Below are 56,876 nucleotides of genomic sequence, written 5' to 3'. Positions count from 1 at the left end.
AAGCAGGGCGCGGGCCTGGCTGAGGCCTTGCCGCATGAGGAGGTGTGGTCGACCGCGAAATACATGGGCCATATCCCCAAGCTCTTCGCGCGGCTGCGGGACGTCTATGGCGACGACCTGCACCTGCTGCACGACACGCATCATCGCCTGACGCCGATCGAGGCGGCGCGGCTGGGCAAGGATCTGGAGCCGTTCCGGCTGTTCTGGCTGGAAGACCCGGTGCCGGCCGAACTGCAGGAGGGCTATCGCCTGATCCGCCAGCACACGACGACGCCGATCGCGCTGGGCGAGGTATTCAACACGATCTGGGACGCGCGGCTGCTGATGGAGGAGCAGCTGATCGACTACATCCGCGCGACCTCGGTCCATGCCGGCGGCGTGACCGGGCTCCGGCGCATCTTCGATTTCGCCTCGGTCTATCACATCCGCACCGCCTGCCACGGGCCGATGGATGTCTCGCCGGTGGCGATGGGCACCAATGCCCATATCGATCTCTGGGTGCCGAATTTCGGCATCCAGGAATTCTCCGGCTACACCCCGCTGATGCACGAGGTCTTCCCGCATTCCTGGCGGCAGGAGGGCGGCTATCTCCACCCGGGCGAGGCGCCGGGCCACGGCGTCGACATCGACGAGGCACTCGCGGCGAAGCATCCCTATCAGCGCTCCTACCTGCCGGTGAACCGGCTGGAGGACGGCACCCTCTGGCATTGGTGACCGACATGAAGATCTCAGCCATCCGTGCCTACCCGGTCTGGGTCGGCACGCGCAACCAGCTCATCGTCAAGGTCGAGACCGATGAAGGCCTGTTCGGATGGGGCGAAAGCGGCCTCTCCGGCCGCGAGAAGGCGGTGGTCGGCGCCATCGAGCATTACCGCGAATTCCTGATCGGCCGCGATCCGTTCCGGATCGGCGCGCTGTGGCAGGAGATGTATCGCAGCCAGTATTTCGAGGGCGGCCGCGTGCTGCAGGCGGCGATCTCGGCGATCGACATCGCGCTCTACGACATCCTCGGCAAGGCGCTCGGCGTGCCGGTCTACCAGCTGCTCGGCGGCAAGCAGCGCGACCGGATCCCGACCTTCGCCACCACCTCCGCCCCGCCGGGCGAGGAGATGATCGAGCAGGCGAAGGAGCTGATCGCGGCCGGCTGGACCGCGATGCGCCTGTCGCCCTCCGGTCACCGGGGCGGCGAGATCTATGAACCGCGCGAGCATATCGCGACGACGGCCAGATGGTGCGTCCGGGCCCGCGAGGCGCTCGGCGACGACGTCGTGCTCGGCATCGACTTGCATCACCGCCTGTCGGTGGCGGAGGCGGCGAGCTTCTGCCAGAAGATGCCCTCCGGCACGCTCGACTTCCTCGAGGAGCCGATCCGCGACGAGACGCCGGAGGCCTATGAGGCGCTGCGGCGGATGGTCGCCGTGCCCTTCGCGATCGGCGAGGAATTCGCCTCGAAATGGCAGTTCCTGCCCTACATCGAGCGCAACATCCACCAGTTCAACCGGCTCGATGTCTGCAATGTCGGCGGGCTGACCGAGGCGATGAAGGTCGCCGGCTGGAGCGAGGCGCACTATGTCGACATGATGCCGCACAATCCGCTCGGGCCGATCTGCACGGCGGCGACGGTGCATTTCGCTGCCGCGGTGCCGAACTTCTCCTGGCTGGAAACCCGGACCTCGGCGGCCGAGCAGCTCGGCTTCGACAATGCCGAGCTGTTCCCGGTCCAGCCGCGGATCGAGAACGCCCATTATCCGGTGACGGACGCGCCCGGCCTCGGCGTCGAGGTGAATGAGGAGCTGGTCAAGCAGCAGAGCTTCAAGTTCTGGGAGGCGCCGCATCTGAAGCGCAACGACGGATCGGTGACGAATTGGTAGACCTCGGCCCGCTCGACGAGCCCGCCTTCGACATCGTCGATCCGCGCTTCGCCGCCTGCACCGTGCCGGACGCCCGGGTCGAACGGATCTGGACCGGCAGCCGCTGGACCGAAGGGCCGGCCTGGCTCGCCGCGCGCGGCCTGCTGGTCTGGTCGGACATCCCGGGCGACCGGATGCTGGCCTGGGAGCAGGCGACGGGAAGGGTCTCCATCTTCCGCCAGCCGGCGAACAGCCCGAACGGCAACACGGTCGACCGCGAGGGGCGGTTGGTCACCTGCGAGCAGACGCCGCACCGGATCGCGCGGATGGAGCCGGACGGCACGGTCACGCCGCTGGTCGACCGGATCGACGGCCGCCGCTTCAACTCTCCGAACGACGTCGTGGTGGCGTCGGACGGTACGATCTGGTTCACCGACCCCAGCTACGGCCGGGCGAAGGACCGCGGCGAGGGGCCGGACGTCGAAGGCTGCCATGTCTACCGGTTCGATCCGGCAACCGGCGCGGTCCGGCAGATGACAGATGATTTCGTGATGCCGAACGGCCTCGCCTTCTCGCCGGACGAAAGCCTGCTCTACCTCGTCGACACCGGCAGCACCGAACGGCCGGATGGTCCCAACCATCTGCGCCGCTTCCGCGTTGGGTCCGGCGGGACGCTGTCGGGCGGCGAGGTTCTGGCCGAGGCCCATGGCCATTTCGACGGCCTGCGCGTCGACACCGAAGGCCGGCTGTGGATGGCGGCCGATGAGGGCGTCCGATGCTACCTTCCCGACGGCACGCTGATCGGCCGGGTGAACCTGCCGGAGCGTGCCGCCAACCTGACCTTCGGTGGCGCCGGCCGCGACCTCCTGATGATCACGGCGACCAGCTCGGTCTATCTCTGCCCGGTGAACGCCGTCGGCGCCGTGCCCTGAGCCGTACGGGGCATCAATGTGTGCGGGTCAGCAGCAGCCGCTTGGTGCGATCGTCGTTCAGCATGATGCCGTCGGGAACGCGGCGGACCGTGAACAGCCAGCCGCCGGCCTCGATCGCTGGGGGCGGAGCGTCGGCGAGGACCCGCCGCGGCAGCGCCAGATGCAGGTCCGGGGCGCGGGCCTCCAGCGCCGTCTCCCACGTGCCGTAGGGCGTGCGCAGGCGTAGCACCGTCTCGCCGCTGTCCTCGCCGATCTCCGCCGTGAAGCCGGTGGCGGCGTCGGCATAGCGCCCGGCCAGGCCTGGCGCGGTCGGCAGGGCGGTGTCGGACAGACGGTGGAAGCGCTGCGCCCGACCGAACCAGCGCGTGTCGATGCTGCCGTCGCCGCGCGGCGTGAACTCCAGCGCCACGATGCCCCGCTCGGGCATGAAGCTGTCGTCGCCGACTTGCCCGATCGGCAGGCCGCCGCCCATGTTGCTGACGAAGATCGGTTCGCCGTCCTTCACGGCGATGCCGAACACGTCGTCGCCGTCTTCGGCCCGGTACAGCCCGGCGGCGCGGGCCAGCCGCTCGGTCGCGCCGGCCGAGCGCGACGGGCCGGGTTCATGGCCCAGCACCAGGTCGAGGATCCGCCGGGCCAGGGAGAACGGGCCCATGTCGTCGGTGTTGCCGAGGATGACGATGCCGATCCCGGCCTCCGGGAAGCGCACCGATTCCGAGCGGCCGCCGGCGACGCCGCCGCCATGGCCGATGCTGGCCAGGCCGCGGTAGCGGCAGGTGACGAGGCCCAGGCCGTAGGGTGAGGGGATGCCGTCGATCACCGCGCCGGGCGTCGACATCCGGGCGATCATCTCCGGCGTGCCGACCTTCGGCGCGTCGAGATTGGCCAGCCACAGCGTCATGTCCTCGAGCGTCGAGACCATGCCGCCTTCGCCGCCCAGCACCACGCCCCATTGCGCCTTGTGCCAGCCGCCGTCCGACCCGCGGGTGTGATGGTCCGCCAGCCGCGGCAGGATCTCAGAATCCCGGGGCATCAGCCGGGTGTCGCGCATGCCCAGCGGCCCGGTGATGCGCTCCTCCAGCAGCTGGTTGAAGCTCTGTCCCGAGACCTGCTCGACGATCTCCGACAGCAGGAAGAAGCCGGTGTTGCAGTAGATCAGGTCGGTGCCGGGCCGGAAGTTCACGCCGCCATGCCGGCCGATGATCCGGCGCGCCCCGGCGCGGGTGGACGGTGCCGAGACCGGCAACCCGCCCAGGATCATGATCTCCAGGAAATCCCGCAAGCCTCCGACATTGGCGGCTAGGTGGTGCAGCGTCACCGTCTGCGGATACTCCGGCAGCCAGGGCAGGTGGCGGCGGACATCGTCCTCCATCGACAGCCTGCCCTCGGCCTCCAGCATCAGCGCCAGCAGCACGGTGAACTGCTTGGTCTGCGACCCGATGCGGATCACCGTGCGCTCGTCGATCGGCACGGCATGGGCCAGGTCGGCCATGCCGTAGCAGCCTCGATGGATCTCGCGCCCGTGCCGGGTGACGCGGACCGCGGCGCCGGGCGAATCCGGCCGGGCCCAGCGCGCGAACAGCGCGTCGATCCGGGCGCTGAGGTCCGGGGGCAGGGGGCTGTCGTGGCTCATGGCGTCCTCCCGGGAGGCGGTATCAGGCGAAGGGGTTCTCCATGCGCGGCCAGAACGGCAGGCGGCGCTTGGTGTAGGGGATGTCGCCGAAGCTGGGCGGGATCGCGCCCGGCGTGGTGACGTAGCGGATCTCGGCCGCGATCGGGGCGAAGCCGGCATGGAAATGCTGGGTCGACTTCACCACGATGATCGCCTTGCGGGAAGGGTCGATGCCGAAGGCAGTGTAGGCGTCGGGCGCGAAGGTCTGGCTGCGCAGCGTCACCAGCACCAGGTCGACCTCGTTGGCCGCCTGCACCCAGACGCCGCGGCCCAGCGGCGACCGGTCTTCGCTCAACCCGGTCTGGACCAGCACCGGCAGCACGCGCTTGACCGTGACCCGCAGATCGACCGGGTCGCCCGAGGCCGGGCCGCATTTGCCGCCGATGCGCAGGTCGAAGACGGCGCCCTCGCCGGCCTCCTCGCACAGCGCCACCGCCTGCGGGTCCCAATAGCAGCCGCTGAGCACGTTGCCGATGCCGCGGTCGATGATCCGGCTCAGGATGAAGGTGCTGTCGCCGGGCGCGCCGCCGCCGGCATTGTCGGCCACGTCGGCCAGCACCACCGGGCCGCGCGGCGCCGCCAGGGCGTGGTCCAGCGCCTTGTCCACGGTGTCGTGCGGGGTCGCTGTGGCATGGCGCAGGTCCCAGATCTCCCGGCCCAGATCCTCGGCCACGCGGCGGGCCCTGTCGCGGTCGCCGTCGGCCACCACCAGCATCCGGGCGCCGACATCCTCGACATCGCCCCAGGGAAAGCCGTGGCCGAAGGTGACCGACAGGATGCCGTCGCGGCCCTCCAGCGCCTGCATGCGGTCGACGAAGCCGCGCATCGGCTCGGCCGGGGTGCGCCACATGCCGATCATGCGGCAGTCATGCAGCGCCATCACCGGCCGGATCTCGCCGCGGCGGGCGCGCAGGCACAGCTCGTACAGCTCGACCGCCCGCGGCTCCATGTCGGTGTGCGGGTATTCCTTGAACCCGATGATCGCGGTGCAGGCCTCGATCATCCGGTCGGTCAGGTGGCAGTGCAGGTCCAGCTCCATGCCGACCGGCACGTCGGGGCCGACGATGGCGCGCACCCGCTCGGCCGTGTCGCCCTCGCAGTCGTCATAGCCGTCGGCCACCATGGCGCCATGCATCAGCAGCAGCACGACATCGACCGGCCCGGCCCGACGCAGGTCGTCCAGGATGTCGTCGCGCAGGCTCTCGTAGAGCGTCCGGATGGTGCGCCCGGCCGGCTGGGCGATGGCGGTGACGCTCTCGACCAGCTCGTGCCCGTCGCGTTCGGCCAGCCTGCGCCAGGTCTTCTGGCAGATCGTCTCGGCCACGGTGTCGTCCAGGCTGGCGTCGCGCCGCCGGTAGGTCTCCGGTGCGTAGAAGCTGGCGGCGCCGGTCGGCAGCGGCGAGTAGGTGTTGGTCTCGGTGACCAGGGCGGCGATGAAGATCTTCACGGATGCGCCTCCGTTGCGATGGGGCCGACGACACCGGCCCGGAAACGGCCGGGGGACAGGGCGGCGGCGGTGACGCCCAGCCGGGCGAGATCCTCGGGCACCGCGTCGCCGCGCAGCAGCGCCGCCCCCAGCCGGGCCATCGCCGGCGCGGTCTGGAAACCATAGCCTCCCTGGCCGGCGCACCAGAAGAGGCCCGGCGCCTCGGGGTCGACGCCCAGTACCGGCGTCTTGTCGGCGACGAAGCTGCGCAGCCCGGCCCAGCGATGGGTCAGGCGCCGGATCGTCAGCGTGGTCGCGCTCTCGATCCGGTCGACCGCGACGGCGACGTCGATCTCCTCCGGCTGCGCGTCGCAGGGCGGGCTCGGCGTCTCGTCGGCGGGGGAGCCCAGCAGCCTGCCGGCATCCGGCTTGATGTAGAAGGTCTCGTCCAGGTCGACCACCATCGGCCAGCCGTCGACCGCATGGCCCGGCGCGTCGAACAGGAAGGCGGTGCGCCGCTTCGGCACTAGCCCGACCGGGGCGACCCCGGCCAGCGCCGCGATCGAATCGGCCCAGGCCCCGGCGGCGTTGACCACGATGCCGGCCTCGACCGCGCCGGCCGTCGTCTCGATCCGCCAGCCGCCGCCGGGCAGCGGCGCCAGGGCCGTGACCTCGGCCCCGGTGCGCACCTCGCCGCCGCGCCGGCGCAGGCCGCGCAGCGACCCCTGCAGCATCCCATTGGTGTCGAGGTCCAGCGCCTCCGGCTCGAACACCGCGCCGCCGACGCGGTGCAGCACCGGGAACCGGGCCACGGCATCGTCGGCGCCGATCTCGCGCACGCTCGGGACCAGGGCCGCCAGAGCCTCCGCCCGGCTGCGGATCGCCGCCTCCTGGCCCGGCCGGCCGACATGCATGGCGCCGCGCGGTCGGGTCAGGACGAAGCCTGCGAAATCCTCGGGCGGGGCCTGCAGGAAGTCGCGGCTGGCGGTCGACAGGGCGCGCACCACGGCGTTGCCGTAGGTCTCGGAGAACAGGGCGGCGGACCGGCCGCTGGAATGATACCCGGCCTGGCTCTCGCGCTCGAGCAGCAGCACCCGGCGGCCGTCCGCAACAGCGCGGGCCAGCGACGCGCCGGCGATGCCTCCCCCGATCACGGCGACGTCGACAACATCCATCCGGCAGCCTCCCTTTGGTCAAGATTGCGGGATGATAGTGTTTGTGTCAAATAATTTATCGTATAGGAAAATTCATGGTTCTTGCGATAAGACCCGAACTCGACATAGGGTGATCGACCAACCATCGTCCGGGTCCGCGCATGTCCAATCAGCCCAAGCTCGGGGAATGCCTGAAGGCGCTGCGGCGCCGGCACGGCTGGACGCTGCAGGACGTCAACCGGCGGACCGGGGTCGCGGTCTCGACCCTGTCGAAGGTCGAGAACGACCAGATGTCGCTGACCTACGACAAGCTGCTGCAGATCAGCGAGGGGCTGGGCATCAACCTGGCCGAGCTGCTGGCGCCGCCGGCGGGATCGGGGGCGGCCCTGGCCCGGCGGTCGATCAGCCAGCCCGGGGAGGGGCTGCTGCAGGTCACCCAGAACTACGACTACCTGTATCTCTGCACCGAGCTGCAGCGGAAGCGGATGGTGCCGGAGATCGGCCGGGTGAAGACCCGCACCATCGAGGAGTTCGGCCCGCTGGTGCGTCATTCGGGGGAGGAGTTCATCTACGTCGTCGAAGGGGCGATTGAGGTGCACACGGACCACTACGCGCCGGTGCGGCTGGAGAAGGGCGGCAGCATCTATATCGACAGCACCATGGGCCATGCCTACATCTCGGTGGGCGAGGGCGACGCCACGGTGCTGGCCGTCTGCTCCAGCCCCGATCCCGACCTGGAGGGAACGCTGCGCTCGCTGTTCACGATCTGACCGGGCCGCGCCCGGCCGCGGGGCCGGGCACGGTCAGCCGGGGCTACATCGTCGCGGTGACGCTGTAGCCGAACAGGAACATCAGGAACTTCGACATGTCGACTGCATCCTCCGCCTCGTAGCGGATGGTGTAGGTGTCGACCTGGGTGACGAAGCGCAGATAGGCCAGGTGCTCGACCGGCAGGCGGTGGCGGAACCGCACCTCCAGGGCGAAGGGCGGCTTCAGCCGGAACGGCTTGGCCTCGCCGATCCGGGCAATGGCGCGCTTTACGCCGGCGCGCACCGCCTTATGGGCCGCCGCCGGCGTCAGGGTGCGGGCGGAGCGCGTGCTGTGCGCCCATTTCACCGTCGTCGTCTCGATGTCGCCGAGGATGTCGCGGATCTCGGCGGTCGCCACATCGTCGCCCGAGGCGTAGATCACCGGCACGCCGTAATGGCCGGCGATGGCGGCGTTCAGCCCGGCCTCGTTCAACACCTGGCCGTTGACGCGCACCTCCTGGAAGGCGCTGCCGCTCAGCGTGTGCGCCAGCACGCCGGCCGGGTTGCTGGCGCCGGAGTGGTAGCCGATCAGCAGGGCGCCGGCGAACTCGCCGACCTCGATGCCCTGCATCATGCACAGCGGCCGCGGCCAGCTGCGCACCAGCTGCACGCTCTCCGGCAGCTTCTCGATCTTGATGCTCTCGCCGTTGCCGTGCGAATCGCTGACCACGATCCCGGTCGCCCCGGCCTCCTGCGCCGCCTCGCAGGCGGCGACCACCGTGTCAGTCATCCAGTCGCGTGCCCGCTCGTATTCGAAGCCCTCGGGACTCGTGTGGTCGCGGCTGACCACCCCGACGATGCCCTCGATGTCGGCGGAGATGTAGAGACGCATTCCGTCCTCCCGGCTTGTCATTGGTGCTTGTGGCAGGGACCACTGTTGCATACGGTATTTTTTAGCGTATAGGAAATTTCTTCTTGCCCCAGCGTCGGAGCCGCCATGCAGGACGATCGCGTGCTCGAGGTCGAGAATCTCCAGGTGTCGTTCTCGCTGGGCGGGGGCGAGACCCTGTGCGCGGTGAAGGGCGTCTCGTTCCATATCGGCCGAGGTGAGACGCTGGCGCTGGTCGGGGAATCGGGCAGCGGCAAGTCGGTCACCGCGATGACCATCATGCGCCTGGCCGAGTATGACGGCGCCCGGCTGGTCGGCGGGTCGGTCCGCATGCGCCTCCGCGGGGGAGAGGTGGCCGATCTGGTCCGGCTGCCGCAGAAGCGGATGAGGGATGTGCGGGGATCCGACATCTCGATGGTGTTCCAGGACCCGATGGCCAGCCTGAACCCGGTCTTCAGCATCGGTTTCCAGATCGCCGAGGCGATCATGCGGCATCAGAAGAAGAGCGCGGCGGAGGCGCGCGCGATCGCGCTCAACGCCCTGAAGCTGGTGCGGGTGCCGGAGGCGGAGAAGCGGCTGGACCAGTATCCGCACCAGCTGTCCGGCGGCATGCGCCAGCGGGTGATGATCGCCATGGCGCTGTGCTGCCGCCCGTCGCTGATGATCCTGGACGAGCCGACTACGGCGCTGGACGTCACCATCCAGGCCCAGATCCTGGACCTGGTGCGGGCGCTGCAGGGCGAGATCGGCATGTCGGTGCTGTTCATCACCCATGACATGGGCGTGGTGGCCGAGATGGCGGACCGCATCTGCGTCATGCTGAAGGGAGAGATCGTGGAGACCGGGACGGTCTACGAGGTGTTCGAGTCGCCGCTGCACGCCTATACCCGCGCGCTGCTGGCCGCGGTGCCGCGCCTGGGCAGCATGGCCGACAAGGACGAGCCCGAGCGGTTCCCGCTGGTCGAGACGGGCGACGCCCTGGCCGAAGCGCGTGACGCCGTGAGCGTCGAGGCGGTGCCGGCATGACCCCGCTGCTGGCGGTCGAGAAGCTGACCACCCGCTTCGACCTGCGCTCCGGCGTCTTCGGCAAGGTCACCGGCCGGGTCCATGCGGTCGAGAACGTGTCGTTCGAGATCTTTCCGGGCGAGACGCTGGCCCTCGTCGGCGAAAGCGGCTGCGGCAAATCCACCATCGGCCGCAGCATCCTGCAGCTGGACCGGCCGGTCTCCGGCTCGATCCGGTTCGAGGGCCGCGAGACGCTGGGCCAGCCGGCGCGCGAGATCCAGGCCCTGCGCCGCCGGGTGCAGATGGTGTTCCAGGACCCGTTCAGCTCGCTGAACCCGCGCATGACCGTAGGGCAGGCGATCGCCGACCCGATGCTGGTCCATGGCGGCCTGTCGCGGGCCGAGGTCGGGGCGCGCGTCGCCGAGCTGCTGCAGCGGGTAGGGCTGACGCCCGAGCATGCGCGGCGCCATCCGCACGCCTTCTCCGGCGGCCAGCGCCAGCGCATCTGCATCGCCCGGGCGCTGAGCACCCGGCCGAAGCTGGTGATCGCCGACGAGGCGGTGGCGTCGCTGGACGTCACCATCCAGGCCCAGGTCATCAACCTGCTGATGGACCTGCAGGCGGAGACCGGGATCTCCGTCCTGTTCATCTCGCACGACATGGCGGTGGTGGAGCGGATGGCCCATCGCGTGGCGGTGATGTATCTCGGCCAGATCGTCGAGATCGGCAGCCGGCGCGAGGTCTTCGGCAACCCGCGGCACAGCTACACCCGCAAGCTGCTGTCCTCCGTCCCCGTCGCCAATCCGCGGGAGCGGCCGGAGAACCGCCTGCTGCTGGCGGACGAGATCCCGAGCGCGGTGCGGCCGCCCGATTTCGAGCCGGTGTTCCTGCCGATGCAGCGGGTGTCCGACCGGCATTTCGTGCGCGCGGAGGCCTGAGCGGGTCATGACCTGGGGTTGTATTCCGATACGCTAAAGGTTTTCCGGATCGGGGAAAATTGGGCGTATTCGGTATGGCCTTATCGTCGGACCTAGGACACACTGCCGGCAGATCGCCGTTCCAGGCGACCCATAAGGGCGAAGCGCCCGTCAACAGGAGGCTTCTCGATGAAGAGTTGGATCGGCCCCAGCCTTGGCATCGCCTTGCTGGCCCTGTCCGGCGCGGCGCAGGCCGAGCTGAAGAACCCCGGCACCCTGGTCTATCTCTGGACCAGCGACATCCGCACGCTGGACCCGGCCTATATGGCCGACACCCCCAACACCTACGTCTCGATCAACACCCATATGCGGCTCTTGAACTACAAGGGCAGCGAGATCTCGGAGTTCGTGCCGGCCCTGTCGACCGAGGTGCCGTCACTGGAGAACGGGCTGATCAAGCCGGGCGAGAACGGGTCGATCAGCTACACCTTCCCGATCCGCAAGGGGGTCTATACCCACAAGGTCGGGGTCAAGGGCGCGGATGGCGCCATCGCCTGGAAGCTGTATGACGAGCTGACCGACCAGGAGAAGGCGGCGATCATCCCCGGTTACGGCGAGCTGACGGCCCAGGATGTCAAGTATTCGCTGATGCGCGCCATCCTGCAGGGCGACAGCTGGATGGCCAATGCGGTGACCGAGATGATCACCGCCGGCAAGTACCCGAACATCGAGGCCTGGGCCATGGACCTGGCCGGGGTGAAGACCTTCGCCGAGGTCGATGCCGCCGGCCTCGCCAAGGTGCATGACGCGCTGTCCGACAAGATCAAGGTCGACGGCGACCGGGTAACGATCGTGCTGGACGCGCCGTTCCCGGCCACGCTGGGCATCATGGCGCTGCCCTTCGCCACCTCGATCCTCGATCAGGAATGGACTCGCGACCAGGGTGACTGGGACGGCACCGCCGGCACCTGGAAGGCGTTCCACAAGCCCGAGCTGGGCGAGGACAAGCTGTTCGAGGTCGAGAACGGCAGCGGCCCCTTCATGGTCGAGGACTGGGATCGGTCGCAGAAGAAGATCACCATGAAGCGGTTCAACGGCTACTGGCAGGGCCCGGCCCAGTTGGAGCGCGTCGTGCTGCGGTCGGTGCCCGAATGGACCACCCGCCTGCTGCAGCTCGAGGCCGGCGACGCCGACGTGGTGACGACGCCTGTGGAGTTCCTCGATGAGGTGGGAGAGAAGCCCGGCATCAAGGTCACCCAGGGCCTGCCCCAGGTGTTCGGCCGCTCGATCTTCTACATCTGGCCGGTCACCGCGGTGGACAACCCGGCGATCGGCAGCGGCAAGCTGGACGGCAAGGGCATCCCGCCCGACTTCTTCAGCGACATCGACGTGCGCAAGGGCTTCAATTACGCCCAGGACTACCAGCTGCTGCTCGACGACGTGCTGCTGGGCAAGACCGTCCAGCTGCGCGGGCCTACCGTGCGCGGCATCATGGGCTACCGGCCGGACAGCCCGGTCTATTCCTTCGACCCCGAGAAGGCGGCGGAGCACTTCAAGAAGGCCTGGGGCGGCCAGGTCTGGGAGAACGGCTTCGAGTTGACAGCCTATATGAGCGAAGGCAACACCGCGTATCATTCGGCGCTGTCGGTCCTGCAGCAGAACCTGGCCCGGATCAATCCGAAGTTCAGGCTGAAGATCCAGCAGCTGCAGGCCGCCACCTTCGCCGACAAGGTCTATGGCGGCGCCGAGCCCAGCGCATCGATGGCGATCATGGGCTGGGGGCCCGACTACTCCGATCCGGGCGGGCCGCTGGGGGCCGCGACCTACTACCTGTCCAGCACCGGTCTGGTCGGGGGCATGGTCGGCGAGGGCTATCGCCAGTTGATGCGTGACAAGTTCGATCCCCTCCTGAAACAGGCCTGGACCACGGTCGACCCGGCGGAGCGGGAGAAGATCTACGCCAAGCTGCAGGACATGAGCCACGAATACGCCACCACCCAGTTCCTGTGGGAGGAATACGGCTCCATCGTCACGCGCGACTGGGTCGACGGCTATGTCCACAACATGATCGAATACGGCGCCTGGGACTTCTATCCCATCTCGAAGAAGGAGAAATAGGCCCGGCCACCGGGGCAGGGGCGCCGGCAAGGCCGGCCGCGCCCCTGCTGTCCCGTATCGGCTTGAAACCCCATCGATTTGCCACTGCCCGGGACTGCCCATGCTGGCCTATGCGATCCGACGCATGTCCTTCGTTCCCGTCGTCTTCTTCGCGCTGACGCTGATGATCTTCGCGATGCAGATGATGCTGACGCCAACCCAGCGCGTGATCACCTATGTCGGAAGCCCGGACGCGCTGAAGGGCGGCGCCGCCCAGGTCGCGGCGCTGATCGAGAAATATGGGCTGAACGACCCGTTCTACCTGCAGTACGGCCGTTGGATCGGCAACATCCTGCAGGGCAATCTCGGCTGGTCGGAGACGGCGCGGATGCCGGTGGCCGAGGCTCTGGTCTCGCTGTTCCCGGCGACGCTGGAGCTGGTGGTCTTCGCCTTCGTGCCCGGCATCCTGGGCGCGATCTGGCTGGGCAGCCGGGCCGGCGTGCATCTGAACCGGCCGGTCGACCACGGCATCCGCCTGTTCACCGTGCTCGGCTGGTCGTTTCCGACCTTCGTCTTCGGCCTGCTGGTGCTGATGGTGTTCTACGGCTCGTTCGGCTGGTTCCCGCCGGGGCGGCTGAGCCAATGGGCGCTGGTCGAGATCGGAGGCGACGGCTTCCGGCGCTGGACCGGGCTGAACACGGTCGACGCGCTGCTGAACGGCAATCTCGCGATCTTCCTGGATTCCCTGCGCCACCTGGTGCTGCCGGTGGTGACGCTGACCTATGTCAACCTGGCGTCGATGACCCGGATCATGCGCACCTCGATGCTGGAGGCGCTGCGCCAGGACTATGTCCGCACCGCCCGGGCCAAGGGCATGAGCGAGCGGGTGGTGCAGAACCGGCATGCCCGGCGCAACGCCCTGCTGCCGGTGGTGACGCTGGCGGGGATGGAGGTGGCGGCGATGCTGGGCGGCGTCGTCATCACCGAGACCATCTTCGACTATCACGGCATCGGCCAGTTCGCGGCGAATGCGGCCTCGAACCTGGATTTCCCGGCCGTGCTGGGCTTCGCCCTCTATTTCTCGCTGGTGCTGGTGGTCCTCAACCTGGTGGTGGACCTGCTGTACCCCCTGTTCGACCCGCGGGTGAGGCTGGCATGAGGATCGTCGGGTATCTGCTGCGCAACCCGCTGTCGCTGCTGGGCATCCTGGTCCTGGCGGGCTTCGTCGCAGTCGCCGCGCTGGCCCCGGTAATCGCGCCGCCGGAGCCGTACCAGACCTCGCCCTACGAGATCCCGCGCAGCGGCTTCCGCGCCACGCCGCAGCCGCCCTCGGCCCGGGCCCTGCTGGGTACCACCGAGGGTCAGTTCGACATCTATTACGGCCTGGTCTGGGGCACCCGCACCGCCTTCAAGATCGGCCTCGGCGTGGTCCTGATCTCGACCCTGATCGGCGTCGTGGTGGGGGCGGTGTCGGCCTTCTACGGCGGCATGGTGGACGAGGTGCTGATGCGCATCGTCGACGTCTTCCTGGCCGTGCCGTTCCTGATCGCGGCGATGGTGCTGACCACGCTCCTGGGCAAGGGCATCGGGCCGATGACGATCGCGCTGACCGCCTTTGGCTGGATGAACTATGCCCGCGTCATCCGCAGCGAGATCCTGCGGGTGAAGGAGCTGGACTACGTCAAGGCCGCGCGGTCCTACGGCACGCGCGACGCCCGGCTGCTGCTGCGGCACATCCTGCCGAACGCCTTCTTCCCGGTGCTGGTGCTGGCCACGATGATGACGGGGTCGATGGTGCTGACCGCCTCCGCCCTCAGCTTCCTCGGCGTCGGGGGCGAGCCGGGCTACGCCGATTGGGGCCAGCTGATCAGCTATTCCCGCAACTGGATCGTCGGCCGCGGCGACAGCCCGTTCCGCTACTGGTACACGCTGGCCTTCCCCGGCGCCGCGATCTTCCTGTTCGTGCTGTCCTGGAGCCTGCTGGGCGACGCGCTGCGCGACATCCTCGACCCCCGCCTCCGGACCTGAGAGGAGACACCCGAATGGACGCCCGTGCCCTGGCCGCCGGCCTGGAGGAATTCATCGCGCATGAGGTCGGGGACAAGGCGATCCCGTCGATCTCCTACGCCGTGGTCGACCGCGACGGCCTGCTGGCCACCGGCCATGTGGTGCGGCCGGATCTCAGCCACCGGCTGGACGGGCATTCGCCGTTCCGCATCGGCTCCCTGACCAAGATGTTCACCGCGATCGGCATCATGCAGCTGGCCGAGAAGGGGCTCGTGGACATCGACGCCGACGTGTCCGCCTATATCCCGGACTTCCGCCCGGTGAACCCGTTCGCCGGGCGCGAGAGCGGCCCGTATGGCGCCCAGGTGTCGCTGCGCAAGCTGATGAGCCACACCTCCGGCCTGGTGCGCGAGCCGAAGGACGGCCACTACCTGGACGACCGGCGGCCGGGGCTGGCGATGACGGTCGAGGGGCTGAAGACCTCGGTGCTGAAGGAGGATCCCAGCGCCGGGATCGTGCACTACTCCAACGCCGCCATCGCCGTGGTGGGCGCGGTGCTGGAGCGGGTCAGCGGCATGGGGTATGCCGAGTATGTCGACCGCCACATCTTCCAGCCGCTGGGCATGGCCGAGAGCAGCGCGGTGCTGACGCCCGAGGTGCGGGACCGGCTGGCCCCGGCCTGGATGTGGGATGTCGACCGCGACTTCCCGGCGCCGGTCTTCGACCTCGGCGGGTCGCCGGCCGGCGCCATCGCCTCGACCGCGCCGGACATGGCGAAGTTCGCTTGCTGCATGCTGCGCGGCGGCTTCGCCCCGGACGGGCAGTCCATCCTGTCGCCCGCCAGCCTGAAGCAGATGTGGACGGTGGTGGGCCGGGCGGCGGCCGGCCACAGCAGCAGCAAGGGCTACGGCCTGGGCTTCGGCGTCGGCGATATCGACGGCTGGACCTGGGTCGGCCATGGCGGCGCGGTCTATGGCTATGCCACCCAGTTTGTGGCGTTGCCCCAGGCGGGTCTGGCGGTGCTGATCTTCAGCACCCTGGACTTCACCAACCAGATCGGCACCCGGCTGTCGCGGCGGGCGCTGCGGCTGGCCCTGGCGTCGCGCAAGATGGGTCGGTCCCCGGCCCCGCCGGCGAAGCATCCGCCGCTGACCGCGGCCCATCTGACGGCGATGCCAGGCCTCTACCAGGCCGCGGACGGCAGCGAGAGCGTTGAGATGCGGGAGAAGGACGGCCGGCTGTACCTGATGGGCGAGGGCGTGCCGCTGGAGCTGAAATGGCGCGGCGGCGACGCCTTCACCATCGATGGCCGGATCTATGGGGAAGAGGCGGATTATCCGCATCTCGACCTGACCTTCAGCGCCGAAGGCGTGCTGGGCTGGAAGGGCAAGCACTGGGCCCGGCGCGACACCGTGCATTCCGATGCGCCGGCCGAGCTGGTGCCGCATCTCGGTGTCTACGGCCCGGACTTCAACCCGACGCATCTGTTCTACGCCGACGGCCGCCTGAAATGCCTGATCGAGTATTTCTGCACCCATGACTGCGAGCAGCTGCCGGACGGCAGCTGGCGCATGCACGGGATCCTGTACGAGGGCGAGGCGCTGGAGCTGGCGGCCCGGGACGATGAGGGCCGCACCGGCATCCGCGTCGGGCCGATGTTCCTGGCGCGGCACGCAGACCGAACGGCCAGATGACTGCCGCTGCGCTATAATGCCCGGCAAAAGCAAGGCAACAGCGCGGGGAGGACATCATGAGGCTGATCGAGGTCGGGCCCTTGACCGGGGTCGTGCAGCGGATCTTCGCCGCCGGCGGCTGCGGGGCGGAGGAGGCGGGGCGGATCGCCCGCCACCTCGTCGACAGCAACCTGTGCGGCCATGACTCGCACGGCGTGGTGCGCACCAAACGCTACATCGACTTCCTCCGCGCCGGCACGGTCTTCCCCGGCCGCAGCGCCGACCTGGTCTTCGACGGCGGCAGCCTGGTGGTGGTCGACGGGCAGTTCGGCTTCGGCCAGACCATCGGCGAGCAGGCCACCGATCTGCTGGCCGAACGCGCCAAGGCGCATGGCATCGCGCTGGTCACCATCCGCCGGTCCGGCCATCTCGGCCGGCTGGGCGATTGGGCCGAACGGCTGGCCGGGCACGGCCTGGTCTCGCTGCATTTCCTGAACACCACCGGCCTCGGGCTGATGGTGACGCCGTTCGGCGGCAGCGACCGGCGGCTGTCGCCGAGCCCGATGGCGATCTGCGTGCCTGTCGAGGGGCGCGATCCGATCCTGCTCGACATCACCACCGCCATGACCGCCGAGGGCAAGTTGCTGGTGGCGAAGAACAAGGGCGAGACGGTCGGGCCCGGCATCATCGTCGACAAGGCCGGGCAGCCGACTACCGACCCGGCCGATTTCTACGCCGGCGGCGCGATCCTGCCCTTCGGCGGCCACCGCGGCGCCGGCCTCAACATCCTGACCGACATCCTGTCCGGCGCGCTGTCGGGCGGCGGCTGCACCGCCCCGGGCGTCACGGTGCTGGAGAACACCATGACCAGCATCGCCATCGACGTCGGCCGGCTGCCCGACCGCGCCGCTTACACGGCGGAGATCCTGCGCTTCTGCGATTGGGTGAAGGGATCGCCGCCGGCCGATCCGGCGGCACCGGTGCTGCTGCCGGGCGAGGTCGAGGCCGCGACCCGCCGGCGCCGCGCCGCCGAAGGCATCCCGATCGACGACGCGACCTGGGGCGACACCCGCGCCGCTGCAGCCTCCGTCGGCCTTCCGGAGGCCGAAATCGAGGCGATCGTGTCGGCCTAGCCCCAGGAGGGCTTCACGGCCCGATCTCCGTGGCGATCGCCGCCAGATAGCGTTCCGCCGGGGCTTGCCAGTCCGGTCCGGCGACCAGCCCGACATAGCCGTCGGGGCGGATCAGCCACAGCCCGTCCTCCGACGGCGCCGGCCGCGCCCGCGTGTCGACGAGGTCGGGGAAGATCGCCGCGAGACGCGCGGCGGCATCATCTGCTCCTGCCACGGCGAAGCGCGGTGCCGCGCCGGACCCGATCGGATCGCCCGCCACCGGCAGCCAGCGCTCGCCGGCCGCCGGTAACGTACCGCCGCGCGGCGCATGGGCCGCCGCGACCGACAGGGGGCTGTCGGGATAGGCGATCTCGAGCTCGGTCAGCGTGTCCGACATCCGGCGCTGCACCTGCGACAGGCCGAGCACGATCCGGGCCGCGGCATTGCGCACCGCCTGGGCCACCGGGTTGCGCAGGATCGCGACATCGGTCATCCGCCCGGCGGTGCGCAGCACGCGGTCGCCGACGGCGCTGCGCTCGACCGAATAGCTGTCGAGCAGCGACGCGCGGGCCGTGCCCTTCGCCACCAGGGCCAGCTTCCAGGCCAGGTTGAACGCGTCCTGCATGCCGGTGTTCATGCCCTGGCCGCCCGCCGGGCTGTGGATGTGCGCGGCGTCGCCGGCGAGGAAGACGCGGCCGGCGGAGTAGTCCCTGACCTTGCGCTCGTTGATCCGGAACGAGGACAGCCAGATCGGATCGCGCAGCCGTACGCCGCCGGGGCCGCGCTGGTCGACCAGCGCCTGTACCTCCGCCAGAGTCGGGCCGGGACGCTGTTCCTTGCCGTCCGCGGGGCCGAGATCGGCGACCACGCGATACCGGTCCCCGACGATCGGGAAGAACGCCAGGATGCCGTCCCGGTGCCAGAAGATGTCGAGCCGGTCCGGCACGCCGAGGCCGTCGAGCCGCATATCGGCCAGCACCCAGTCGCTCGGCTGGGTCGAGCCGGCGAAGTCGAAGCCCAGCCCATGGCGAACGGCCGAATGCGCGCCGTCGCAGCCGACCAGCCAGTCGGCCTCTACGATCTCCTCACGGCCGGCGGCGTCGCGCAGGGTCGCCGTGATGCCGCCGGCCGTGAGGACATTGAAGCGCAGCAGCTCGACCTGACGCTCGACCCGGCATCCCAACTCCTCCAGCCGGGTTTCCAGCAGCCGCTCGGTCTCGTTCTGGGGGATCATCAGCGCGAAGGGGTAGGGGCTTTCGATCTGGTCGAAGCCGACCTCGCCGATGAGCTGACGCCCGTTCGAGATCCGGACGCCATGCGCCTTGATGCCGGCTGCGAGGAAGCGCTCGACGCCGCCGGCGCGCTCGAGCAGCTCCAGCGAGCGGCTCCACAGCACCAGCGCCTTCGACTTGTCGGTCCGCGCGGCCGCCTTGTCGACGATGCGCACGGGCACGCCGTAGCGGGTCAGCTCGGCGGCCAGCGTCAGCCCGACCGGCCCGGCGCCGACGATCAGCACCCTGACAGGATTCGCCATGCTCCCCTCCCGCTCGGCCAATCGGCGCGGCGCCGGCCGCCGCGACGATGGCGGGAGGATTCCACAGGGTCGCGACCGGGCAGGCAAGCCCCGTTCTCGCCGGCGTCTCAGCCGATCCGCATCGACAGCTCGACATCCTCGCCGAACGGCGTCGACAGGTAGCCGCCGGCGGGCGAGCGCACCCGGGCCAGGTAGTCGGGGCTGTAATCGGCGTTGTCGGCGACGATGAAGGCGCCCGGCCGCAGGCGGCCCTCCACCAGGCTCAGGATCTCGGGATAGAGCGCCTTGGCGCCGTCGAGCAGCAGCAGGTCGATCGTGTCGGGGAGGTCGACGCTCAGCGTCTGCAGGGCGTCGCCCACCCGGATCTCGACCAGATCGATGACGCCGCCGGCCGTCAGGTGCTCTCGCGCCCGCGCCACCTTGGACGGCTCGAACTCGCTGGTGATCAAGCGGCCGCCGCCATTGTCGCGCAGGGCCGCGGCGAGATGCAGGGTCGAGATGCCGAAGGAGGTCCCGAACTCGACGATCGTCCGCGCGCCGCAGCCGCGCGCCAGCATGTAGAGCAGGGCACCGGCCTCGCGCGACACGGCGAGCGGGAAATCCTTCAGGCGGCCGTAGAAGTCGAGATACTCGGTCTTGCTCCGCATCAGCCGCGCATGCTCCTCGGCGGAGAGGTCGGCCAAATCGGGGCTCGCCGCCGGCGAGGTTTCCTCCGCCGCCGCGAACAGGCGGTCCAGCAAGGGGGCGAGCGGGGTGGTGGTCAAGGTGGTCATGCAGGGCTCCGGTCGAAAGAGGGGCGCGTTCTTGCGCCGGGGCCAAAATACGACTAGTTCGTCAGGTTCCTGAGTCGCATTGCCCCCGCATAGCCGTGTCCGATCGCCAAATACCGCAGATTTCCTCGCGAAAGCAGCCGCAGCAGGCGCGCTCGACAGGGCTCGTCGACGCGATCCTGGAGGCCGCTGTTCAGGTTTTGGCGAAGGAGGGTGCCCAGCGCTTCACCACGGCGCGGGTGGCCGAGAAGGCGGGGGTCAGCGTCGGGTCGATCTACCAGTACTTCCCGAACAAGGCGGCGATCCTGTTCCGGCTGCAGAGCGACGAATGGCGGCAGACCAGCGATCTGCTGCGCACCATCCTCGAGGATCGCCGATCACCGCCGCAGGAGCGGCTGCGCACCCTTGTCCATACCTTCCTCCGCTCGGAATGCGAGGAGGCCGCGATGCGCATGGCGCTCGCCGATGCGGCTCCGCTCTACCGCGATGCGCCCGAGGCGCGGGAGGTGAAGGAGTCGGGCCGCCGCTCCGTCGAGGTCTTCATGCGGGAGGCGCTGCCCGAGGCCTCGGACGCAACGCGCGCCCTGGCCGGCGACCTGATCACGGCGACGCTCAGCGCGGTGGGCAAGCAGTTTTCGGAAACGCCCCGGACTGCGGCGGAGATCACAGCCTATGCCGACGCCATGGCCGACATGGTCTGCGCCTATCTCAAAGGCCTCGGGACTGACTGAGGCGGCCGATGCACCGCCCTGCTCAGTGCAGAGGCGATGCATCGGCCGCTGCCGCGGCTTCAGAAGTCGAACTTGTCGATGTTCGCCTTGGTGAAGACGAAGGGCGCCCCGAGCAGGATCTCGCTGCCGTTGACGACCTGCAGGTCGCCGAGCTTGCCGGCCTTCACCGAGGTCGCGCCCGGCTTGAGCGTGCCGTCGGCCACGGCTCGCAGCACATACATGGCGGCATAGCCGAGGTCGACCGGGTTCCACAGCACCACCGACTTGACGCAGTCCTTCGCCACATACGGCTTCATGGCGTTGGGCGTGGCCAGGCCGACCACGGCGATCGAACCGCATTTGCCGGCCTGGGTGACCGCCTCGGCGGAGGCCGGCGTCGCCACGCTGGTCATGCCGACGATGCCCTTGAGCTCGTCGCCATGCTTGTTGATCAGCGTCGTCGCCTGGTTGAAGGACAGGATGTTGTCCTCCTGCGCCTCGACCGTCTCCAGCCATTTCAGCTTCGGGTGGCACTTCTCGGCATAGGCCGCCATCTCGGCGATCCAGCGCGCCTGGTTCGGCGTGGTGAAGGTCGAGGTGACGATGGCGAAGGAGCCGTCCTCGCCGATCTCCTTCGCCAGGTTGTCGATCAGCGACTTGGCGATGCCGTTGAACTCCGCCTGGTTGACGAACCACTGGCGGGCGTCCGGCGTCGAATTGGCGTCGTAGCCGACGACGTTGATGCCCTTCGACAGGGCCTTCTTCAGCACCGGCGCGATGGCCACGGGGTCGTTGGCGGCGAACAGGATGCCGTCGACGCCGCTGGTGATGGTGTTGTCGATGAAGGTGATCTGCTCGTCGATATTGGCCTTGGTCGGCCCGTCCGTCTTGGCGCTGACGTTGCCGAGCTCCTTGGCCGCGTCGGCGATGCCCTTCGAGGTCGCGTTGAAATAGCCGATGCCGATCAGCTTCGGAATGTCGACCACGGTAAGGGGCTTGCCCGCGCGGTCCGGCGCGCCGGTCGGGGTGCCGCCGTCATAGGGCTTCGCCGCCACCGCCGCGGCCGTCCCGTCGCAGGCCAGCGGGCTGGTCGGCAGGTCGTCGCCGCCCGTCCAGGCCGAATCCGCCCGCGCCGCACCGGCGGCCAGCAGCACGCCGAGCGCCAGGGCCCATGTCGTCCGCCTCATGTCCATCTCCTCCACTGTTTGCGGGCCGGAATCCGGCGAGGCCCGCGCTTCTTGGTCAGCCGTCGCCGTCGCGGCGGAACAGGTTGCCGATGAGAATGGCGAGGATCAACACCACGCCGATGACGACGATGGTGCCGTCGCCCTTCACCCCGGCCAGGGACAGGCCGTTCTTGATGGCCTGCATCAGGATGAGGCCGAGCACCGTGCCGATGATCGTGCCACGGCCGCCGAAGATGCTGGTGCCGCCGAGGACGACCGCGGTGATGACGTCGAGCTCCAGCCCCGTGCCCATGTCCGAGCGCGTGGTCGACACGCGCGACACGAAGACCACGGCGGCGAGCCCCGCCATTAGCCCCGAGCCGGTGTAGATCAAGAGCTTGGTGCGGTCGACGCCGATGCCCGAGAAGCGGGCGGCCGTCTCGTTGGCGCCGACCGAATAGGTCGAGCGGCCGAAGGTGGTGAGGCCGAGCACCACGGCGGCGGCCACCGTGACGATCAGCAGGATCCAGAGCTGCGAGGGCACGCCCAGCGCCTCGCCCTGGCCGAGGCCGAAGAACCACTCCGGATAGCCGCGCACCGAGCGTGCCTGGCTGATGCCCTCGGCCAGGCCGCGATAGAGGGCGAGGGTGGCCAGGGTGGCGATCAGCGGCGGCACCCGGAAGCGGGTGATGATCAGGCCGTTGACCAGCCCCGCCACCGCGCCGACCACGAGCGCCAGGGTCATCGCGGCGGGCAGCGGTAGGCCGAGAGTCTTCCAGAACACGCCGAGCAGGATGGCGCAGAGCCCGAGGATCGATCCGACCGATAGGTCGATGCCGCCGGTGACGATGACGAAGGTCATGGCCAGCGCCACGAGACCGACCTCGGCCATCAGCCGGCCCTGGTTCAGCAGGTTGTCGATGGTGAAGAAGCGGTCCGACTGGGTAGCCAGCAGGGCCAGCGCCAGCGCGACCAGGATGGCGAGGATCGTCTCGTGCCGTAGAAGGAAGCGCAGCGACACCGGCGCCTCCTCAGAGTGCGACGCGCCGGCGCCGCACCATGTCGGCGAGCACCGTGACGAGGATGAGGAGGCCGAGCACGGCGCGCAGCCAGTAGGCCGACACGTTGAGGAAGATCAGCGCCGAGCCGATGGTGGCGAACAGGAGGGCGGCGAGGGTCGAGCCGATCACCGTGCCCATGCCGCCCAGGATCGACACCCCGCCAATGACCGATGCCGTGATGACCGTGAGCTCGAGATTGGGCGGCACGGTCGACTGGATGACCTGCAGCTGGGTCGCGAACAGCACGGCGGTGATGCCGGCGAAGACGCCGTGGATGGCGAAGACGGCGACGGTCGTGGGCTCGATCCGGATGCCGGTGGCCCGCGCCGCCTCGGCATTGCCGCCGACGGCATAGATCGACCGGCCGAAGGCCGAATAGCGCATCCAGAAGGCGGTGAGGAGCGTCAGCACGACCATGAAGTAGATCGGCAGCGGCAGGCCGAAGAGGCGCTTCTGGGCGATCAGGTAGTCGGCCGGCAGGTTGGTGATCCAGGCGCCGTCGGTGACGCTGATCAGGCCGCCCTTGAGGATCGACAGCATGCCCAGCGTCACCACGATCGACGGGATGCGGGCATAGGCGACGAGGCCGCCGACGAAGGCGTTGACCACCACGCCGGCGAGGATCGGCGCCGTCCAGGCGACCCAGACCGGATAGCCGCCGACCGCGAGCGTGCCGGACAGCGTGGCCAGCACGCCGATCAGCGAGCCGATCGACACGTCGATATGGCCCGAGATGATGACCAGGGACATGCCGAGCGCGGCCACCGCTATATAGGCGTTGCTCGAAAAGATGCTCGTCAGGTTGGTGTCGCTCAGGAAGCGCGGGTTGACGGCGCCGACCACGACGAAGAGCGCGACGAGGGCGCCGAGGATGACCAGTTCCTGGCCGTAGGCTCCGAGGAAGCGGCCGAACCGTCCGCTCCGGGCCGAGGAGCGGGCCGCGGCCGTGATCGTGGTCATCAGGCCGCCTCCGCCGCGTCGCCGGACCGCGTCATCGCCGCGCCGACCGCGTCGGGCGTCGCCTCCGCCCGGTCGAAGGCGGCGGCGATGCGCCCGCCGCTCATGACCAGGATTCGGTCGCTCATGCCCAGCACCTCGGGAAGCTCGCTCGAGATCAGCAGGATGGCGAGGCCCTGGGCGGCGAGCCGGCTGATCAGGGCATGCACCTCGGCCTTGGCGCCGACATCGATGCCGCGCGTCGGCTCGTCGAGGATCAGGATGCGCGGCTCGGTGGCGAGCCATTTCGCCAGCACCACCTTCTGCTGGTTGCCGCCGGACAGCTGGCGCACCGCCTGCTCGGGGCCGCGGGTGCGGATGCCGAAGCGCTTGATGGCGTCGCGGGCGAGGGCGCCTTCGCGCCGCAGGTCGACGATGGAGGCCTTGGCGATCCGGCCGAGGACGGCGAGCGACACATTCTCGCGCACCGTCTGCGGCCGGATCAGGCCCTGCATGCCCCGGTCCTCCGGCACATAGGCGATGCCCAGGTCCCGGGCCTGGCCCGGCCCGCCGATCGCGACCGGCTTGCCGTCCAGCAGGATCTCCCCCGCCGTGGCCGGGGTGATGCCGAAGATCGTGAGCGCCAGCTCGGTGCGGCCGGAGCCGACCAGCCCGGCGATGCCCAGGATCTCGCCGGCATGCAGCGACAGGGAGATGTCCTGCACCGTCGTGTTGTAGGAGACGTTGCGCAGCTCGAGCATGGTCCGCCCGATCGCGGCCTCGCCCTTGGGGAACAGCTGTTCGATCGAGCGGCCGACCATCATCGACACCAGCGTCTTCTCGTCGACCTCGCCGATCGGCCTTGTGCCGATCAGGGCGCCGTCCCGCAGCACGGTGACGCGGTCGGCCAGGGCGAAGATCTCCGCCATGCGGTGGCTGACATAGACGATGCCCACGCCCTGGCCGCGCAGCCGGCGCACCACATCCATCAGCCGCTTGACGTCGGCGTCGGCCAGCGCCGCCGTCGGCTCGTCCATGATGACCAGACGGGCGTTCCAGGACAGGGCCTTGGCGATCTCGACCCGCTGGCGGTTGGCGACCGAAAGGCTGCCCACCCGGAGGTCGACGTCGAGGTCGTGGCTGTCGAGCGAGTCGAGCAGCTCGCGCGCCCTGATCCGCATCGCCTCCCAGTCGAGCCCGCCCCAGGACCGGCGCGGCGCATGGCCGAGGAAGATGTTCTCGGCGACCGTGAGCTCGGGAAACAGCAGCAGCTCCTGATAGACTGTGGCGATGCCGGCCTGCTGCGCCTCGCGCGGCGAGGAGAAGCTCGCCGGCCTGCCGTCGACGCGCAGCTCCCCGGCATCGGCGCGATGGACGCCGGCGAGGATCTTGATCAGCGTCGACTTGCCGGCGCCGTTCTCGCCAAGCAGGGCATGCACCTCGCCGGGATGCACATCGAAGCTGATGTCCTTCAGCACCGTCAGCCCGGCGAAGGATTTGGACACACCGGCAAGCTCGACGACTGCGGTCATGCCGGCGTCAGCGACGGTCAAGGCCAGCCCCGCATCCGAGCGGTCGACGCCGGGCGCAGCCGGGAGAGTCCTGCTCCGCCGATGCGTTCTTTCCCCTGAACCCCATGGGTGGCTTCCATCCCTGTCGATCCGGTTCCGAAGACCGTCATTGGAGATCGAGGCGCGGGGCGCTTCGTCCCTGATCCAATCATCAGACCATAAAGAGGTTTTACTGTCACCTCCTCCAAGGGGATCCGGCCCGCCCTGCTGGGGCATCCTGCGATTGCCGGAGAAACGGTGCGGGGGCTATTGCACAATGACAATTGAAAGTACAATCTTCGGCCGCCATGACGAGAGGGGCCGATGCCGCCATCGCCGCTGACGCCGCAGATCGCCGCGCGCATCATCGACTACGCCCGCGACCAGCCGCTGCGGGCGAACGATCATCTGCCGGCGCAGAAGCTGGCCGATCTGTTCCGCGTGTCGCGGTCCCCGGTCAATGACGCGCTGAAGCTGCTCGAGGCCCGGGGCGTCGTCCGGCGCGAGGCCAACCGGGGCTTCTTCCTGGCGCAGGATCCCGCGGCCCTCGCAATCGACATCGCGGCCGATGCCAGCCCGGAGGCGGGCGAGGAGGCCTATTTCCAGCTCGCCGAAGACCGGCTGTCCGGCCGGCTGCCGGACCGGGTCAGCGAGAATGAGATCATGCGGCGCTACGGCCTGTCGCGCAGCGAGGCGATCCGGATCCTGACGCGGATGGCGCGGGAAGGATGGGTCGAGCGCCTGCCCGGCAAGGGCTGGGGCTTCCTGCCGGTGCTGACCTCCAGCGAGGCCTACCGGATGGCCTACCAGTTCCGCATCGCGATCGAGCCCGCCGCCATCCTGCAGCCGGGCTACACGGTCGACGAGGAGGCGTTCCGCCGGGCGCGGGCGCAGCAGCAGGCCCTGCTGGACGGCGACTACCGCACTCTGTCGCGCACCAAGCTGTTCGAGATCAACTCGCATTTCCACGAGATGATCGTCGCCGGCTCGGGCAACCTCTACTTCATCGAATCGATCAAGCGGGTGAACGCCAGCCGCCGGCTGGCGGAGTACCGCAAGACGGTCGACCGCAGCCGCCTGGTCGGCCAGTCCCTGGAGCATCTGCGCATCCTCGAGCTGCTCGAGGCCGGCGACGTCGCCAAGGCGGCCGAGTTCATCCGCTTCCACCTCGAATATGCCCTCAAGCTGAAGGCCGACGGCACCCTGGGCTAGCCGCACCGCGCCGCGAGAGCCATGCCGCTTTGGCACGTGCAAAATCGAATTGACTTACGTTGCTATATTATGCAACTCATCAATCGTGGTTGGGCGCTCGCATCCGTGGCGCGGCCGCTTCCATTCATCCGTGGCGCGGCCGCTTCCATAGCAGCGATGCCGACCGAGCCGCAGCCCGCGGCCGGCCGGAGCTTATCGAAGCGGGGCAGGGGCGGTTCCGCGGCATCCGCCAGCCGCTGCGCTGGGACGCGGCGGGTATCGGCATGTTCGGCAATCCGGGGCCGCGCGGCCTGGCGCTGGACCCGGACTTCTGCCAGGGCTTCGCCGCGCTGGCGCCGCTGGGCCTCAGCTTCGACGGCTGGCTGTTCCATCCCCAGCTGGACGAGCTGGTCATGACCGGCAACCTGCTGCACCACGAGTACCAGCCGGACTCGCTGCGCGTGATCGCCCGCGGCGTTTGGCGCGACGAAAGGCGGCTGGAGATGACCTGGCGCTTCGTCGAGACCGCGTTCTGTGACACCGTGACCCTGACCTTCGGCGACGGCGACGTCCGGCTGGACCGCCGGGTCAACACCAATGCCGGGCCGCTGGAGCGGCCGACGCTGCTGGGGCGGGCGGCGTGAGAGCGGAGCGACGAGCTTGAGCGACGTGAAGACCATCCTTGCCTTCGGCGACAGCCTGACCTGGGGCGCCGATCCCGTGAGCGGCGGCCGCCACCGCTTCGAGGACCGCTGGCCCAGCGTGCTCGAGGCCGGGCTGGACGGATCGGCCCGGGTGATCGCCGAGGGCCTCGGCGGGCGCACCACCATGTTCGACGATCACGGCGCGGCGGCCGACCGCAACGGCGCGAGCATCCTGCCGACGCTGCTGGGCAGCCACTATCCCCTCGACCTCGTGATCATCCTGCTCGGCACCAACGACCTGAAGCCGCATGTCTGCGGCACCGCCCTCGGCGCGGGTTCCGGGATCGAGCGGCTGGCCGAGATCGCCAGGACCTATCCCTATGGCCGGGGCGCCGCCACCCCGCAGGTGCTGATCGTCTCCCCGCCGCTGTTCGGCGAGACCGTGGGCGGCGACTGGCAGCCGGCCGGCGGCCGCAGCATCGCCGAATCGCAGAGGCTGGCGCCGCGCTATCGGGATGCCGCGGAATACTGCGGCTGCGCCTTCTTCGATGCGGCGGCCGTGGCGGTGGCGTCTCCGGTCGACGGCGTGCATCTCGACGCCGCGAACACCCGGGCGATCGGCCAGGCGCTGGTGCCGGTGGTCCGGCAGCTGCTGAGGCTGGGCTGACGACAGCACCGAGGCCCGGTCGACCTATGCCGCGGTATGGGCCAACCTCGCCCTCGGGCGGATCGCTCCGGGCCGCACCCGCAGGATAGGCTTGTCCGTCAGGCTCACGCACGAGGTGGGCGCCGGTCGACCGGCGCGGGCATCCCGCTCCCCCGTCGCCGGCCGGAACAGGACATGCGATGGATCAGATGTCCGCCTCGGCGCTGCTGGCGTCTCCACTCGCGCATCTCGATCTGGTCGGGCTCGCCGGGATCCTCGTCTGGCACCTGATCCCGCGGCAGCGATCGGCCACCCGGCTCGTGGTGCAGATCGGGTTCTTCGCGGTGATGACGGCGATCCTCCTGCGCAGCAACGTGTCCCCCTTCATCCTCGATGGCCACCGGACCGCGGAGGACAGTGGCCTGATCGTCGTCTCCGCCCGGCTGCTCTGGTGGGTGCATCTGGCCTGGGCGCTCATCGGCTTCGTCCGCATCTACCTCGTCCTCGAGCGACTCCCACGCGAGGCGCGGCTGCTGCAGGATCTGGTGGTCGGCACCGTCTATCTCGGCGTGGCCCTGTCGATCCTGGCCTTCGTCTTCGGCATTCCGATCGGCACCCTGGTCGCTACCTCGGGCGTCATCGCCATCATCCTGGGCCTCGCCCTGCAGAACACGCTGGGCGACGTCTTCTCGGGCATCGCCATGACGCTGGGCCGGCCCTTCGCGATCGGCGACTGGATCGTGCTCAGCGACGGAACGGAGGGCCGCGTGGTCGAGAGCACCTGGCGCTCGACCCATCTCCTGACCGGCTCGAACAACATCGTCGTGCTGCCTAACAGCTTCCTGGCCGGGCTCGGCCTGACCAATGTCAGCCGCCCCGACGAGACGCATTCGGTGTCGCTCATCATGCGCGTCGCCCCGACGCGGATGCCGGCGATCATCGCGGATGTCATGCAATCGGCCCTTCTCAGCTCGGAATCCACCCTGAAGGAGCCGCCGCCGACCGTTGCATTGCGGGGGCTGGACGCGACGGCGCTGGAGATCGAGCTGAACTTCCGGGTGGCCAGCCCGGCGCAGCGGACAAAGGCCAAGAACGAGGTCCTCGACCTCGTCTACCGCCATTGCAAGGCGGCCGGGCTGCTGCTGGCGCTGCCGGCGAACGCCGTGATTGCCCCCCAGGATCTGCCGACGGAGGAGACGGCGCGTCCGCCGCAGGTCTCGCCGGCGGAGCTGATCGAGGCGATGCCGATCTTCGCCGCGCTGACGCAGGAGGAAAAGCGGGCGCTCGCCGACACGGCCGCCACGCGGGGGTATCGCAAGGGCGACGTGATCGTCCGTGAGGGAGACGCGTTGTCGTCACTGATGATCGTCCGCGCCGGCGTCGTTCTGATGCGCCGCGGTGGCAGCGAGGTCGGCCGGCTCGCCCCCGGCGACTTCTTCGGCGAGACCGGGCTGCTGGCCGGCATGGGGGAGGCCTGCACGCTGGAGGCCCTCACCCGCGTGACCGTCTACGAGATCGACCAGGCCGCCTTCGGGCCGCTGATCGAGAACCGGCCGGCCCTGGCCGAGGATCTCGCCCACCGCCTGTCCGCGCGTGTCGAGAAAGCCCAGGCGCATGCCGGCGAGGGGCTGGCGCATGGCCGCGGCCATCATTTCTTCCTGGGGGCCATCCAGACCGTCTTCCGTAAGAGAGCAGCCAGCTGACGCAACCCATGCCGAGGTCCAGGGTCAGCTAGCCATCGGTGTGCGGAACCAGACATCCGCCCAGTGGCGGCCGGATCCCCGGCTGCCGGAGATTGCGTTGCGGCCGTCGCTGCGGCCGCGACGGCAAATCCGAGGATGATCAGATGCAGAAGCTGAGGGACAAGGTCGCGCTGGTGACCGGCGGCAACAGCGGAATCGGCCTGGCCGCCGCCAAGGCCTTCGCGGCCGAGGGCGCACAGGTCGTGATCACCGGCCGCCGCCGGTCCGTGGTCGACCAGGCGGTGCAGGAGATCGGGTTCGGCGCGCTCGGGATCGACGGCGATGTCGCCGATCCGGCACACCATGGTCGTGTCGCCGAGGAGGTGGTGCGGCGCTTCGGCCATCTCGACATCTACATGGCCAATGCCGGGGTCAACCAGATCACCCATTCGGCCGATGTATCCGAGGCCGAATACGACATGCAGTTCGGCATCAACGCCCGGGGCGTGTTCTTCGGCGTGCAGAAAATGGCCCCGATCCTGCGCGACGGCGGGGCGATCATCCTGGTCGGCTCGCTCGCCAGCGAGAAGGTGCTCGATGGCCATGCGGTCTATGCCGGCTCCAAGGCGGCGATCGGCGCCTTCGCCCGGAGCTGGGCTATCGAGCTAAAGGATCGCGGCATCCGGGTCAACGTGCTGAGCCCGGGCCCGGTCGACACGGCGATCCTCGACAAGCTGGGCGTCCCGCCTGAGAAGCGCGACTCCTTCACCGCGGCGATGGCCGCGGGGATCGCGCTGGGCCGGCTGGGCGGGCCGGACGAGCTGGCGCGGGCGGCGCTGTTCCTCGCCTCCGATGCCAGCAGCTTCGTCACCGGCATCAACCTGCGGGTCGATGGCGGCATGGCGCTGCTCTGAGCTGGCGGGATCGGCCGCGGCAGGCGGCCGATCCCTAAACTAGGATAGAATCTATCTGTGTTTGCCGTTGCGGCTCGTTACTCGGACTGTTAGAGTCCGAGTTATGGCCCATGTGACTGTCAGCGTCGAATACGGCATGCATTGCCTCCTGTGGCTCATCGACAAGGGTGAGACCCCGCTGAGCTGCCGCGACCTCGCCGACCTCCAGGGGCTGTCGCCGAGCTTCCTCGCCAAGATCTTCGCCAAGCTGGAGAAGGCCGGGATTGTCCAGGCGACGGAGGGCGTGCGCGGCGGCTACGTGCTCGCCAAACAGCCGGAGGACATCAGCGTCCTCGCGATCGTGGACGCGATCGAGGGCCGCAAGCCGCTGTTCGATTGCCAGGAGATCCGCGGCCGCTGTGCCGTGTTCGGGGACAGCCCGCCCGGCTGGGCGCTGGCCGGCACCTGCTCGATCCACGCCGTGATGCTGCGGGCGGAGAGGGCGATGCGGGAGTCGCTGGCCGCGCAGTCCCTGGCCGATATTGCGACGGTCGTCTACCGCAAGGCGCCGCCCGAATTCTCGAACGAGCTGCAGGAGTGGATCGACCGCCGGGTCAACGGCCGCGGCCGCAGATCCGGCGTTGCCTCAACCGCCTGATAGAACCGGATTCGCCCCATGAACACGGTCGCTGCAACGGAGCGCCCCCTGGTGCTGATCGTCGATGACGACGAGGCCGTCCGCTCCGCGCTCCAGGAGCTGATGTTCTCGGTGGGGCTCGATGCCGCCGGCTTCGCCTCGGCGCGCGAGCTGCTGGACACGAAGCTGCCGGACCGCTCCGGATGCATGGTGCTCGACGTGCGCCTGCCCGGGACCAGCGGCCTCGATCTGCAGCAGCAGCTCGCATCGAACGGCAAGACCAAGCCGATCGTGTTCCTGACCGGCCATGGCGACATTCCGATGACGGTCCAGGCGATGAAGGCCGGCGCCATCGATTTCCTGACCAAGCCGGTCCGCGACCAGACCCTGCTGGACGCCGTCTCGGCCGGCATCGAGCGCGATGTCGCGCAGCGGGCCAAGGCCCGGATCGCCCGGCAGCACGTCGACGACCACAAGAGCTTGACCCGGCGCGAGCGTCAGGTGCTGCGCGCCGTGGCGCTGGGGCGGTTCAACAAGCAGATCGCCTACGACCTCGGCATCAGCGAGGTCACGGTCAAGCTGCACCGCAGCAACGTGATGCGGAAGATGCACGCGACGTCGGTCGGCGAGCTGATCCGGGCGTGGGAGGCCCTTCCCGCCGACCTTCGTGACGAGGCGCCGACCTAGACCACGGGGATAGTTATAAACCGGCTGCGGATGGCGTGACATGGCCGTCAAGCCGCGTCGATGAAGGCCGATCGTTTGTCCAAAGTGCCCGTTATCGCGATCGTTGATGATGACGAAGCCATGCGCGACGCGCTGTGCGAGCTCGTTCAGGTGATGGGCTTCTCGACCGAGGCCTTTGATGGCGCGGCGGCCTTCCTCGCGGACCTCGCGCCCGGGCGGTTCGATTGCCTCATCACCGACGTCCGGATGCCGGGGATGGACGGGATCGATCTGCAGCGCCGGCTGCGGGCGCTCGGCTCGACCATGCCCGTGGTCATGATCACCTCCGCCCCCGATCCGGCGGGGCGGGCGCGGGCGCTGGAAGGCGGCGCCTGCGCCTATCTGGCCAAGCCGGTGGACGACTGCGCACTGCTCGGTCACCTGAGGTCGGCCCTCGGCCACGACGAGGGGCCCGGCGAAGACTCACCCGGAGGCTGACATGTCCGAGACGCTTCCTGCGGCCGGCGACCCTGACTCCAGAATCGTCCTGGAGATCGATGCGCTGTATCGCGGGTCGCCCCATTGGGAGCTCGACACGGCGGACGCCCGGACGTTCATCGGCGCCGGCCCGTCGGGCGGCGATCTGCGCCAGGCGAACTGGGCGGCAGAGGTGCTGGGGCGCTCGCGTGTCGTTGACGTCAACGACCGGGCCGCGCACCTGGTGGGGACTCTCGAGGGCCGCGAGGAGATGATCGGCCGGCCCGTCGCGGATTTCTGGCCGCCGGACAGCCAGGACGACCTTGCCGAACTGATCGCCGAGGTTGTGGCCGACCGGTCCCCTGATGCGACGCGGAGCCGCGATATCACCTCGCTGCTGCTGCAGGCCCCCGTACTGACGGTGTGGCGCTCGCAGGAGGCCGGCGCCGACACGGTGTTCGTTGCGGTGAAGGGCGCGATGAACGATCGTCGGTCCTACTGGTCGCTGCGGGCGAGCGAGGAACGCTACCGCAAGCTCATCCACCACATGCCCAATCCCCTTCTCCGGGTCGATGCGAGGGTGATGGGCCGGGTGTTCGCGCGGCTGAAGGCGGAGGGCGTCGTCGACATCGAGTCATACCTCGATGCCCATCCGGAGCTGATCGCCTTCGCGGAGCGGAGCGTGCGGATCACGGAGGTCAACCCGGCCGCGGCGCTGCTGTTCGGCGCGAGGAGCCCGGCGGATCTCATCGGCTCGGTGGAATGCCTGTTCAAGGCATCCCCGGAGACGGCCCGGCGAGTCACGATCGCGCATTTCGACGGTCGCCGAAGCCATGACGAGGTGATGAAGCTGCGCACGCTCGACGGCCGGCTGCGCGACGTGCGGATCGCGGTGACCTTTCCGACGCCGCCGGAGCAGCTGGATGTGACGGTCATCGGCCTGGACGACCTCACCGACCGGCTGCGCACCGAGGCGCAGCTGCGCCAGCTCCAGGCCGATTTCACGCGCGCCGCCCGCATCTCGACCCTCGGCGAGCTCGCCACCTCGATCGCGCATGAGGTGAACCAGCCGCTCGCCGCCATCTTCACCAATGCGGAGACAAGCCTGCGCTGGCTGTCGCGCGATGAGCCGAATCTGGCAAAGGTGGTTCAGCTGACGACCCGGATCGTGGACAGCGCCCGCCACGCCAACGAGATCGTCCACCGCATCCGGGCGATGACGGCGAAGCATGCGCCGGAATGCCTGCCCCTGGACCTGAACGAGGTGGTCGACGAGGCGCTGCTGTTCCTGCGTCATGACATCGAGTCCCGGTCGATCCGATTGTCGACGAAGCTCGGGCTCGGCCTGCCCCGCGTGATCGGCGACCGGGTCCAGCTGCAGCAGGTGATCGTCAACCTGCTGGTCAACAGCGTCCAGGCGATCAGCCAGGCCGGCACCAGGGATGGCCGCGTCGAGCTGAGCACCGGGCTCGGCTCCGGCGGCGAGGTCGTCTTCGTGATCCGGGACAACGGCCCCGGCATCCCGGAAGACGACCTCGACCGCATCTTCGAGGGCTTCTTCACCACCAAGGACGAGGGCATGGGGCTCGGCCTCGCCATCTGCCAGTCGATCATGACGGCGCATGGCGGCGGCATCGCCGCCTCGAACCGCCCCGAGGGCGGCGCGTGCTTCCGGCTGTGGCTTCCGGCCGAGCCCGACCCGGCCTGACCTCTCCCAAAGGACAGGATATCCCATCCTTCGGTGTGCCGGACTACCGGCCGGCACAATGGAGGAGGGGGCCTGAGATCTACGATCCTTCCTGTCGTTTCCAGGCGCCGGCCGTGACGCAGAGACGGCGCCCGGTGCCCCGTTCGCGAGAGGTGAACCATGAAGATCGTCGTCATAGGCGGGACCGGCCTGATCGGTTCGAAGGTTGTCGCCAGGCTGGCCCAGAAGGGCCACCAGGCCCTCGCCGCCGCGCCGAACACGGGCGTCGACACCATCACCGGCAAGGGGCTGGACGAGGCGCTGACGGGCGCCGAAATCGTCGTCGACCTCGCCAACTCGCCGTCCTTCGAGGACGGGCCGGCCATGGAGTTCTTCCAGACCGCCGGCCGGAACATCACCGCAGCGGAGGTGAAGGCCGGCGTCCGGCATCACGTCGCGCTGTCGGTCGTCGGGACCGAACGGCTGCTGGACAGCGGCTATTTCCGCGCCAAGCTGGCGCAAGAAAGCCTGATCAAGGCGTCGCCGATCCCCTACACCCTGGTCCGCGCCTGCCAGTTCTTCGAGTTCATCCGCGGCATCGCGGACCTCTCGATGGTGGACGGTGCCGTGCGTCTGCCGCACACGCTGTTCCAGCCGATGGCGGCGCAGGACGTCGCGGCCGCGGTCGCCGAGGCGGCGCTGGCCGCGCCGACGAACCGGATGCAGGAGGTGGCCGGCCCCGCCCCGTTCCACCTCGACGATCTGGTCGCCAGGGTCCTCGCCTACGACAAGGATCCGCGCCGGGTCATCACGGATCCGGAGGCGTCGTATTCCGGCGTCAGGGTGGACGACCGGTCGCTGATGCCCGGCCCGGATGCCCGTCTCGGCACCACCAGCATCGATTGGTGGCTCGCCAACGTCCCGCCGCCGCCGAAGAAGAAATAGCCGGCGCCGCCGCGGCCCGCGGCATTCGAGAGGATCCATCCATGCTGAAGAATCTCTGCATCGGCGTCGCCGTGTTGATGGGGTTCCTGGCCGAGGCGAACGGCGTCTTCATGCTGGTGTCGCCCGAAGCCTGGTACTTCGCGGTGCCCGGCGTGACCACGACCGGCCCGTTCAACCAGCACTTCATCCGCGATATCGGCCTGATCTTCCTGTTCGTCGGCACCGCCTACCTGTTCGGTGCTGCGGAGCCGCGATACCGCATCATCTCATGGGCGGCCCCCACCCTATGGCTGAGCGGACACGCCCTGTTCCACTACTGGGAGGTCGCCGTCGGCATCTGCGGGCCGTCGGTGCTGATCCGCGACTTTCCGGCCGTTACGCTCCCGGCAGCGCTTGGCGTGCTCCTGACCCTCTGGGCAATCGCAGACGCCCGCTCGACCAGCCTTGTCCTGAAGGAGACCTACCGATGACCCTGCGCCTGAACATCTTCCAGGTCGGCCTTCGCTCCGTCCACAAGGTCGAGACGCCGGCCAAGGACACTGCCTGACCGGCTTCGGGGACTGCGCTGCCACCCATGGCGGCGCAGTCCTGATCACCGGGCGGTTGCCGTGTCCGCTGCCGGAATCGCCGCGACGGGCCGATCGCCTTCGAACAGCGGCCGCGACTTGCCGATCTCGCCCGCCAGATGGTCGAGGAACACCCGCACCCGGGCCGACTGGCGCAGGTCGGGATGGGTCAGCAGCCAGAGATCCGCGGCGAAATCGGGGTCGGGCGGCGCGAGCCGGACCAGCGTCGGACGGACGTCGCCGATGAAGCAGGGCAGGTGGCCGATGCCGATCCCGCTTTCGACCGCCTCCGCCAGGCCGAGGACGGTGTTGATCCTGTACACGATCCGCTCCGGGGCGACGTGCTGCCGGACGAAGCGCACCGCCTTGAGCGCCGCCAGATTGTCGCCGAGCGACACCCAGGACCGGTCGGCCAGCTCGCGCAGGGCAGGGCGCTCGGGCCGGGGGAAATCGGCTGCCCGGCCGTACAGCGCCCAGGCGATCCGGGCGACCCGCCGGCCCACCAGCGTCTCGGGCGGGCTGTCCGTGGCCCGGATCGCGACGTCGGCGTCGCGCTTGGACAGGTTCAGGGGCTCGTTGCTCAGCACGACGTCCAGCCGCATATCGGGGCATTCGCGCTGGAACCGCGCGAAGAGCGGGGTCAGCACATGGATCAGCAGGGAATCATTGGTGGTGACGCGCAGCTCGCCGGCCGGCGAGATCGTCCGGCCGGCGACCTTGCGGGTGAAGCCGGTGATGTCGCCGTCGAGGCGGGTCGCCAGCTCCACCATCTCCTCGCCGACCGGGGTCAGGACATAGCCGGAGCGATGCCGCTCGAACAGCGTCGCGCCGAGGGCCTGCTCGACCTGCCCAAGGCGGCGGAACACTGTGGAGTGGTTGAGGCCGAGCTGGGCGGCGGCACCGGGCAGGCCCCGGCCGTCGGCAATCGCCTTGATCAGGCGGAAATCATCCCAGGAGATGTCGCCGAAGGGCTCGCTCATATCCTCGATCCTGGCAAGCTGGTTCCTTTCCGTGGCGCAAGGTATATTGCCAAAATGCAGAGGCATCTTTGCGCAGATGCAAGCGTTTGACCATCGGCCCGGGACGCGATCGGTATTATCTGAAGGGCCACGGGCGGGCCAATGGGCTCGCGATCTGGAGGCACATCATGCGCAGCAGCGGCATTCATCACGTCACGGCGATCGCCGGGCCCGCCCAGCGGAACCTCGACTTCTACACGCGGGTGCTCGGGCTCCGGCTGGTGAAGAAGACGGTCAATTTCGACGATCCCGGCACCTATCACTTCTACTATGGCGACGAGGCCGGCCAGCCCGGCAGCATCCTGACCTTCTTCCCCTGGGCCCATGTCGCGCCGGGGCGCCTCGGCAGCGGCGAGACGCAGGAGACGGTGTTCCGCGTGCCGGAGGGGGCGATCGGCTACTGGGTGCAGCGCTTCGTCGAGACGGGCGTGCCGCACCAGGCCGTGGAGCAGCGTTTCGGCGAGACCGTGCTGGCCTTCAAGGACCCGGACGGCATGCGCCTGGCCCTCGTCGCGGTACCCGGAATCGGCGACGAGCCCGGCTGGGCCGGCGGCGACGTTCCCGCGGAGCATGCGATCCGCGGCTTCCACAGCGTCAGCCTGCTGCTCGAGGACACGGCCGCGACCGGCGCGGTCCTCGACGACGTGCTCGGCTTCACCGAGATCGGGCGGGAAGGGGCCGTGGTCCGCTACCGGGCGGGCGACACCGCGATCGGCGGCATCGTCGATCTGCAGGCGGCCGGCGGGGCCCTGCCCAGCCGGCCCGGCGCCGGCTCGGTGCACCACATCGCCTTCCGCGCCGCAGATGACGCGGCCCAGGCCGAGATGGTGAAGCGGCTGGCCGAGAACCACCGGCTGCTCACCACCGAGCAGAAGGACCGCGCCTATTTCCGCTCGGTCTATTTCCGGGAGCCGGGGCATGTCCTGTTCGAGATCGCGACCGACATCCCGGGCTTCGCGGTCGACGAGCCGGCGGCCACGCTCGGCCAGGCGTTGAAGCTGCCGCGCTTCCTGGAGCCGCATCGCGCCGAGATCGAGCGGGTCCTGCCGGACGTCGCCTGACCTCCACCATCTTTTGCCGGACGCCCACCGCGGCGTCCGGACCCTGTCTACGCCAGAGATCGGAGCTTGCGCGATGACCCAAGCCTTCATCCATCGGTTCGAGCCCGGCGCGGAGCCGGGTGCGCCGCCGCTGCTGCTGCTGCACGGCACCGGCGGCGACGAGGCCGACCTGCTGCCGCTGGGGCGTGCCGTCGCCCCGGGCTCGGCGCTGCTGTCGCCCCGCGGCAAGGTGCTGGAAGGCGGGATGCCGCGCTTCTTCCGCCGGCTGCGGGAGGGCGTGTTCGACGAGGAGGATGTCCGGGCCCGGGCGCATGAGCTCGCGGATTTCGTCGCCGAGGCCCGTGCGGCCTATGGCCTGCCGGCCCCGGTGGCGCTCGGCTTCTCCAACGGGGCGAACATCGCCGCCGCCGTGCTGCAGCTGCGGCCGGAGGCGCTGGCCGGGGCCATCCTGTTGCGGGCGATGGTGCCGCTTGGCGATCCTCCGCCCGTGGAACTGCGGGGCAAGCCGGTGCTGCTGCTGTCGGGCCAGCTGGACCCGATCGTGCCGGCCGACAATGCGGCGCGCCTTGCCGGGCTGCTCAGGGATAGTGGCGCCGCTGTCCGGCATCGGGTTCTGCCGTCGGGCCACGGCCTGTCGCAGGCCGATGTCGCGACCGCCAGCGCGTGGCTGCGGGAGCTTGCGACCGCCCCGGCCCATCAGCTCGGCTGAGAGCCGCCAGCCGATATCAGCGGGCTTCGACGGGCCGGGAGGCCGCCATCGCGATGCAGCCAGGTCCATAGAAGGGCCTCGCCGTCGCGATCGCGGTCGATTCCGCCCCGATGGCGGCCGGACGGGTGAGAAGATGGACGGGGGTTTCGTCGCCCGTCCCATCCGCGGCGTCGGAGGCGATCGAGACGCCCAGCACCGTGACCAGGGACAGGATGGCAAAGCCGCAGATGGTCGCAGTGACCCCCGTTGCCCTCGCGGGCGTCGGATGGTGGGTGCCGGTTCCTTGTGCGTGCCGCATGATGTGCCTCCGCTCCAGTTCCCCTAGAGGCTAAGGCCGAAGCCGCGTGCCGCCCTATTGCCCATTGGCGTCTGCGTTGCTGGGCATTGGTTGGGGTGACCTATACCTTGGTGTGGGACGAGCGGCCGCTGCCCGGGATGAAAGGCGGCGCGACGATGTCGAGACGCGTCGTCAGGCCCAGCCGGCCTCCGCCGTCATCGCCACCGGCCCGTTCTCCCGGGCGGTCCACAGCGTCAGCCCGTCGCCGGTCTCCTCCGCATGCAGGATGACGGGGTCGTCGTCGAACAGCGGCGACAGGCTGCGGAAGTCGAACCGCGCCGGCGGCGCGCCGCGGATCTCCGCCGCGAAATGCAGCAGCAGCGTCGCCTGCAGCGGCCCATGGACCACGAGCCCGGGATAACCCTCGACCTCGGTGACATAGCGGCGGTCGTAATGGATGCGGTGGCCGTTGAAGGTCAACGCGGAGTAACGGAACAGCAGGGGCGGGGATGCGTCGACCCGGCGCCGGTGCCGGCCACGCTCGGCCGGCGCGGGCACGGTCTTCGTCGCGCCGCCGTCGAGGCCGCGATAGACGAGGTCCTGCCGTTCCTGCAGCAAAGACAGGCCGGCCACCTCGATGCTGTGATCGACGGTGACGAAGCACAGCAGCCCGCTGCGGCCTTCCTTGGCCACGACGTTGCCGATGCGGGAGACGCGTCGGACGCTGTCCCCGACCCGCAGGTCGCCGTGGAAGGTCACGCTGCCGCCGGCCCACATCCGGCGCGGCAGCGGCACCGGCGGCAGGAAGCCGCCGCGCTGCGGGTGGCCGTCCGGGCCGAGCGACGCCGTCGGCGAGGCCGGCTGCGCGAGGCAGAAATGGAGCAGGCGAGGCGCGACCTCCCCGACCTGCGGCGGACCACCGGGAAGATCCAGCGTCGCCTTGAACTTGCGGACGAGATCGGCGGTGACGATGTCCTCCGCCACCTCCTCGCGGCCGATCCAGGAGCGCAGGTGATCGATGTCGAGGGTGGTCATGCGCTCGGCTCCTTCTTTCCATCTCCAACCATCAGAACAACCTCGGCAGGCCGAGCACATGCTCGGCGACATAGCTCAGGATCAGGTTGGTCGAGATCGGCGCCACAGCCCCTCGGACTTCGTCTTCACCTGGTCCAGCCGGCCCGGGTCAGGGCGTCGACGAAGGCCTCGGGATAGCCCCGCGCCTGGTCGACCTTGCAGTGGTACTCTGGCGGGAACTCCGCGCAGAGCGCCCGCACGGCGTCACGGATGTCCTGATGGTCGCCGATGGTCGTGTGCATTCCTGGTCCCTCGGCCTGAAAGGTCTCGTGGCGCGCATCCTGCTGGCAAGAGCCAACAGCGCCTCACAGCAGCTAACGGGCGAATGTCCGGCCGCTGCCCACATGCCGTGTCAGCCAATCGTCGTCCCATCCATGAAAGGAGATCGTCGATGCGCATGGCAACCACCGGTGAAACGATCGACCACGGCCGTCGCCGCTTCCTGGGCACGGTCGCGATGGGCATCGCCGCGGCGGGCGGTGCCGGCCTGCTGCCGGCCCGTCCGGCCGCTGCGGCCAACGGCGACGCCATCCGCCCGTTCCGCGTCGACATCCCCGAGGCCGACCTTGCCGAGCTGCGCCGGCGGATCGCCGCGACGCGCTGGCCCGACCAGGAAACGGACCCGTCGCAGGGCATCCCGCTGGCCAAGCTCCGGCCACTGGTCGAGCATTGGGGCACCGGCTACGACTGGCGGCGGGCGGAGGCGACGCTGAACGCCCTGCCGCAGTTCATCACCACGATCGACGGCCTCGACATCCACTTCATCCATGTCCGCTCGAAGCATCCCGGCGCCCTGCCGGTGATCATCACCCATGGCTGGCCGGGATCGGTGTTCGAGCAGCTCAGGATCGTCGGCCCGCTGACCGACCCGACCGCCCATGGCGGGACGGCCGAGGACGCCTTCGACGTGGTGATCCCGTCGATGCCGGGCTACGGCTTCTCCGGCCGGCCGGCGGACACCGGCTGGGGACCCGACCGCATCGCCCGGACCTGGGCGGTGCTGATGCAGCGCCTCGGCTACACCCGCTACGTCGCCCAGGGCGGCGACTGGGGCTCGCCGGTTTCCAGCGCCATGGCGCGGCTGGCGCCGGCGGGGCTGCTGGGCATCCACATCAACCTGCCGGCGACGGTGCCGCCGGAGATCCTCAAGGTGCTGGCCGATGGCGGTCCCGCGCCCGACGGCCTCTCCGACCAGGAGCGCGCGGCGTTCGACGCGCTCAGCACCGCCGCGAAGAGGGGCAACCGGTCCTATGCCACGATCATGGGCACCCGGCCGCAGACCATCGGCTACGGCCTGGCGGATTCCCCGGCCGGCCTGGCGGCGTTCCTGCTCGGCCATCCGGGCTTCTCGTCCTGGACCTGGGACGGCCGCGATCCCGAGAAGTCGCCGGACGAGGTGCTGGACGACATCACCCTGTACTGGCTGACCAACACCGCGACCTCGGCGGCGCGGCTGTACTGGGAGGTCGGCGGCCGCAGCGTCGTGTCCGCCGCCGCGGAGAAGACCAGCGAGATCGCGCTGCCGGTGGCGATCACCGTGTTCCCGGGGGAGACCTACCTGGCCCCGGAGAGCTGGGCCCGCCGCGCCTACCCCAACCTGGCGTATTTCCACGAGGTCGACAAAGGCGGACACTTCGCCGCCTGGGAGCAGCCGGAGCTGTTCTCCGCCGAGGTCAGGGCCGCGTTCCGGCCGTTGCGCCGGCTGCCCTGACGCGCGCCGCCCTCTCGACCCGCCAATCCTAGGAGTTCGACATGAGCAGCACCCAGAGCGAAACCGCAACCCCGGCCACACGGCCGGTCGACTTCAAGCTCGAGATCGCCGTCATCCCGGTGTCCGACGTCGATCGCGCCAAGCGTTTCTATAGCGGCCTGGGCTGGAGGCTCGACGCCGATTTCGCCCGTGACGACGGCTTCCGCGTCCTCCAGTTCACGCCGCCGGGCTCGCCGGCCTCGGTGATCTTCGGCAGGGGCGTCACCTCGGCCGCGCCCGGCTCCGCCCAGGGCCTCTACCTCGTCGTCTCCGACATCGAGGCGGCGCGCGCCGACCTGGTGGCCCGCGGCGTCGAGGTCGAGGTGTTCCACGACGCCGGCGGCGTGTTCCACCAAGCCGGCCGGACCGGCCGCCTCAGCGGCCCGGACCCGGAGCGGCGCAGCTACAGCTCCTTCGCCGCGTTCAGCGATCCGGACGGCAATGGCTGGCTGCTGCAGGAGGTCACCGCGCGGCTGCCCGGGCGCGTCGAGGGAGACACGACCTTCGGCTCGTCCCGCGATCTCGCGGCCACGCTGCGGCGCGCGGCGGCCGCGCATGGCGAGCACGAGAAGCGGAACGGCGGGCAGCACGATGCCAACTGGCCGGACTGGTACGCCGAATACATCGTCCGCGAGCAGGCCGGCCAGGAACTGCCCCTGTAGGCGGGGCAGTCGCCGGACGGAAAGGTTCAGAAGCTGACGCGCAGTCCTCCGGTGGCGGCCTGGCTGCGATAGCCGTCGGCGAAGCTGCCGTCGTAGCGCAGGAACAGGTTCACCGCCTGCGCCGCGAGGGTGACGCCGACGCCGATCCTGGCCTGGTCGCGCGGGGCGCGGGCGCCGTCCACGGTGAATTCCGCGTCCGAGCCCTCGAACCGCCCATCGAAGGACCGGTCCGTGTCGCCGACGTCATGGCTCCACGCCGCCCGCAGCGACAGGCCGAGCGGGGCGCCCAGCCCGAGATCGAAGCGGTGGGCCAGCTCCGCGCCCAGCATGCCCTGGGCCGAAGTGACGGTCCGGCCGCCGATCTCGAGATTGACGGCGCCGGCCCCGCTCTCCGTGATCTCGTCCTGCCCGACCACGATGGTCTGGAACGCGGCGAAGGGCGTGAGGTCGGTGCTGTCGCCCAGTGCGAGGCGATAGCCCGTCTCGATGCCGGACAGGAACAGGTTCGAATCCGTGTCGGCGGCGGCGAAGCGGTCGATACCGGGGAAGGAGATCGCCCGGCTCACCGTGCCCCAGCCATGGGCGTAGCCCAGCGCGCCGTCGACATACCAGGCGGCGGGCGAATAGCTGGCGTAGAGGCCGAGGGAGAGGGTGGTGAGGTCGCCGTCGCCCGACAGCTTCCGGGTGTCGAAGCTGCTGGACGACAGGGCCAGCGCGCCGCCAACGGCGAGGGCGTCGTCCAGGCGATGGTCGAAGCCGATGGCGACGCCGAGGATGTCGAAATCGAGATCATGCGTGTCGTCGTCGCCCGACAGCCGGCCGAAGCTGCCCAGCCCGGCGATCCAGGCGCCCGTCGTGCCGGGCTCGCCCGGCCCCGCGGCGGCGAACCCGCCGGCCGTCGAGCCGCCGCCGGTCCGGGACTGGCGCATCTGCTGCTGCAGCACATTCAGGAAGGTCTGGGCGCCGGCGATCTCGACCGAGGGCAGGTCCGCATAGATCTCGCCGCTCAGCTGCTGCAGCGCCGACCGCAGCGGGTCGTCGTCGCCGTAGTTCAGCAGATCGAGGCTGTTGTAGACATGGTCCATGTCGCCGAACAGCTGCGGCGGCGTGGCGTGGTCCAACGCCTCGGCGATCGCGCCGGCATTGCCGCCGCCGGCCCGTGGCGCATAGGCCAGGGCCTTGTCCCCGATCAGCTGCCGGTTGGTGTAGGCGTCGGACGGCAGGAATTGCGGGTTGGCGCAGTTCGGATCGTCGGTGCGCCCGATCAGCAGGCTTTGCGCCGTGCCGCCGCTGCCCCAGGGGCCGCCGACCGGGATCGACGGGGGATTGGCCGGGAAATTGCCCAGGATCGGCGCGCCGTTTCCGGTCAGGATGCAGGTTCCCGCCGGCACGCGGACGATGGTCAGCGAATCCGGCAGGTAGGGCAGGGCGAGCCGGTCCTTGATCTCCGCGGCCGTCATCCCGCGCACCGTGTCGGAGCCGGCGATGAAGCCGCCGACCGGCCGGGTGGTGCCTTCGGTGTAGACGCGGACATACTGTGTCTCGGCCGTGGTCCGCACCACCGCCGCCGGGGCCGAGTTCACGAAGGATTCGGTCGGCGCGGTGCTGAAGATATAGGCATTGGCGTCGGCCCCGGTCCTGACCGAGGGGACCGAGGACCCGTCCCGGCGGTAGACCAGGCCGGACACCACGTCGCCTGGGGGGAGCGGCAGCGTCTGCGCCAGCGCCGAGGCCGCGCACCCGATCGCCAGCATGCCCGAAAGAACCGCGACCGCGCGCCATCCGGCACGCCGTTTCCCTGCACCGTCCTGCATTCTCCTGGCCTCCTGTCTCTTGCTGGGTCCGTTGCCCCGATCCCCGACCGGATGCTCAGGCCGGGCGCTGACCGCGCCGCATCGCCGAAAACCGTTGGGTCTGGCCGATGAAGCCGCCCGAGGCGGTGCGCCGACCGTCCCTGCCATCGGATCGCTATGGGATGTCGAGCCAAACAGGTGATGAGAAATACTCTGATAATCGATTCGTCTCAGAGATATATCGGAGGAATTGGCGTCTGTCGAAGTTCTATTGGGTGGAATACAATAAAGCAGTTGTTTTTAATTTGTCTGAAAATGCCGATTTCAGCTTTGGGTGATGATCAGGCGCGGTCGGCCCGGCCGGCCAGATCCGCGGCCTGTGCCTTGACGCCATGCTCCAGCGCCGACGATGCGGGCGGATCCCTTCAGGCGATGCGCCTCGGCCGCGACATCGGCCGTCCGGCCGTCGGCGATGGCGGACAGGATCGCCGCGGCCGATGCCCTGGCCGCGGCGACGAAATCCGCCAGCATCGTGGCGATGGTCCGGGTGTCGTCGCCGAACAGGCCGACCAGGGCCTTCGGGTCGACGACGGCTGCCGTCTCCGCCGGAGCAGGGGTCTCGGATCCGGCCGCCGGCATCCAGCGCTGCAGCACCTCCTGCAGCCGGGCCAGCTGCACCGGCTTGCCGACATAGTCGTCCACCCCCTCGGCCCGCAGCGCGTCGGCGAAGCCGCTGTTCTCCTCGAACCATCTGGTGCAGCGACGCGTCCGGCTCGATCTCGGTGACCTCGCGGATGCCGTGGTAGCGCTCCGCCCGCCCACGATAGCCGGCGGTGCCGTGGACGAAGACGATCACGCGATGGCCGCACCGGGAGGGCTTCGGCGAGCCGACCTGTGCCAAGGGACAGGGTGTCCCATCCTTCGGTGTGCCGGACTAGCGGCCGGCACAATGGTGGAGGCCCCCCGAGATCCACCATCCTTCCTCTCGTTTCCAGGCGCTGGCCGCGACATGAGGGACGACATCCCTCGGCCGAGACGGCGCCTGGTGCCTCGATCGCGAGAGATGAACCCGCCGCGGCCGACCAGATCATCGGCACCAGCGTGTCGGTCGACGGCGGCTGGATGGCACTTAGGCAGGAGGTCGTCATGGCACAGCTCACCAAGACAAAGATGCTCGGCCTGCTGCTGTGCCTTGGCGCCGTGGTGGTCGTGACCGCGGGATGGGCCTGGGCTCGTTCGATCGGCGAGACGTCGACCGACAACGCCTATATCCGCGGGGACGTCACCTCGCTCGCCCCGAAGGTCGCGGGCTACGTCACGGCGGTCGACGTCGAGGACAACCAGGCCGTCCGGACGGGTGACGTCCTGTTCCGGATCGACGATCGGGACTACCGCGCGCGGCTGGCGCAGGCCGTGGCCAATGTCGCGGCCGCCCAGGCCCGCCTCGCCAATGTCGATGCGGAGACCCAGCATCAGCAGGCCGTCATCCGGCAGGCTGAAGCGCAAGGCCGCTCGGCCATGGCCGAGCTGAACCGCGCGACGAGGGAGGCCAACCGCCGCCGCGAACTGATCCGTGGCAGCGCCGTGAGCCAGGCCCAGGTCGATGAAAGTGACGCGGCGAAATCGAAGGCCGAGGCGGACGTGTCCGCTGCGTCGGCAACCGTGGACGCTCAGCAGCAGCAGATCGCCGTCCTTGCCACCCAGCGCGACGCTGCCGTTGCCGCCGTGGCCCAGGCGCAAGCCGCGCGCGATCTCGCCCAGATCGATCTCAACCATACCGTGGTCCGTGCGCCGGTCGACGGCGTCATCGGCAACCGCCAAGTCCGCGTCGGCCGGCTCGTCGCGCCGGGCTCAGCCTTGCTCGATATCGTGCCGGTCGACGACGTCTGGGTCGTCGCCAATTTCAAGGAAACCCAGCTCGAGCATATCCGGCCCGGTCAGCCCGTCCGCATCACCATCGACGGCTACCCGGACGAGGCGCTCGAAGGCGTGGTCGACAGCTTTGCGCCCGGCAGCGGGTCCGCCTTCAGCCTGCTCCCAACCGACAATGCGACCGGGAACTTCGTCCGCGTCGTCCAGCGCGTTCCGGTGAAGATCCGGTTCGCCGGCAATCCCTTGCCCGGCCGCCTCGTGCCCGGCCTGTCCGCGCGCGTCGAGGTCGATCTTGGACGCGGCCCGTGACCACGGCCGTCGCCACCACGCGGACCCGCGACAGATCTGCGGCAGGAGCCCTTCTTGTCGTGGGCATCGTGCTGGCCATGCTGACGGAGGCGATCGCCAGCACCGTCCTGTCGCTCGGGCGCGGTGACATCATCGGCGACACCTATGCAACGCCGGATGAGTTCGCCTGGCTGGACGTCGGATACACCGCCTTCAAGCTGATCGGGTTCATGGCCGCCTCCGCGCTGCTGAGCCGTGTCAATCCGCGCAGCCTGATCATCGGCGCGATCCTGGTCATGGGCACGGCATGCGGCATTGCCGCGATCACGGCTCGGCTAGACTTGCTGGTCGCGCTCCGAATCATCCAGGGCTTCTCCGGCGGCACTTTGCTCGTCGGGGGCCAGGCCATCATCTTCCTCGCCTATCCGCGATCCCACCAGCCGATCCTGCAGGCCCTGTTCGCGATAGGGGCCGTCGTCGCTGCCGCAACGATCGCCCCGGCCCTGCAAGGCTGGCTGCTCGACAGCCAGTCCTGGACCTGGATCTTCTTCAGCGTGGGCCCGGTGGCCCTGGCGGCTGCCGGGCTCCTGCTGATCGGGGACGGCCCATGGCCCGCCAGGACTCCGCACCGTCGGTTCGATTGGATCGGGTTCTCGCTGATCTCCGTCACGCTGTTCTGCTTCACCTACGTCCTCAGCCAGGGCAGCCGATGGGACTGGTTCGAGGAGCCCCGCATCCTGTGGCTGACGGTGATCGGTACAGCCGGCCTGCTGACATTTCTCGGCCAGCAGGTGCTGGCCGGAGGCCAGGGCCTGCTCGACTTCACCTTGTTCAGATCGGACGATTTTGCCTTCGCCTTCATCGTCAGCTTCGTCGCCGGTGCCGCCTTGTTCGGCAGCGCGTACCTGATTCCCTCCTTCGCCGTCTCGGTCCTCGCGTTCAGGCCGACCGACGCCGGCCTGCTGCTGCTGCCGAGCGGCGCGTTGTTCATCGGCTCGCTCCTGGTCGCCGCCTTCCTGATGCAGGCCCGGCACCTTCCTCCGGTCGCCACTGTGCCCTTCGGCATCCTGATGATCATGGTGGCGATGTGGATGCTGTCCGGCTCGACCAGCGAAAGCGGCGCGGACGACATGATGGCCGCCATCCTGTTGCGCGGCCTCGGCCTCGGCTTCCTGTTCCTGTCGATCACCTTGATCGCCTTCGGCCAGCTGGACAGCGGGCACCTCGTCTCCGGCATCGGCCTCTTCAATGCGGGCCGCCAACTCGGGGGCCTCATCGGAGTCGCCGGGCTCCAGACGCTGATCGACCACAACGTCGTGTCCAATGCCGCGGTCCTGGGCGCCAACATCACAGCCGGAATCCCCGCCGTCGGCGAAAGGCTGACGACGACGACCGCCATGCTCGCGGCGAGAGGGATGGACGCCGCGGCTGCCGGCCGGGCTGCCACGGCCCTGCTGGGCAGGGTCGTCACAGGCCAGTCCACCGTGATCGCCTTCGACACGGCGTTCAATGCCGTCGCCCTGCTGTTCGTGTTCGCCGCGCCCGTGCTGGTCGCCATCAAGATCGGACTCCACAAATACGCGGCCAAGCACGCTGCGCGGTCACCCGAGGCCGAGGGGCTGACGTGAGCGCCGAGGATCATCCTGTCGTCGAGGCGCCGCTGCGCGCCGGCGATCAGCCCCTCCGGCGCGGTCCGGCCGGCGGGCAGGGGCCCGAGGACCGCCGTTCGACGATCTTCGAGGCGATCTGGATGCGCTGCGGCGGCTCATAGGGCGGCCGTCCCTGCTTGATCCGTTCGATCAGCAGGCGGAAGGCGGCCGCACCCATCTCGGCGCCATGGACCCGGACGGTGGTCAGCTGCGGCGAGATCTGCGTCGCCGCCACGAAGTCGCCGAAGCCGATCACCGAGACATCCTCGGGGATGCGGTAGCCGAGCCTCAGCAGCTCCGACACCACCGTCACCGCCAGCCCGTCATGCGGGCAGAAGAAGGCGGTGGGGTGGACGCCCTCGGCCTGCAGCGCGCGCAGCGCGTCGGCGAAGCCGGTGTTCTCCTCGAACCACATCTGGTGCAGCGACGCGCCCGGCTCGACCTCGGTGACCTCGCGGATGCCGTGATAGCGCTCGATCCGCCCGCGATAGGCGGTGGCGCCGTAGACGAACGCGATCACGCGATGGCCGAGCTGCAGCAGGTACTGCCCGACCGCCTGGCCGGCCTCGTGGTCGGTGCCCGTCACCTGGTCGACCGGCTCGAGCGGGGAGATCCAGCCCATGCGCACGACCGGGATACGCATGGCCTCGACCAGCTCGATGGTCTGCCGGTCATGCGGCCCGATCAGCAGCAGCCCGGCGCTCAGCTTCGCGATCGAGGCGACATGGTCGGGGGAGTGGGTCCATTGCAGCCGCAGGGGATAGCCCAGCCGGTGCGCCTCCCGCTGCACGCCGTTCTGGACCATCATCCGCAGCTCGCTGTTGACCAGGTCCATGTCGTAGCAGACCACGCCGATGTCGCGCGGGCCGGCCTGGGCGCCGGAATAGCCGAGCGCCGCGGCGGCCTCCTCGACCCTGAGGCGCGTGGCCTCGCTGACGCCGTCCTTGCCCGAGAGCGAGCGCGACACGGCGAATTTCGACACGCCGACGCGGTCGGCGATCTGCTGCAGCGTCACCCGGCCGCCTCGTCGCTCAGCACCCATCGCCATCCGTCATCCGACAAAGATCGAACATAACGCTTTACCTAACAAATCCATACTGCAACGCTGCTGTTAGCCAAAGCAAGAGCTAATGCGTTAGCCTCACTGGCTGGGAGGAAACCATGAGGGAAGAGCTGAAGGCGGCGCTGAGCCGTCGTGCCTTTCTCGCGGCCGGCTCCGCCGCGATCGCCATCCCGGTGCTGCCGGTCCGCGCCTTCGCCGGGGATGCCAAGGAAGCCGCCGTGCTGCAGGCGCTGGTCGACAAGGGCGACCTGCCGCCGCTGAAGGACCGGCTGCCGGAGAACCCGCTGGTGGTCACGCCGGTCGACCGCGTCGGCACCCATGGCGGCGACTGGTCCCATGCGCTGGTCGGCGGCGGGTCGCTGTCGATGCTGGTCCGCTACCAGGGCTATGAGCCGCTGCTGCGCTACACGCCGGACTGGTCGGGGGTGACGCTGAACGTCGCCGAGGATTTCCAGGCCAGCCCGGATGCCAGGGAGTTCACGGTCCGGCTGCGCAAGGGGATGAAATGGTCGGACGGCCACCCCTTCACCACCGAGGACATCCGCTTCTGGTACGAGGACATCCTGCTGAACAAGGAGGTCGCCTTCATCGGCCAGGACCACTGGAAGTCCGGCGGCAAGCCGGCCCGGCTGGAGGTGGTGGACGCGCAGACCTTCAAGGTGATCTTCGACCGGCCGAGCGGCCTGTTCCCACTGCAGATCGCCTGGGCCAATTCCGACCAGACCTGCAAGGCGCCGAAGCACTACCTGCAGCAGTTCCACCTCAAGCACAACCCGCAGGCCAATGAGCTGGCGAAGTCCCGCGGCTTCGAGAGCTGGATCCCGCTGTTCCAGTTCGAGGCCGGCTTCGCCAGCGACAACGACTATTTCCAGAACTCGAAGCGCCCGACCCTCACGGCCTGGAAGCTGACGGTCGCGCCGGGGGAAAGCACCGAGCGGGCAATCGCCGAGCGCAACCCGTATTACTGGAAGGTCGACACCGCCGGGCAGCAGCTGCCCTATTTCGACCGCATCGTCTACCAGATGGTGGCCGACCCGCAGGTCCTGCTGCTGAAGGTGCTGCAGGGCGAGATCGACATGATGGACCAGTACATCGCCACGCCGGCCAACAAGGCGGTGCTGTTCGACGGCCGGGAGAAGGGCGGCTACGGCTTCTACACGCTGACCTCGACCGAGGCCAACGAGATGGTCTTCATGCTCAACCTCAACCATCCGGACGAGGTCAAGCGCGCCCTGTTCCAGAACAAGGATTTCCGGGCGGCGCTGTCGATGGCGCTGGACCGGCAGGCACTGATCGACACCGTCTTCATCGGCCAGGGCGCGCCGGCCCAGCCCTCGATCGAGAAGGGCGACCCGCTCTATGTCGAGCGGCTGGCGACGCAGTACACGGCCTATGATCCGGACGGCGCCAATGCGGCGCTGGACAAGATCCTCCCCGACAAGGACGGCGACGGCTATCGCCTCGACAGCCAGGGCCGGCGGGTGTCGATCATCTTCGAGATCGACCAGTCGCGGACCACCTTCCTCGACATCTTCCAGCTTGCCATCCCGATGTTCCAGGCGGTCGGCATCGACGTGCAGATGAAGCCGATGGACCGGTCGCTGTGGGAGACGCGGGTGCGGCAGGGGCGGGAATTCGACGGCACCGCCCACAAATTCGGCGGCAATTCCGGCATCCCGGCGATGCTCGACCCCCGCTACTTCCTGCCCTACACGACCGAATCCTTCTACGCCAAGGGCTGGCAGCTCTGGTACCGCGACCGCACCAACCCGGACGCGATCGAGCCGCCGGAGGTCACCAAGAAGCAGTTCGAGCTCTACGACCAGCTCAAGGCCACGGCCGACCCCGCCAAGCAGAACGAGCTGATGCGGCAGGTGCTCGAGCTCTGCGCCGACGCCTTCTACACCTTCGGCGTGACCCTGCCGGCCGACGGCTACGGCGTCGTCCGCAACGCCATGGTGAACGTCACGAAGACCATGCCGAACTCCTTCGGCTGGCCGACGCCCGGCCCGACCCGGCCGGAGCAGTACTTCAAGGCCTGATCCCGACTCCCGCCCTGCCACGACCGAGCCGATGGACACGATGCCCGACACCTCGCAGCCGACCGCGCTCCGCACGCCCGACTGGTACCGGACCGCCACCCGCTGGACCCAGCTGACCCTGGCCGAGGACGACCCGGTCCGGTTCGACCCGGAGGTCTGGATCGACCTGTTCCGCCGCACCCTGTCGAACGCCACCTGCCTCTCGGCCGGCGGCTACATCGCCTATTACCCGAGCCAGGTGCCGCTGCACTATGTCAGCCGCTTCATCGGCGAGACCGATCCGTTCGGCACGCTGGTCGCCGGCGCCCGGTCGCTCGGCATGCATGTCATGGCCCGGGTCGACCCGCATGCCATCCACCAGGACGCGGCCGACGCCCATCCGGAATGGATCGCGGTCGACAAGGAGGGCCGCCCGCGGCGGCACTGGGCCTATCCCGATGTCTGGGTGACCTGCGCCTATGGCGACTACAACAGCAGGTTCATGCCCCAGGTGGTCGAGGAGATCACCCGCAACTACGACATCGACGCGATCTTCGCCAATCGCTGGCAGGGCCACGGCGTCTGTTACTGCGACAGCTGCCGCACCCGGTTCAAGGCGGACTCGGGCCACGACCTGCCGCTGCAGCCGGACGCCAACGACCCGGTCTGGCAGGCCTGGGCGGCCTGGCGCCGCAAGGTGCTGACCGCCGTGGTGGCGCAGTGGGACGACGCGGTGAAGGCGATCCGGCCGCATGCCAGCTTCATCCCGAACATGAGCGGCTCCTCGCTGATGGAGTTCGACCTGTCGGTGATCCAGAAGCACTGCCCGTTCCTGGTGGTCGACCATCAGGGCCGGCGCGGGGTCGAGGTCGGCTGGTCGGCCGGGCGCAACGGCAAGCGCATCCGCGCCACCTTCCCGGACCGCCCGGTGCAGATGATCACCTCGATCGGGCCGGAGGAGGAGTATCGCTGGAAGGACGCCGTGACCTCGGGCGAGGAGATCGTGCTGTGGATCAATGACGGCGCCGCGCACGGCATCCATCCCTGGTTCACCAAGTTCAACGGCGTCGTCTCCGACATCCGCTGGGTCGAGCCGGTGGCGGATGCCTTCGCGGTCCATGCCGCGCTGGAGCCGGTGCTGGCGCCGATGCGGCCGGCGGCGGAGATCGCGGTGATCGACCCGTCGACCACGCTGCGGCACTGGGCGCCGGAGAAGCGCCACGAGGCCGAGCGCCACGACCTCGGCTTCTACCACGCGCTGGTCGAGGCCCGGCTGCCCTTCGAGCTGCTGTCCGACCAGGTGATGACGGCCGAGGCGCTCGACCGGTTCAAGCTGCTGGTCCTCGCCAACGTCTCCTGCCTGTCCGACGCGCAATGCGAGGCGATCCGCGCCTATGTCGGGCGCGGCGGCAGCATCGTCGCCGCCTATGAGACCTCGCTGCGGACTGAGACCGGCGCGATGCGGCCGGAGTTCGGCCTGGCCGACGTGCTGGGCGTGACGCTGCAATCCGGCCCGCGCGGCATCGTCAAGAACGGCTATGTCGCCCTCAACGGCCGGCACCCGGTCAATGCCGGCTATGACGGCGCCGCGCGCATCATCGGCGGCACAAGGCTGATCCATGTCGCACCGGCTGACGGTGCCGAACAGCCCTTCCTCTACGTCCCGGACTTCCCGGACCTGCCGATGGAGGAGGTCTATCCCCGCGAGGCGCCGCAGGGCGCCGCCGTGGTGGCGCGCGAGACCGGGTCGGGCGGCCGGTCGGTCTACATCCCCTGGAACATCGGCGAGATCTTCTGGGAGGTGCTGGCACCCGACCATTCCCGGCTGATCGGCAACGCTGTGCGCTGGGCCCTGGGCGCGGCGCCGCAGGTCACCATCGACGGCCCCGGCGTGGTCGATCTCGCCCTGCGCGAGGACGCCTCCGGCCTGGCGCTGACCATCGTCAACCTGACCAACCCGATGATGCTGAAGGGGCCGGTGCGCGAGGTGCTGCCGCTGGGCCCGCAGCGCGTCTCGATCGCCATGCCGCCGGGCCGGTCGGTGGCCAGGGCGGCGCTGCTGGTCGCCGGACGTCAGGTGCCGGCGACGCCGCAGGACGGCCGGGTCGTGATCGAGGTGCCGTCGATCGACCGGCTGGAGGTCGTCCATGTGACGTGGAGATGACCTCGTAGATTGGGTTCGCGACCGCGAACCCAGCAGCGTGACGCCGGAGTCCTGTTGGGTTCGCCCATCGGCGAACCCAACCTACGCCTCAAGGAAGGCGCCGACGGAGGAGACGGATGCTCGGCTACATCCTCAAGCGCATACTCGCCATGGTGCCGACGCTGTTCGGCATGTCGCTGATCTCGTTCCTGATCATCCAGCTGCCGCCGGGCGACTACCTGACCTCGCTCCTGTCCTCCTGGTCCGACAACGGCCAGCCGATCGACCCGGCGCAGATCGAGCGGCTGCGGGCGCAATACGGCTTCGACCAGCCCTTCTACGTCCAGTACTGGAAATGGATGTCCGGCATCCTGTTCCGCGGCGATTTCGGCTATTCCTTCGACTGGAACCAGCCGGTCGCCGGGCTGATCTGGGACCGCATGGGGTCGACCCTGGCGATCTCGGTGCTGAGCCTGGTCTTCGTCTGGGCGGTGTCGCTGCCGATCGGGATCTATTCCGCGGTCCGCCGGCATTCGGTGGGCGACCACGTCTTCACCTTCCTCGGCTTCCTCGGCCTGGCGATCCCGAACTTCATCTTCGCCCTGACGCTGATGTATCTCTGCTACCGCTATCTCGGGCAGAGCGTCGGCGGCCTGTATTCGCCGGAATACGCCGACGCGCCGTGGAGCTGGGGCAAGGCCTGGGACCTGCTGGCCCATCTCTGGATCCCGGTCGTGGTCATCGGCACCTCCGGGACCGCGGCGCTGATCCGCATCCTGCGCGCCAACCTGACCGACGAGCTGAACAAGCCCTATGTCGTCACCGCCCGGGCCAAGGGCCTGCCGGAGCACCGGCTGGTGCTGCGCTACCCGGTGCGGATCGCGCTGAACCCGTTCATCTCGGCAATCGGCTGGGTGCTGCCGCACCTGGTCTCGGGCGTCACCATCACCGCGATCGTGCTGAACCTGCCGACCGCAGGGCCGCTGCTGCTGCGGGCGCTGGTGTCGCAGGACATGTATCTGGCCGGCAGCTTCATCCTGCTGCTCAGCGCGCTCACCCTGGTCGGCATGCTGGTCTCCGATCTGCTGCTGGCGCTGCTCGACCCCCGCATCCGGTTCAACTGAGGGCCGCGCCATGACCATGCAGGACCTGGCCCGGACGGAGCTGGACACCGAAGGCCCGGCGATCAGCCCGCTCAAGCCCGGCCGCGGCGCCGCGACGGCGGCGGCGGTCGGCCCCTGGCGGCTGATGCTGGGCAAGCTGCTGCGCCAGAAGGTGGCGATGGCGGCGGCTGTCGTGGTGCTGCTGCTCTACCTCGTCGGCGCCTTCGCCGAATTCCTCGCCCCCTCCAGCCCGGACCTCTCACGGCCGCAATACACCTACGCTCCGCCGCAGGGCCTCAGCCTGTTCGTGGACACGCCGGATGGCGGCTGGGAGTTCAAGCTGCACGTCAAGGGCCACAAGATCGAGATCGACCCGCAGGCGCTGCGCCGCACCTTCGTGGTCGACGACAGCAAGGTCGTGCCGGTCGGCTTCTTCGTCAAAGGCCGGCCCTACAAGCTGTGGGGGCTGATCCCGCTCGACCGGCACCTGATCGGGCCGCTCAACCCGAACGACCCGATGTACCTGCTGGGTGCCGACCGGCTCGGCCGCGACCTGTTTTCGCGGCTGGTCCATGGCACCCGAATCTCGATGTCGATCGGCCTGGTCGGCGTCGCGCTCTCGCTGATCCTCGGCGTCACGCTGGGCGCGGTCTCCGGCTTCTACGGCGGCTGGGTCGACATGCTGATCCAGCGGTTGATCGAGGTGGTCAGCGCCATGCCGACCATCCCGCTCTGGCTCGGCCTGGCCGCCGCGATCCCGCTCAGCTGGTCGCCGCTGCAGGTTTACTTCGTCATCACCGTGATCGTGTCGCTGCTCGGCTGGACCGGGCTGGCGCGCGAGGTGCGCGGCCGGTTCCTGGCCCTGCGCGGCGAGGATTTCGTCACCGCCGCCCGGCTCGATGGGTCGGGCGAGCGGCGGCTGATCTTCCGCCACATCCTGCCGTCGCTGACCAGCCACATCCTGGCCGTGGTCACCCTCGCCGTGCCGACCATGATCGTGGCCGAGACCTCGCTGTCCTTCCTCGGCATCGGGCTGAAGCCGCCGGTGGTCAGCTGGGGCGTGCTGCTGCAGGACGCGCAGAGCATCCGCACCGTCGCGACCGCCCCCTGGCTCCTGTTCTGGCCCGGCCTCGCGGTCGTGGTCGCCGTCCTCGCCTTCAACTTCTTCGGCGACGGGCTGCGCGACGCCGCCGACCCGTATGAGAGCTGAGGCGATGGACGCACCCCACGACGTGGCGCTGTCGGTCCGCGACCTGTCGCTCGACTTCCACCTGCGCACCCACATCCTGCACGCGGTCCGCAATGTCAGCTTCGACCTCCGCCGCGGCCGGACGCTGTGCCTGGTGGGCGAGAGCGGCTCGGGCAAGAGCGTCACCGCCCGCGCCCTGCTGCGCATCGTCGACAGGGCGGGCCGGATCATCGGCGGCCGCATCCTGCTGCGGACCGAGGGGCGCGAGATCGACGTGGCGGCGCTGGACCCGCGCGGCCGCGACATCCGGGCCATCCGCGGCCGCCGCATCGGCCTGATCTTCCAGGAGCCGATGAGCTCGCTGTCGCCGGTGCACAGCATCGGCTCGCAGATCGTCGAGGCGATCCGCCTGCACACGGCGCTGGACCGGCGCCAGGCCAGGCAGCGGGCGATCGAGCTGCTGCGCCAGGTCGAGATCCCGGACCCGGAGCGGATGGCGGACCGCTACACCTTCGAGTTCTCCGGCGGCATGCGGCAGCGGGCGATGATCGCCATGGCGCTGGCCTGCGACCCGGACATCCTGATCGCCGACGAGCCGACCACGGCGCTGGACGTCACCACCCAGGCCGAGATCCTCGACCTGATCAAGCGGCTGCAGGTCGACCGTGGCATGGCCATGCTGCTGATCACCCACGACATCGGCGTGGTGGCCGAGGTCGCCGACGACGTGGCGGTGATGCGCTTCGGCCGGATCGTCGAGCAGGGCCCGGTCGACGACATCTTCCACCGGCCGCAGCACCCCTACACCCGCCGCCTGCTGGCCTCGACCGCGAAGCTCGAGGCGGGCGGGGCGAGGCGGGCAGGGGCCGCGGCCGCGGAGGCGCCGATCCTGTCCGTCCGCGGCCTGGGCAAGGTCTATGGCGACGCCCGCCGCTGGCTTCCCGGCAGCGGCCGCTATGCCCTGCACGCCGTCGACGACGCCAGCTTCGACCTCCATCCCGGCGAAAGCCTCGGCATCGTCGGCGAGAGCGGCTCCGGCAAGACCACGCTCGGCCGCCTGGTGCTGCGCATCGTCGAGCCGACCGCGGGCACCGTCACCTATCGCGACCGCGAGGGGCGGGAGGTCGAGGTGACGGGCCTGGGCAAGCGCGAGCTGCGCCGCTTCCACCGCGAGGTCCGGCTGGTGTTCCAGGACCCGTTCTCCTCGCTCAACCCGCGGATGACGGTGAAGGACATCATCGGCGACCCGTTGAAGGTCAACGGCCTGGCGCAGGGCCAGGCGCTGGAGGCGAAGGTTGTCGAACTGATGGCGCTGGTCGGGCTCGACCCGCAGGCGATGGAGCGGCACCCGCACGCCTTCTCCGGCGGCCAGCGCCAGCGCATCGGCATCGCCCGGGCCTTGGCGCTCGACCCGCGCGTCATCATCGCCGACGAGGCGACCTCGGCCCTCGACGTGTCGATCCGCAGCCAGATCCTCGACCTGCTGCTGGAGCTGCGGGCCCGGCTGGGCCTCAGCTTCCTGTTCGTCTCGCACGACATCTCGGTGGTCCGGTACTTCTGCGACCGGGTGATCGTCATGCACAAGGGCCGGATCGTGGAGACCGGCGACGCCGAGCAGATCTGCACCCGCCCGCGCGAGCCCTACACCCAGCGCCTGATCTCCGCCGTGCCGAGCCCCGATCCGCGCCGCAAGCGCATGCTGCACCGCCTGCGCGCCGGTGGACCGGCCGAGCCGCCGCCCGTCGCCGCGAGAAGCGGTGCCGGCGGCTGACCGCGGGCGGAGCCGATGGGTCAGATCACGCTGGCCGCACCGGGCGTAGCCTCTCCTCCCCGGGCTTGACCGGGGAGGAGAGGCCTTTCCGAATAGCTGAGCCGCTCCTCTTTTAGTCCCCCCTCCCCTTGCGGGAGGGGGGCAGGGGAGGGGTGTGGGGGCGCGCCCCCCCCCCCAGGGGAAAAAAC

The 56,876-nt window shown here is 69.4% G+C and carries 51 protein-coding genes (1 of these 51 running past the window's edge); 34 read left to right on the top strand and 17 right to left on the bottom strand.

The features are described 5' to 3' along the window. The 3 genes in view from manD to AAHM41_RS07665 are tightly spaced (at most 5 nt apart) and all read left to right on the top strand, a layout consistent with a single transcriptional unit that may run on beyond the window. Window positions 1-714: the 3' portion of a D-mannonate dehydratase ManD gene (gene manD, locus AAHM41_RS07675; RefSeq protein WP_342235937.1), read on the top strand. The gene continues 495 nt to the left of window position 1, outside the view; 714 of the gene's 1,209 nt are visible here — the last part of the coding sequence; its start codon lies off the left edge, out of view; the stop codon is at window positions 712-714. 5 nt (window positions 715-719) lie between these two features. After that, the gene (locus tag AAHM41_RS07670; RefSeq protein WP_342235936.1) at window positions 720-1,871 is read left to right on the top strand and encodes a mandelate racemase/muconate lactonizing enzyme family protein; all 1,152 of its coding nucleotides are present in this window, start codon (window positions 720-722) and stop codon (window positions 1,869-1,871) included. After that, window positions 1,865-2,782, top strand: a complete 918-nt coding sequence (locus tag AAHM41_RS07665; protein WP_342235935.1) for an SMP-30/gluconolactonase/LRE family protein — start codon at window positions 1,865-1,867, stop codon at window positions 2,780-2,782. Before AAHM41_RS07670 ends, AAHM41_RS07665 begins: the two co-directional genes overlap by 7 nt. Before the next feature lie 13 nt (window positions 2,783-2,795). Here the strand turns inward: AAHM41_RS07665 and AAHM41_RS07660 are convergent, their stop codons facing one another. Genes AAHM41_RS07660 through AAHM41_RS07650 form a run of 3 tightly spaced genes read right to left on the bottom strand, consistent with a single transcriptional unit; the run spans window position 2,796 to window position 7,055 of the window. After that, complete coding sequence (locus tag AAHM41_RS07660; RefSeq protein ID WP_342235934.1) at window positions 2,796-4,415, bottom strand: serine hydrolase domain-containing protein; 1,620 nt, start codon at window positions 4,413-4,415, stop codon at window positions 2,796-2,798. A gap of 22 nt (window positions 4,416-4,437) precedes the next feature. Beyond that, window positions 4,438-5,901: a M81 family metallopeptidase gene (locus AAHM41_RS07655; RefSeq protein WP_342235933.1), complete on the bottom strand. Its 1,464-nt coding sequence runs from the start codon at window positions 5,899-5,901 to the stop codon at window positions 4,438-4,440. Continuing rightward, window positions 5,898-7,055, bottom strand: a complete 1,158-nt coding sequence (locus AAHM41_RS07650; RefSeq protein ID WP_342235932.1) for an NAD(P)/FAD-dependent oxidoreductase — start codon at window positions 7,053-7,055, stop codon at window positions 5,898-5,900. The genes AAHM41_RS07655 and AAHM41_RS07650 overlap by 4 nt, the downstream gene beginning before the upstream one ends. 140 nt (window positions 7,056-7,195) lie before the next feature. Between AAHM41_RS07650 and AAHM41_RS07645 the strand changes: the two genes are divergently transcribed. Beyond that, window positions 7,196-7,804: a helix-turn-helix domain-containing protein gene (locus AAHM41_RS07645; RefSeq protein WP_342235931.1), complete on the top strand. Its 609-nt coding sequence runs from the start codon at window positions 7,196-7,198 to the stop codon at window positions 7,802-7,804. Window positions 7,805-7,847: 43 nt separating this feature from the next. Here the strand turns inward: AAHM41_RS07645 and AAHM41_RS07640 are convergent, their stop codons facing one another. Continuing rightward, window positions 7,848-8,675, bottom strand: a complete 828-nt coding sequence (locus AAHM41_RS07640) for a M55 family metallopeptidase (protein ID WP_342235930.1) — start codon at window positions 8,673-8,675, stop codon at window positions 7,848-7,850. A gap of 105 nt (window positions 8,676-8,780) precedes the next feature. Here AAHM41_RS07640 and AAHM41_RS07635 point away from each other — a divergent pair, with 105 nt between their 5' ends. The 7 genes from AAHM41_RS07635 to AAHM41_RS07605 all read left to right on the top strand — a co-directional run bounded on the left by AAHM41_RS07635 (window position 8,781) and on the right by AAHM41_RS07605 (window position 17,504). After that, complete coding sequence (locus AAHM41_RS07635; protein ID WP_342235929.1) at window positions 8,781-9,698, top strand: ABC transporter ATP-binding protein; 918 nt, start codon at window positions 8,781-8,783, stop codon at window positions 9,696-9,698. Beyond that, window positions 9,695-10,615 carry an ABC transporter ATP-binding protein gene (locus tag AAHM41_RS07630; RefSeq protein ID WP_342235928.1) on the top strand — a complete coding sequence of 307 codons (921 nt, stop codon included), beginning with the start codon at window positions 9,695-9,697 and terminating at the stop codon, window positions 10,613-10,615. The genes AAHM41_RS07635 and AAHM41_RS07630 overlap by 4 nt, the downstream gene beginning before the upstream one ends. 168 nt (window positions 10,616-10,783) lie before the next feature. After that, window positions 10,784-12,712, top strand: a complete 1,929-nt coding sequence (locus AAHM41_RS07625; protein ID WP_342235927.1) for an ABC transporter substrate-binding protein — start codon at window positions 10,784-10,786, stop codon at window positions 12,710-12,712. 124 nt (window positions 12,713-12,836) lie between these two features. After that, entirely contained in the window at window positions 12,837-13,850 is a 1,014-nt protein-coding gene (locus AAHM41_RS07620) for an ABC transporter permease (protein ID WP_342235926.1), read from the top strand. Further along, complete coding sequence (locus tag AAHM41_RS07615; protein ID WP_342235925.1) at window positions 13,847-14,719, top strand: ABC transporter permease; 873 nt, start codon at window positions 13,847-13,849, stop codon at window positions 14,717-14,719. Before AAHM41_RS07620 ends, AAHM41_RS07615 begins: the two co-directional genes overlap by 4 nt. Window positions 14,720-14,733: 14 nt before the next feature. Further along, window positions 14,734-16,392, top strand: a complete 1,659-nt coding sequence (locus AAHM41_RS07610) for a serine hydrolase domain-containing protein (RefSeq protein WP_342235924.1) — start codon at window positions 14,734-14,736, stop codon at window positions 16,390-16,392. 56 nt (window positions 16,393-16,448) lie between these two features. Continuing rightward, entirely contained in the window at window positions 16,449-17,504 is a 1,056-nt protein-coding gene (locus AAHM41_RS07605; protein ID WP_342235923.1) for an Ldh family oxidoreductase, read from the top strand. Between the two features lie 13 nt (window positions 17,505-17,517). Here AAHM41_RS07605 and AAHM41_RS07600 read toward each other — a convergent pair whose 3' ends face one another. Both AAHM41_RS07600 and AAHM41_RS07595 read right to left on the bottom strand, forming a co-directional pair. Further along, window positions 17,518-19,017 (bottom strand): FAD-dependent monooxygenase, encoded by a 1,500-nt coding sequence (locus tag AAHM41_RS07600; RefSeq protein ID WP_342235922.1) that lies wholly within the window; start codon window positions 19,015-19,017, stop codon window positions 17,518-17,520. A gap of 107 nt (window positions 19,018-19,124) precedes the next feature. Then, complete coding sequence (locus AAHM41_RS07595; RefSeq protein ID WP_342235921.1) at window positions 19,125-19,790, bottom strand: O-methyltransferase; 666 nt, start codon at window positions 19,788-19,790, stop codon at window positions 19,125-19,127. A 95-nt stretch (window positions 19,791-19,885) separates the two neighbouring features. Between AAHM41_RS07595 and AAHM41_RS07590 the strand changes: the two genes are divergently transcribed. Further along, window positions 19,886-20,518 (top strand): TetR family transcriptional regulator, encoded by a 633-nt coding sequence (locus tag AAHM41_RS07590; protein WP_342235920.1) that lies wholly within the window; start codon window positions 19,886-19,888, stop codon window positions 20,516-20,518. 59 nt (window positions 20,519-20,577) lie between these two features. Here the strand turns inward: AAHM41_RS07590 and AAHM41_RS07585 are convergent, their stop codons facing one another. From AAHM41_RS07585 to AAHM41_RS07570, 4 genes are read right to left on the bottom strand one after another with little or no spacing between them, the layout of a single operon-like run. After that, window positions 20,578-21,684, bottom strand: coding sequence for an autoinducer 2 ABC transporter substrate-binding protein (locus AAHM41_RS07585; RefSeq protein WP_342235919.1), 1,107 nt, complete (start codon window positions 21,682-21,684; stop codon window positions 20,578-20,580). A 55-nt stretch (window positions 21,685-21,739) separates the two neighbouring features. Then, window positions 21,740-22,684, bottom strand: a complete 945-nt coding sequence (locus tag AAHM41_RS07580) for an ABC transporter permease (protein ID WP_342235918.1) — start codon at window positions 22,682-22,684, stop codon at window positions 21,740-21,742. Between the two features lie 10 nt (window positions 22,685-22,694). Beyond that, entirely contained in the window at window positions 22,695-23,684 is a 990-nt protein-coding gene (locus AAHM41_RS07575; protein ID WP_342235917.1) for an ABC transporter permease, read from the bottom strand. Then, complete coding sequence (locus tag AAHM41_RS07570; RefSeq protein WP_342235916.1) at window positions 23,684-25,213, bottom strand: sugar ABC transporter ATP-binding protein; 1,530 nt, start codon at window positions 25,211-25,213, stop codon at window positions 23,684-23,686. The genes AAHM41_RS07575 and AAHM41_RS07570 overlap by 1 nt, the downstream gene beginning before the upstream one ends. Window positions 25,214-25,534: 321 nt before the next feature. Between AAHM41_RS07570 and AAHM41_RS07565 the strand changes: the two genes are divergently transcribed. From AAHM41_RS07565 to AAHM41_RS07515, 11 genes are all read left to right on the top strand, one after another. Further along, the gene (locus AAHM41_RS07565) at window positions 25,535-26,422 is read left to right on the top strand and encodes a GntR family transcriptional regulator (RefSeq protein ID WP_342235915.1); all 888 of its coding nucleotides are present in this window, start codon (window positions 25,535-25,537) and stop codon (window positions 26,420-26,422) included. 89 nt (window positions 26,423-26,511) lie between these two features. Continuing rightward, window positions 26,512-27,045: a hypothetical protein gene (locus AAHM41_RS07560; RefSeq protein WP_342235914.1), complete on the top strand. Its 534-nt coding sequence runs from the start codon at window positions 26,512-26,514 to the stop codon at window positions 27,043-27,045. A gap of 25 nt (window positions 27,046-27,070) precedes the next feature. Then, a complete protein-coding gene (locus AAHM41_RS07555; protein WP_342235944.1) occupies window positions 27,071-27,712 on the top strand; it encodes an SGNH/GDSL hydrolase family protein in 642 nt (213 codons plus the stop codon). A 179-nt stretch (window positions 27,713-27,891) separates the two neighbouring features. Then, complete coding sequence (locus tag AAHM41_RS07550) at window positions 27,892-29,394, top strand: mechanosensitive ion channel family protein (protein ID WP_342235913.1); 1,503 nt, start codon at window positions 27,892-27,894, stop codon at window positions 29,392-29,394. 143 nt (window positions 29,395-29,537) lie between these two features. Beyond that, on the top strand, window positions 29,538-30,287 hold the full coding sequence (locus AAHM41_RS07545; protein WP_342235912.1) for an SDR family NAD(P)-dependent oxidoreductase: 750 nt from the start codon (window positions 29,538-29,540) through the stop codon (window positions 30,285-30,287). A 103-nt stretch (window positions 30,288-30,390) separates the two neighbouring features. After that, window positions 30,391-30,924 carry an RrF2 family transcriptional regulator gene (locus tag AAHM41_RS07540; protein ID WP_342235911.1) on the top strand — a complete coding sequence of 178 codons (534 nt, stop codon included), beginning with the start codon at window positions 30,391-30,393 and terminating at the stop codon, window positions 30,922-30,924. A gap of 18 nt (window positions 30,925-30,942) precedes the next feature. Next, complete coding sequence (locus AAHM41_RS07535) at window positions 30,943-31,590, top strand: response regulator transcription factor (protein WP_342235910.1); 648 nt, start codon at window positions 30,943-30,945, stop codon at window positions 31,588-31,590. A 60-nt stretch (window positions 31,591-31,650) separates the two neighbouring features. Next, window positions 31,651-32,067, top strand: coding sequence for a response regulator transcription factor (locus tag AAHM41_RS07530; RefSeq protein WP_342235909.1), 417 nt, complete (start codon window positions 31,651-31,653; stop codon window positions 32,065-32,067). A gap of 1 nt (window position 32,068) precedes the next feature. Beyond that, window positions 32,069-33,754 (top strand): PAS domain-containing sensor histidine kinase, encoded by a 1,686-nt coding sequence (locus AAHM41_RS07525; RefSeq protein WP_342235908.1) that lies wholly within the window; start codon window positions 32,069-32,071, stop codon window positions 33,752-33,754. A gap of 159 nt (window positions 33,755-33,913) precedes the next feature. Continuing rightward, window positions 33,914-34,678 (top strand): SDR family oxidoreductase, encoded by a 765-nt coding sequence (locus AAHM41_RS07520; RefSeq protein ID WP_342235907.1) that lies wholly within the window; start codon window positions 33,914-33,916, stop codon window positions 34,676-34,678. 41 nt (window positions 34,679-34,719) lie between these two features. Then, the gene (locus AAHM41_RS07515) at window positions 34,720-35,148 is read left to right on the top strand and encodes a hypothetical protein (protein WP_342235906.1); all 429 of its coding nucleotides are present in this window, start codon (window positions 34,720-34,722) and stop codon (window positions 35,146-35,148) included. Between the two features lie 122 nt (window positions 35,149-35,270). Here AAHM41_RS07515 and AAHM41_RS07510 read toward each other — a convergent pair whose 3' ends face one another. Next, on the bottom strand, window positions 35,271-36,224 hold the full coding sequence (locus AAHM41_RS07510; protein WP_342235905.1) for a LysR family transcriptional regulator: 954 nt from the start codon (window positions 36,222-36,224) through the stop codon (window positions 35,271-35,273). A gap of 167 nt (window positions 36,225-36,391) precedes the next feature. Here AAHM41_RS07510 and AAHM41_RS07505 point away from each other — a divergent pair, with 167 nt between their 5' ends. Continuing rightward, complete coding sequence (locus AAHM41_RS07505) at window positions 36,392-37,324, top strand: ring-cleaving dioxygenase (protein ID WP_342235904.1); 933 nt, start codon at window positions 36,392-36,394, stop codon at window positions 37,322-37,324. A gap of 73 nt (window positions 37,325-37,397) precedes the next feature. After that, window positions 37,398-38,033, top strand: a complete 636-nt coding sequence (locus tag AAHM41_RS07500) for an alpha/beta hydrolase (protein ID WP_342235903.1) — start codon at window positions 37,398-37,400, stop codon at window positions 38,031-38,033. Between the two features lie 16 nt (window positions 38,034-38,049). Here AAHM41_RS07500 and AAHM41_RS07495 read toward each other — a convergent pair whose 3' ends face one another. The 3 genes from AAHM41_RS07495 to AAHM41_RS07485 form a co-directional block, all read right to left on the bottom strand. Continuing rightward, window positions 38,050-38,331: a hypothetical protein gene (locus AAHM41_RS07495; protein ID WP_342235902.1), complete on the bottom strand. Its 282-nt coding sequence runs from the start codon at window positions 38,329-38,331 to the stop codon at window positions 38,050-38,052. Window positions 38,332-38,502: 171 nt separating this feature from the next. Then, a complete protein-coding gene (locus AAHM41_RS07490; protein ID WP_342235901.1) occupies window positions 38,503-39,345 on the bottom strand; it encodes an FAS1-like dehydratase domain-containing protein in 843 nt (280 codons plus the stop codon). A 125-nt stretch (window positions 39,346-39,470) separates the two neighbouring features. Beyond that, on the bottom strand, window positions 39,471-39,626 hold the full coding sequence (locus AAHM41_RS07485; RefSeq protein ID WP_342235900.1) for a hypothetical protein: 156 nt from the start codon (window positions 39,624-39,626) through the stop codon (window positions 39,471-39,473). Window positions 39,627-39,775: 149 nt separating this feature from the next. On the opposite strand from AAHM41_RS07485, the gene AAHM41_RS07480 reads away from it, so the two are divergent. Then, a complete protein-coding gene (locus AAHM41_RS07480; RefSeq protein WP_342235899.1) occupies window positions 39,776-41,095 on the top strand; it encodes an epoxide hydrolase family protein in 1,320 nt (439 codons plus the stop codon). A gap of 41 nt (window positions 41,096-41,136) precedes the next feature. After that, on the top strand, window positions 41,137-41,796 hold the full coding sequence (locus AAHM41_RS07475) for a VOC family protein (protein ID WP_342235898.1): 660 nt from the start codon (window positions 41,137-41,139) through the stop codon (window positions 41,794-41,796). 26 nt (window positions 41,797-41,822) lie between these two features. On the opposite strand, the gene AAHM41_RS07470 is transcribed toward AAHM41_RS07475, so the two are convergent. Both AAHM41_RS07470 and AAHM41_RS07465 read right to left on the bottom strand, forming a co-directional pair. After that, complete coding sequence (locus AAHM41_RS07470; protein WP_342235897.1) at window positions 41,823-43,610, bottom strand: autotransporter outer membrane beta-barrel domain-containing protein; 1,788 nt, start codon at window positions 43,608-43,610, stop codon at window positions 41,823-41,825. Between the two features lie 303 nt (window positions 43,611-43,913). Then, window positions 43,914-44,291, bottom strand: a complete 378-nt coding sequence (locus AAHM41_RS07465) for an Hpt domain-containing protein (protein ID WP_342235896.1) — start codon at window positions 44,289-44,291, stop codon at window positions 43,914-43,916. A 444-nt stretch (window positions 44,292-44,735) separates the two neighbouring features. On the opposite strand from AAHM41_RS07465, the gene AAHM41_RS07460 reads away from it, so the two are divergent. Continuing rightward, window positions 44,736-45,770, top strand: a complete 1,035-nt coding sequence (locus AAHM41_RS07460; RefSeq protein WP_342235895.1) for an HlyD family secretion protein — start codon at window positions 44,736-44,738, stop codon at window positions 45,768-45,770. Then, on the top strand, window positions 45,767-47,377 hold the full coding sequence (locus tag AAHM41_RS07455; RefSeq protein WP_342235894.1) for an MFS transporter: 1,611 nt from the start codon (window positions 45,767-45,769) through the stop codon (window positions 47,375-47,377). The genes AAHM41_RS07460 and AAHM41_RS07455 overlap by 4 nt, the downstream gene beginning before the upstream one ends. Before the next feature lie 46 nt (window positions 47,378-47,423). On the opposite strand, the gene AAHM41_RS07450 is transcribed toward AAHM41_RS07455, so the two are convergent. Beyond that, complete coding sequence (locus AAHM41_RS07450; protein WP_342235893.1) at window positions 47,424-48,446, bottom strand: LacI family DNA-binding transcriptional regulator; 1,023 nt, start codon at window positions 48,444-48,446, stop codon at window positions 47,424-47,426. A 113-nt stretch (window positions 48,447-48,559) separates the two neighbouring features. Between AAHM41_RS07450 and AAHM41_RS07445 the strand changes: the two genes are divergently transcribed. From AAHM41_RS07445 to AAHM41_RS07425, 5 genes are all read left to right on the top strand, one after another. Beyond that, on the top strand, window positions 48,560-50,503 hold the full coding sequence (locus AAHM41_RS07445) for an ABC transporter substrate-binding protein (protein ID WP_342235892.1): 1,944 nt from the start codon (window positions 48,560-48,562) through the stop codon (window positions 50,501-50,503). A gap of 31 nt (window positions 50,504-50,534) precedes the next feature. Further along, on the top strand, window positions 50,535-52,646 hold the full coding sequence (locus tag AAHM41_RS07440; protein ID WP_342235891.1) for an alpha-amylase family protein: 2,112 nt from the start codon (window positions 50,535-50,537) through the stop codon (window positions 52,644-52,646). A gap of 116 nt (window positions 52,647-52,762) precedes the next feature. Further along, window positions 52,763-53,749 (top strand): ABC transporter permease, encoded by a 987-nt coding sequence (locus AAHM41_RS07435; RefSeq protein WP_342235890.1) that lies wholly within the window; start codon window positions 52,763-52,765, stop codon window positions 53,747-53,749. Between the two features lie 10 nt (window positions 53,750-53,759). Further along, the gene (locus AAHM41_RS07430) at window positions 53,760-54,938 is read left to right on the top strand and encodes an ABC transporter permease (RefSeq protein WP_342235889.1); all 1,179 of its coding nucleotides are present in this window, start codon (window positions 53,760-53,762) and stop codon (window positions 54,936-54,938) included. A gap of 4 nt (window positions 54,939-54,942) precedes the next feature. Beyond that, window positions 54,943-56,688, top strand: coding sequence for an ABC transporter ATP-binding protein (locus AAHM41_RS07425; RefSeq protein WP_342235888.1), 1,746 nt, complete (start codon window positions 54,943-54,945; stop codon window positions 56,686-56,688). Window positions 56,689-56,876 lie beyond the last annotated feature (188 nt).

The organism is Inquilinus sp. OTU3971 (genome assembly GCF_038440215.1).
This window is presented reverse-complemented; position numbering and strand designations above follow the sequence as displayed.

Bases quoted from the DNA above. Each gene is read 5' to 3' on its own strand.
- AAHM41_RS07670 (WP_342235936.1), top strand. From the start codon at position 720: ATGAAGATCTCAGCCATCCGTGCCTACCCGGTCTGGGTCGGCACGCGC.
- AAHM41_RS07660 (WP_342235934.1), bottom strand. From the start codon at position 4,415: ATGAGCCACGACAGCCCCCTGCCCCCGGACCTCAGCGCCCGGATCGAC.
- AAHM41_RS07650 (WP_342235932.1), bottom strand. From the start codon at position 7,055: ATGGATGTTGTCGACGTCGCCGTGATCGGGGGAGGCATCGCCGGCGCG.
- AAHM41_RS07645 (WP_342235931.1), top strand. From the start codon at position 7,196: ATGTCCAATCAGCCCAAGCTCGGGGAATGCCTGAAGGCGCTGCGGCGC.
- AAHM41_RS07640 (WP_342235930.1), bottom strand. From the start codon at position 8,675: ATGCGTCTCTACATCTCCGCCGACATCGAGGGCATCGTCGGGGTGGTC.
- AAHM41_RS07635 (WP_342235929.1), top strand. From the start codon at position 8,781: ATGCAGGACGATCGCGTGCTCGAGGTCGAGAATCTCCAGGTGTCGTTC.
- AAHM41_RS07630 (WP_342235928.1), top strand. From the start codon at position 9,695: ATGACCCCGCTGCTGGCGGTCGAGAAGCTGACCACCCGCTTCGACCTG.
- AAHM41_RS07625 (WP_342235927.1), top strand. From the start codon at position 10,784: ATGAAGAGTTGGATCGGCCCCAGCCTTGGCATCGCCTTGCTGGCCCTG.
- AAHM41_RS07620 (WP_342235926.1), top strand. From the start codon at position 12,837: ATGTCCTTCGTTCCCGTCGTCTTCTTCGCGCTGACGCTGATGATCTTC.
- AAHM41_RS07615 (WP_342235925.1), top strand. From the start codon at position 13,847: ATGAGGATCGTCGGGTATCTGCTGCGCAACCCGCTGTCGCTGCTGGGC.
- AAHM41_RS07610 (WP_342235924.1), top strand. From the start codon at position 14,734: ATGGACGCCCGTGCCCTGGCCGCCGGCCTGGAGGAATTCATCGCGCAT.
- AAHM41_RS07605 (WP_342235923.1), top strand. From the start codon at position 16,449: ATGAGGCTGATCGAGGTCGGGCCCTTGACCGGGGTCGTGCAGCGGATC.
- AAHM41_RS07600 (WP_342235922.1), bottom strand. From the start codon at position 19,017: ATGGCGAATCCTGTCAGGGTGCTGATCGTCGGCGCCGGGCCGGTCGGG.
- AAHM41_RS07595 (WP_342235921.1), bottom strand. From the start codon at position 19,790: ATGACCACCTTGACCACCACCCCGCTCGCCCCCTTGCTGGACCGCCTG.
- AAHM41_RS07585 (WP_342235919.1), bottom strand. From the start codon at position 21,684: ATGAGGCGGACGACATGGGCCCTGGCGCTCGGCGTGCTGCTGGCCGCC.
- AAHM41_RS07575 (WP_342235917.1), bottom strand. From the start codon at position 23,684: ATGACCACGATCACGGCCGCGGCCCGCTCCTCGGCCCGGAGCGGACGG.
- AAHM41_RS07565 (WP_342235915.1), top strand. From the start codon at position 25,535: ATGCCGCCATCGCCGCTGACGCCGCAGATCGCCGCGCGCATCATCGAC.
- AAHM41_RS07550 (WP_342235913.1), top strand. From the start codon at position 27,892: ATGGATCAGATGTCCGCCTCGGCGCTGCTGGCGTCTCCACTCGCGCAT.
- AAHM41_RS07545 (WP_342235912.1), top strand. From the start codon at position 29,538: ATGCAGAAGCTGAGGGACAAGGTCGCGCTGGTGACCGGCGGCAACAGC.
- AAHM41_RS07540 (WP_342235911.1), top strand. From the start codon at position 30,391: ATGGCCCATGTGACTGTCAGCGTCGAATACGGCATGCATTGCCTCCTG.
- AAHM41_RS07535 (WP_342235910.1), top strand. From the start codon at position 30,943: ATGAACACGGTCGCTGCAACGGAGCGCCCCCTGGTGCTGATCGTCGAT.
- AAHM41_RS07530 (WP_342235909.1), top strand. From the start codon at position 31,651: ATGAAGGCCGATCGTTTGTCCAAAGTGCCCGTTATCGCGATCGTTGAT.
- AAHM41_RS07525 (WP_342235908.1), top strand. From the start codon at position 32,069: ATGTCCGAGACGCTTCCTGCGGCCGGCGACCCTGACTCCAGAATCGTC.
- AAHM41_RS07520 (WP_342235907.1), top strand. From the start codon at position 33,914: ATGAAGATCGTCGTCATAGGCGGGACCGGCCTGATCGGTTCGAAGGTT.
- AAHM41_RS07515 (WP_342235906.1), top strand. From the start codon at position 34,720: ATGCTGAAGAATCTCTGCATCGGCGTCGCCGTGTTGATGGGGTTCCTG.
- AAHM41_RS07510 (WP_342235905.1), bottom strand. From the start codon at position 36,224: ATGAGCGAGCCCTTCGGCGACATCTCCTGGGATGATTTCCGCCTGATC.
- AAHM41_RS07505 (WP_342235904.1), top strand. From the start codon at position 36,392: ATGCGCAGCAGCGGCATTCATCACGTCACGGCGATCGCCGGGCCCGCC.
- AAHM41_RS07500 (WP_342235903.1), top strand. From the start codon at position 37,398: ATGACCCAAGCCTTCATCCATCGGTTCGAGCCCGGCGCGGAGCCGGGT.
- AAHM41_RS07495 (WP_342235902.1), bottom strand. From the start codon at position 38,331: ATGCGGCACGCACAAGGAACCGGCACCCACCATCCGACGCCCGCGAGG.
- AAHM41_RS07490 (WP_342235901.1), bottom strand. From the start codon at position 39,345: ATGACCACCCTCGACATCGATCACCTGCGCTCCTGGATCGGCCGCGAG.
- AAHM41_RS07485 (WP_342235900.1), bottom strand. From the start codon at position 39,626: ATGCACACGACCATCGGCGACCATCAGGACATCCGTGACGCCGTGCGG.
- AAHM41_RS07480 (WP_342235899.1), top strand. From the start codon at position 39,776: ATGCGCATGGCAACCACCGGTGAAACGATCGACCACGGCCGTCGCCGC.
- AAHM41_RS07475 (WP_342235898.1), top strand. From the start codon at position 41,137: ATGAGCAGCACCCAGAGCGAAACCGCAACCCCGGCCACACGGCCGGTC.
- AAHM41_RS07470 (WP_342235897.1), bottom strand. From the start codon at position 43,610: ATGCAGGACGGTGCAGGGAAACGGCGTGCCGGATGGCGCGCGGTCGCG.
- AAHM41_RS07460 (WP_342235895.1), top strand. From the start codon at position 44,736: ATGGCACAGCTCACCAAGACAAAGATGCTCGGCCTGCTGCTGTGCCTT.
- AAHM41_RS07450 (WP_342235893.1), bottom strand. From the start codon at position 48,446: ATGGCGATGGGTGCTGAGCGACGAGGCGGCCGGGTGACGCTGCAGCAG.
- AAHM41_RS07445 (WP_342235892.1), top strand. From the start codon at position 48,560: ATGAGGGAAGAGCTGAAGGCGGCGCTGAGCCGTCGTGCCTTTCTCGCG.
- AAHM41_RS07440 (WP_342235891.1), top strand. From the start codon at position 50,535: ATGGACACGATGCCCGACACCTCGCAGCCGACCGCGCTCCGCACGCCC.
- AAHM41_RS07435 (WP_342235890.1), top strand. From the start codon at position 52,763: ATGCTCGGCTACATCCTCAAGCGCATACTCGCCATGGTGCCGACGCTG.
- AAHM41_RS07430 (WP_342235889.1), top strand. From the start codon at position 53,760: ATGACCATGCAGGACCTGGCCCGGACGGAGCTGGACACCGAAGGCCCG.
- AAHM41_RS07425 (WP_342235888.1), top strand. From the start codon at position 54,943: ATGGACGCACCCCACGACGTGGCGCTGTCGGTCCGCGACCTGTCGCTC.